We start from the raw sequence: 55,441 nt of genomic DNA, 5'->3' as shown, positions 1-55,441 counted from the left end.
CGATGGCGGCCACCGAGCGTCCGGCCGGTTCGCTGCCGGTGAGGGTCGCGGCGGCCACCCGCGGGTCGCGCAGCACCTGTTCCACCCGCCCCGAGGAGATCAGGAGGGTCTGGAACACGTCGTCGGGGAAGCCCGCCTCACGGAAGAGCTCCTCCAGGAAGAGGGCGCACTGCGGCACGTTCGAGGCGTGTTTGAGCAGGCCCACGTTGCCCGCCGTGAGCGCGGGCGCGGCGAACCGCATGGCCTGCCAGAGCGGCAGGTTCCAGGGCATCACCGCGAGGACGACACCGATCGGCTGGTACGTGACGAACGTCTGCTGCGCACCCACGCGTTCGCCGTCGCCCTCCAGGTCGCGCAGGAACGCGGGGCCCTCGGTGGCGTAGTAGCGCAGCCCGTGCACGCACTTGACCACCTCCTGCTCCGCCGCCCGGAAGGTCTTGCCCATCTCGGTGGTGATCATTTCGCTGACGCTCTCGACCTCCTTCTCCAGGCGGTCGGCGGCGTGCTGCAGCCACTCCGCCCGCTGCTCGACGCTCGTCAGCCGGTACGAGGCGGCCGCTGCCGCCGCCCGCGCGAGCTTGTCCTCGAGTTCCCCGGGGGTCAGTTCGTCGAACCTCCTGAGGACCTCACCGGTCACCGGACTCGTCGTTGCGATAGCCATGAATCCACCGTATGGCGAGCCGACAAGTCCAGCAATTCACCCATTTGTACCAACTGTGGATGCGGTGGCACCGGATGCGTGGCAGGCGCGGGCGCGCGACGATGGTGGGGTCCGAAGCGGCGGCCGCGGTGACCGGCGCCGGGACCCGTTTCCTGCCCGTGTCGCACCCGCCGAGCCGCTTTTACGCTGGTCGGCGAGAGCGAGACACCCATGACGCAGATGCGGGCGGCCCGGATGCACGGATACAAGGAACCCCTGCGGATCGAGGAGGTTCCGGTGCCCGAGCCAGGGCCGGAAGAGATACTCCTGAAGGTCGCCGCGACCGGCATGTGCCGTAGCGACTACCAGCTCCTCAACGGCTACTTCGAGGGGCCGTTCCCGGTGGACCTGCCCTACATCCCCGGCCACGAGGTCACGGGCCGGGTGGCGGGACTAGGCGCCGAGGTGCCCCCGACGGTGGGCTACGCGGAGGGCGACATGGTCGTGGTGAACCCCAGCTGGGGGGACGGCACGTGCCGGCAGTGCCGGGAGGGCAACGAGCAGCTGTGCAGCGGTGACGGCCGGTGGGTGGGCTTCGGTCCGCCGGGCGGCTTCGCCGAGTACATGGCCGTGGAGTGCCGGCACGCGATCCCGGTCTCGGAGGAGGCGGCGCGGGCGCCGGAGCTCCTCGCCCCGATGACCGACGCGGGCATGACCCCGTACCGGGGGATGCGCAAGCTCCGGGACGCGGGCAAGCTCGGTCCCGGCCGGACCGTCGCGGTCACGGGCATCGGCGGGCTGGGCAGCTATGCGGTCCAGTACGCGAAGCTGCTCGGCGGCGGTGCGACCGTGGTGGCGCTCGCGCGCACCGACAGCAAGCTGGACGTGGCGCGGGAGAACGGCGCGGACCACGGGATCAACGTGCGGAACAAGTCCACGGAGGCCATCCAGGACGAGCTGGAGAGGCTGACAGGACGCCGGACGATCGACGCCATCCTGGACTGCGTCGGCAGCGAGCCGTCCATCTCCATGGGCTTCGACCTGCTGGGCCCCGAGGGCGCGCTGGCGGCCGTCGGCCTGATGAGCCAGCGCGTCGAGCACCGGCAGTTCCCGTTCGTGGGCACCGAGCTGTCCTACCTCGGCTCGTTCTGGGGCAACCACCTGGACCTCGTCGAGGTCCTCTCGCTCGCCGAGGCCGGCCTGGTCAGGCACAACGTGACCAAGGTCGCGCTGGAGGACATCAACGAGAACCTGGACGCCCTGGGCCACGGTGACATCGTCGGGCGCCAGGTCATCGTCTTCGCGTGACCGTCCCCGGGGCCGGGGCGGCCCGGGTCACAGTGCCGCTATGAGTTCCCGGGCGAGCGGGCCCGAGGACGCGGGGTTCTGGCCGGTGAAGAGGCTGCGGTCGACGACCGTGTACGGCTCCCAGGCCGGGCCCCGCGAATACTCGGTGGGCAGCTTCTTCAGTTCGTCCTCCAGCAGCCACTTGGCCTTGTCGGCGAAGCCGACGCCGGCCTCCTCCTCGTTGCAGAAGCCCGTCAGCCGGTAGTTCGCGAAGGGGGTGCCGCCGCTCGCGTCGCGGGTGGCGAGGATGGCGGCGGGGGCGTGGCAGACGATGCCGAGGGGACGGCCGGAGGCGAGGGCGTCCCGCAGCAGCGCGGCGGAGTCCGGGTCGGCCGACAGGTCCTCCATCGGGCCGTGGCCGCCGGGGTAGTAGACCGCGTCGTAGTCCTCCAGGCGGATGTCGGTGAGGGGGACGGCGTACCGCAGTTCCTCCGCCTCCTCGATGACGGCCTCCTCACGCAGGGCGTTCTCCTCGCCGCCCGCCATCCGGGGCCGCAGGCTCATGGTGTCCACGACGGGTACGACCCCGTGCGGAGTGGCCACGGTGACCTCGTGTCCGGCATCGGTGAACACGCGGTAGGGGGCCACGAACTCCTCGGCCCAGTAGCCGGTGGGATGTCGGTGCCCGTCCTTGAGGGTCCAGTAGCTCGCGCCGGTCACCACACACAGGATCCTGGCCATGGGACGCTCCTCCGGGACACATTCTTGGGGATGCGTTCAAATGCGCCCATCAAGTCTGGGCGGGTATTCCGGAGGCCGCAACTCGTGGCCGCCGCCCGGGAAATGCGCCGGCCGTTCCGGTGACGGGTATTGTGGGATGACGTGTTTTCCCGATGTGCGGCAGAGCGACGGTAATCGGCGGTAATCGACGGTCATCGACAGTGTCGGGGGATTGCCATGATCAGACCCTATGGTCCTTACGATTTCCTGCCGCCGATCAGGGACTTCGCGGTGGCCTCGGAATCCGTTGCCCATGGTGGGCGATTGGCCCGGGAGCAGGTGAGCGGCATTCTCGGCGCGGGCGGGGAGGACGTCTCGCCGCAGCTGAGCTGGTCCGGTTTTCCCGCGGAGACGCGGAGTTTCACGGTGGCGATGTTCGACCCCGACGTGCCCACCGCCTCGGGGTTCTGGCACTGGGCGGTGGCCAACCTGCCCGCCTCCGTGACCGGACTTCCGGCCGGTGCGGGAGACGGCAGGCCGCTGCCCGGCGCGGCGGTGACGCTGGCCAACGACGCCGGCTACCGGAGATACCTCGGCCCGGCGACGCCGCCGGGCAACGGCCCGGACCGCTACTTCCTCGTGGTGCACGCCGTCGACGCCGAGGAGCTGGAGGTGTCGGAGTCGACGACCCCCGCCTACCTCGACTTCCTCCTGTTCGGCCACGCGATCGCGCGGGCGACGATGTACGGCACGTTCGAGCGGCCCCAGGGGCAGCGGTCTACTTCCACATGTAGTCCTCGGCGGCGTCGGTGATCAGGTCCTTGACCGCCTGCGGGTGGGAGACGAGGGACACGTGCGAGGAGTTGATCTCCACCGTCTTCCGGGCGTGCGCGCGTTTCGCCTCGAACAGCTCCAGGGCCGGGTTGACCGCCTGGTCCTGCCTGCCGACGAGGGCGTACACGGGCTTGGTGCGCCAGGCGGCGCCGGTGAGCTTGTCGGCGAACGCCGACATCGCGATCGGGCGCTGGGTGGCTGCCATGACGGCGGTCTGGCTGGTGGGCAGGTCCGCTGCGAAGACCTGGTGCAGCTTGTCCGGCTGGATGTACACGTCCGTGCCGGTGGTGCCGCCGCCGGCCTGGAAGGGCACCGGCTTCAGGGCCTTGGTGAGGGGCGCGGGGGCGAACTTCGCGGCGAGGGTGGCCTGCGACTCCCCCTTGTCGGGCATGATCGCGTTGATGTACACGAGGGCCTTGACGTTGTCGTTCCCGACGGCGGCCTGCGAGATCACCTCTCCGGCGTAGGAGTGGCCGACCAGGATGACCGGTCCCGCGACGGACTTCAGGAAGCTCGCGAGGTAGGCCGAGTCCTGGGCGACGCCGCGCAGCGGGTTGGCCGGTGCGGCCACCGTGTAGCCGTTCTGCTGGAGCCTCTGCACGACACCGTTCCAGCTCGACGCGTCGGCGAAGGCGCCGTGCAGGAGCACGATGGTGGGCTTCTCCCGGCCGGGGTCGCCGGCCGGACCACCGGCCTGTGCCGTCACGGGGACCAGGACGGAGGTGGCCCCGGACAGCGCCAGCAGTGCCGCGCCCCAGCGGGCGGCCGGCGCGGTCCGGCGGGGCTTGCCGGACGTGCGGGAGACGTGGGAGAGGCGGGATATGTGCATGCCGGTCCTTCGGGGCGGGAGCGTCGGGCGACGCCCGGGATTCCAGCGTCGGGGACACCCGTCGGCGTGTCCCCGTGCGCGGGCCGTCCGGGTGAACGGCCGCCCGCGCCCCGGGGACCCGCGCTCCGCGTTGCGTGCGCTGCTCAGGTGGAGCCGGCCGTCGTCCCGAAGGTCACCCGGTAGTAGCAGGCGCCCTTGCAGGGCATGGTCGCCCCGTCGTCGAAGGCGTAGGAGTAGGCGTAGGGCGCGGCGCGCTTGAAGACCTGGGTGTAGTCGACCGGCCACTTGGCGGGTACGCAGTTCTCGCGCCCCGCCCAGGCACCGCGGCAGCAGTAGGTGTCGCCGCCGAACGCCGCGCAGGGCGGCTTGCAGCCGATCTCCTCGCCGCCGGAGAGGGCCTGCATGGCCTTGGGGCAGTCGACGTCCGTGGTGCAGGTGCCCCGGTAGCAGCCGGAGGCGCTGACCGGGTCGGTGGTCGTGGTGTGGGAGACGTTGATGTACATCGGCAGGTTGGAGCCGTCGACCATGCTCACGTCGTAGAAGTCCATGCCCGCGTAGGCGTCGAAGGTGAACTCGCCGAGCGTGGTGGGCGGGTTGCCGCCGCTGCAGACGCTGGTGCAGTCGCCGGAGGCACAGGGCCCCGCGGCCGTTCCGCCGGTGCATCCGGTACGGCCCCAGATGCGGCCGCCCCAGTTGTTCGCGACGGCCACCGAGAGGCTCTGGCCGGGGGCGAGTGCGCGGCCGGCCGGGTAGACGGCGGTGTTGGTGACGACCGCCCACACCGTCTGCCGGGTCTTGTTGACGACGGTGATCAGGCGTTTGCCGGCGGGGGCGGTGACGGGCTGCCCGGCCCGGCCGGTGCTCGCGGTACCGGCCGGGGACTTCGCCGGCGCCGATGCCGACGGCTTGGGGCGGGCCGACGCGGACGGGGACGCGCTGTGGCTCGGCGACGGCGACGGCGACAGTGACAGTGACGAGGCGGGCGCGGGGTCCGACGGGCCGGCGGGGAGGGCCGCGGCCGTCCGGCCCTCCGGGTGCGCGGCGGGGGTTCCGGCGGGTGTCCACATGCCGTAGGTGACGATCACGGTGGCGGCCGTCGCGAGGGCGGCCGCGCCGGCGTACCACCAGCGGCGTCGCGGTGGTCTCGCGCCGTGTCTCCTGCGTCCTCGTGCCATCCTGGTGCCTTCCTCGGGCGGTACCTGATGTGTGCCTGCCTTTCGGTGACCTCCTCGGTGGGGGCCGTACAACACAAACTGCGAAGCCGACTCGCCGGTTTTCTGTTGTCCCCGCGTCCTGCGCGGGGTCTCCGTTCCGACAGCCGGACTCTGCGCGGAGGAACAGACCCACATGACCGAGAACCATCGGAGCGGACCCGACCCCGGCGTGGTGACGGCCGCCCGCGCGGGGGACAGAGCGGCCCTGGAGCACCTGGTGACCGCGTCTCTGCCGCTGGTCTACAACATCGTCGGCCGGGCCCTGAACGGTCACGCCGACGTCGACGACGTCGTACAGGAGACGCTGTTGCGCATGGTGCGGGGACTGGAGAAGCTGCGGGACCCGTCCGCGTTCCGGTCGTGGCTCGTCGCCATCACGATCCGGCAGGTGCGCAACCGGGAGCAGTCACGGGCCACGGACCGGGACCGCCGGGCGCATCTCGACGACGCGGAGACGATCACCGACCCGGCGCTCGACTTCGCCGGGCTGACCATCCTGCGGCTGGGCCTGACCGAGCAGCGCCGGGAGGTCGCGGAGGCGACGCGCTGGCTCGACCCGGACGACCAGGAGCTGCTGTCCCTGTGGTGGCTGGAGGAGACCGGCGACCTCGAGCGCGCCGAACTCGCCGGTGCGCTGGGGCTGTCGGACCGGCATGCGGCGGTGCGGGTGCAGCGGATGAAGAAGCAGATGGAGGTCTCGCGGGGGGTGGTGCGGGGGCTGGCGGCCGACCCGCGCTGCGCCGAGCTGGACGGGATCGCCGCGCCGTGGGACGGCACGCCGAGTCCGCTGTGGCGCAAGCGGTTCGGGCGGCACATACGCGGCTGCGGGGTGTGCGCGGGCCTGGAGCGGGGGCTGCTGCCGATGGACCGGCTGCTGAGCGGCCTGCCGCTGGTGGCCGTACCGGCGGGCCTCGACCCGGCGCGGGTACTGGCCCACGTCACCGGGCCGCACGTCACCGGATCCCACGTCGCCGGGCCGCATGCCCCTGCGCCCCATGCCGCCGGGCCGCATGCGACCGGGTTCGCCGATTCCGGTGGCGGAGGCCGGGTGCCGCGGGGGCGGCACGGGCGGGTGGGCAGGCGGGCCGGGCGGCAACTGGCCGGCAAGCAGGCGGTCGTGGGCGGTTCGGCGGCGGTCGCGGTCGTCGCGGCGGTCGCGCTGGTCGCGGCCCGGATGACGGCGGGCCCGTCCGCCCCGGCCGCGGACACGGCCCCGCCGCCGACGCCGGTGGCCGTCGCGTCGCCGAGCCCGAGCCCGGCGCACTCCGCTTCCCCTTCGCCTTCCCCCACCCACAGCGCGTCCCCGAAACCGTCGGCCAGACCGACCCCTTCGAAGCACACCGCGGCTCCGGTGCAGGTGAGTTCCGGCGCGAAGAAGGGCGTCGGGGTCTGGACGTTCAACGGCGTGAGCCAGGCGCTCGCCGCGAGCGGGGCGAGCTGGTACTACACCTGGAACACCCAGCACCAGGGCGTGACCACCCCGTCCGCGGCCTCCTTCGTGCCGATGATCTGGGGCGCCGCGTCCGTCACCGACACCGCGCTGGCGCAGGCGCGGACGGAAGGGCCGTACCTCCTGGGCTTCAACGAGCCCGACATGGCGCAGCAGTCGAACATGACGGTCGACCAGGCGCTGGGGCTGTGGCCGAAGCTGATGGCGGCCGGCAAGGTGCTGGGCAGCCCTGCGGTGGCGTACGGCGGGGACACGGCCGGCGGCTGGCTGGACCGGTTCATGTCCGGGGCGAAGGCGAAGGGGTACCGGGTCGACTTCATCACGCTGCACTGGTACGGCGGTGACTTCCGCACCCCGCAGGCCGTGCAGCAGCTGACGTCGTACCTGGCGGCGGTGTACGCGCGCTACCACAAGCCGATCTGGCTCACGGAGTACGCGCTGATCGACTTCTCGCAGGGGACCCGGTTCCCGTCCGCGCAGCAGCAGGCGGACTTCGTCACCGCGTCCACGAAGGCACTCGACGCGCTGCCGTACGTGCAGCGGTACGCGTGGTTCGGGCTCGGCGCGGACCCGGCGAAGCCGAGCAGCGGGCTGTTCACGAGCGGTACGGCGGCCACGGCGGCGGGCCGGGCCTTCCAGGCGGCCCGCTGAGCGGAGGGGGCCGGTGCCGGCGACGACCGTACCGGCCCCCTACCGGCCTCCTCCGGGTCAGGGGCTCACGCCCCAGGTGACGCGGTAGCCGCACTCTCCGGAGCAGGTGAGCACGCTGGTCGCGTCGTCGTTGACGTAGGAGTAGGCGAAGGGCTCGGCGGCCTTGAAGACCTTGGCCGAGTCGACCGGCCAGGAGGACGGGACGCACCGGGGGCGGGCGGCGTAGTCGCCGGTGCAGCAGGTCTGGTCGGTGTTGAAGGCGAGGCAGGCGCTGAGGCAGGCGACGACGTGCCCGCCGCGGACGCGCTGGAGCTTGGCGGGGCAGGTGGCGTTGGCGTCCCGGGTGCAGCCGGCGGCGGAGCAGCCGTCGGCGTCGATCCTGTCCTTCGACGTGCCGCCGTAACTGTTGATCCACATCGGCAGGTTGTTGCCCTCGACCAGGCTGACGTCGTAGAAGTCCATGCCGTTCCAGGCGTTCAGGTTGAACTCGGCGAGGGTGGAGGGGAATTCGCCCCAGGTCGAGCCGCACTGGAAGTGGCCGCAGCCGCCGGTCAGGCAGTCGCCGTCGCCCGCGGCGTCGAAGGAGCAGCCGGTGCGGGCCCAGAGGCGGACGTCCCAGTGGTCGGGGATGGTGAAGCTGAGGTCGGCGCCGGGGCGCAGGACCCAGCCGGTGGCCTCGACCGGGTGCTTGGGGTCGGCGGCGATGGCCGGCCAGATGGTCTGGTCGAGCCGGTTGACGAGGGTGATGGTGCGGTGGCCGGGGGCACCCGCGGTGGTCCCCGGCTGCTTCGTGGTGCGGGAGGGCGAGGCCTTGGCCGAGGGCGAGGGCGAGGCGCCGGCGTGCGGGGTCGCCGAGCCCGAGGCCGGGCCGGACGGTGAGGGTTTCCGGGAGGGGCCGCCGAGGGGGGTGGCGGCCGTCGTACGGGGGGTGGCCGCGTGCTCGGCGGCGGTGGTCCGCCGGTCCGGCGAGGGGCCGTTCTGCATACGGGCCAGCACCACGGCGGTCACCAGGGCGAGGCAGGTGAGGACCACGGCGGCGGTGGCGGCGAGGCCGGAGTACCGGCGGGGCCGGCGGCGGTGGTGCTGCATGTCACGGGGCTCCTGTCCGTTCCCACGGGTGTGGGACCACGTAGGGGAGACCCGGACGGGGGCGGTGGGACAACGGAAACGGGGTGGCTGGTGGGTGTGCTGTGGCTGCGGGTTCGGCGCGGCTGGTCGCGCAGTTCCTCGCGCTCCTTGCGGGGCGCCGCGGCCGGGGTCGGGAATAGGTGGCCGGGGCGTCTCGTTCTGTGGGTATAGTTGAATCGTAAACAACATGGAGGGTGAGCGAGCATGCAGTTCGGGATCTTCACGGTCGGCGACGTCACGCCGGACCCCACCACGGGGCGGACGCCGAGCGAGCGGGAGCGCATCAAGGCGATGGTCGCGATCGCGCTGAAGGCCGAGGAGGTCGGCCTGGACGTGTTCGCGACGGGTGAGCACCACAACCCGCCGTTCGTGCCGTCGTCGCCGACCACGATGCTCGGTTACGTCGCCGCGCAGACGGAGAAGCTGATCCTCTCCACCTCCACCACCCTCATCACCACCAACGACCCGGTGAAGATCGCCGAGGACTACGCGATGCTCCAGCACCTGGCCGACGGCCGGGTGGACCTGATGATGGGCCGCGGCAACACCGGGCCGGTCTACCCCTGGTTCGGGCAGGACATCCGCGAGGGCATCAACCTCGCCATCGAGAACTACGCCCTGCTGCGCCGGCTGTGGCGCGAGGACGTCGTCGACTGGGAGGGCAAGTTCCGCACCCCGCTGCAGGGCTTCACCTCCACCCCGCGGCCGATGGACGGCGTACCGCCGTTCGTCTGGCACGGCTCGATCCGCTCGCCCGAGATAGCGGAGCAGGCCGCCTACTACGGTGACGGCTTCTTCCACAACAACATCTTCTGGCCCGCCGACCACACCAAGCGGATGGTCGAGTTCTACCGGAAGCGGTTCGCGCACTACGGGCACGGCACCCCCGAGCAGGCGATCGTCGGGCTCGGCGGCCAGGTGTTCATGCGGAGGAACTCGCAGGACGCGGTGCGCGAGTTCCGGCCGTACTTCGACAACGCGCCGGTCTACGGGCACGGGCCCTCGCTGGAGGACTTCACCGACCAGACCCCGCTGACGGTGGGCTCGCCGCAGCAGGTGATCGAGCGGACGCTGGGCTTCCGCGAGTACGCGGGCGACTACCAGCGCCAGCTGTTCCTGATGGACCACGCGGGGCTGCCGCTGAAGACGGTCCTGGAGCAGCTCGACCTGCTCGGCGAGGAGGTCGTGCCGGTGCTGCGCAAGGAGTTCGCGAAGGGCCGTCCCGCGGACGTCCCGGAGGCGCCGACGCACGCGTCGCTGCTGGCCGCCGCCGCGGCGGAGAAGAAGGCCGGCAAGGCCGCGGACGACTCCTCGGACAAGGCGGACGGCTCTTCGGACAAGGCGGACGACTCTACGGACAAGAAGGAGGCCGGGGTATGAAGCTCGTCGTCGTGTCGGCGGGGCTGAGCGTGCCGTCGTCCACGCGGCTGCTGGCCGACCGGCTGGCGGCGGCCGTGGGCCGGCAGGCCGGGGCCGAGGTCGAGACCGAGGTGGTGGAGCTGCGCGACCTCGCCGTCGAGATCGCGCACAACTTCACCAACGGCTTCCCGGGCCGGAAGCTGGCGGCCGCGCAGGAGGCGGTGACCGGGGCGGACGGCGTGATCGCCGTGACGCCGGTGTTCACGGCGTCGTACAGCGGGCTGTTCAAGTCGTTCTTCGACGTGCTCGACAAGGACGCGCTGGCCGGGAAGCCGGTGCTGATCGCGGCGACCGGGGGTACGGCACGGCACTCGCTGGTGCTGGAGCACGCGCTGCGGCCGATGTTCGCGTACCTGCGGGCGGTGGTCGTGCCGACCGGCGTCTACGCGGCGTCGGAGGACTGGGGCGCGGAGGGGCTGGAGGACCGCGTCGAGCGGGCGGCGGGGGAGCTGGCGGCGCTGATGCAGGGGCTGCGCCGGAGCGTGCCCCAGCACCCCGGGGCGCTGCCGGTCGTGCCGTTCGCGGAGCAGCTGGCGAGGCTGGCCGCGAGCTGAGGCGGGCCGGGCGGGGGGACGCTTACCGGCGCTGGCCGGGTGCCTCCCCCAGCCTTCGGCCGGGGGACCCCCAGCGCCCACCCGTGCCGCCCTGCGGCACGCCTGCCCGCAGCTGGGTGGATGTGAAGCGCCCCGTAAGGGGCGCGGGGAACTGCGCGAGCAACCCCCACCCACCCGCAGCCGAAATCCGGCGCCCGGTTGCTTCTGTGACGGTGAGAGGCAGGTAAAAAGGGTGATGGTAGGCCCGCTCACCACGGCAGAACCGCCGGAGGCCTTGGCAGACTGGTGAGGTGCCCCAGACTGTGCTGCTCGCCGAAGACGACCGCGCCATTCGCCACGCCCTGGAGCGGGCCCTCACCCTGGAGGGTTATGAGGTGACGGCGGTCGCGGACGGTGTGGAGGCCCTGGCGCACGCCCACCGCACCAGCCCCGACGTCCTGGTCCTGGACGTGATGATGCCCGGCATCGACGGCCTCCAGGTCTGCCGGGTGCTGCGGGCGGAGGGGGACCGTACCCCGATCCTCATGCTGACCGCGCTGGTGGAGACCGCCGACCGGATCGCCGGCCTGGACGCCGGCGCAGACGACTACGTCGTCAAGCCCTTCGACGTCGAAGAGGTCTTCGCCCGGCTGCGGGCGCTGCTGCGCCGGACCTCGCCCGTGACCACCGGCGGCGGCAGCGGCGGCGGGGCCGGCGGCGGTATCGGCGCGGGTATCGGTGTCGCCGCCGAGCCCGGCCGGGAGCCCCAGGTCTCCGACCGGCAGGTCGAGGCGGCCGGCCTGCGGATGGACCTCCAGGCCCGCCGGGCCTGGCGCGGCAGGCGCGAGCTGGAGCTGACCCGCACCGAGTTCGAACTGCTCGAGCTGCTCGCGCGCAACGCGGGCATCGTCCTCGACCACTCCACGATCTACGACCGCATCTGGGGCTACGACTTCGGCCCCGGTTCGAAGAACCTCGCCGTCTACGTCGGCTACCTGCGCCGCAAGCTCGACGAGCCGGGCGCCCCGCAGCTGATCCACACCGTCCGGGGCGTGGGTTACGTGCTGCGGGAGGACTGAGTGGGCCCTCTCCAGCGGCTGGAGCGGCTCACGCGGGCGGTGGCCCGGCGCAGGCCGGGCCTCGTCTCGCTGCGGACCACCTTCGTCGTCTCCTTCGCGGCGGTCACGGCCGCCGTCACGATCGTCGTCGGCATCCTGTCGTACAACGCCGCCGCCCGGCTGGTCCGTGTCGACCAGCAGTCGGTGTTCACGCAGGTCGTCTCCGACGTCCAGGACGAGGTCAAGCAGCACAGGATGGTGCCGGCGGACTTCTCCTCCTCCCAGCCCGGCCATGACCTGGTACGGCCCGCGCGCACCGACGTCCAGGTGCTCGGCGCGCGCGGCGAGATCGTCGACCGCGGCAGCCCGGTGCTGCCCGTCACCGCCGCGGACCGGGCGGCCGCCACCGCCGCGGAGGCCGGGAAGACGGTCCAGCACAAGGACGTCCAGGCCGGCGAGGACCTGTTCCGGATCGCCACGGTCGCGCTCGGCGGCGGGCGGGGCGCGGTGCAGGTGGCGCAGGAGTTCAGCGACACCGAGGACCTGCTCAACGCGCTCCAGCAGCGGACCCTGCTGCTGATGTCGGCCGTGGTGGTGGCCGCCGGGCTGCTCGGCTGGTGGCTGGCCAGGCGGATCACCCGCCGGCTGGTGATCCTCACCGCGGCCGCGGAGAACGTGGCCCGCACCCGGCAGCTCGGCATCCAGGTGCCGGTGACGGGACTGGACGAGGTGGGCAGGCTGGGCCGCGCCTTCGACCGGATGCTGGGCCGCCTCGCCCAGTCGGAGGAGGACCAGCGGCGCCTGGTCCAGGACGCGGGCCACGAGCTCCGCACCCCGCTGACCTCGCTCCGTACCAACATCTCCATGCTCCGCCGGATCGACGAGCTCCCGCCCGCGACCCGCGACGAGCTCGTCGCCGACCTCGGCCAGGAGGCCCGCGAGCTGACCGACCTGGTCAACGAGCTGGTCGACCTCGCGGCCGGGCAGTCCGACTCCGAGCCCCCGCAGCAGGTGGACCTGGCCGACATCGCGGAGGACGTGGCGGGGCTGGCCCGGCGCCGTACCGGACGCGAGATCGTCCTGCGCGTGGCCGGCGACACCACGACCTACGGGCGGCCCGGCATGCTCCAGCGGGCCGTCTCCAACCTCGTCGAGAACGCGGCCAAGTTCGACCGCGACGGCAAGGCCCCCATCGAGGTCGGCGTCACCGGTCCCGCCCGGCCGGGCACGGTCCGCGTCGAGGTCCTCGACCGCGGCCCCGGTATCGCCGAGGGCGACCTGATCCGCATCTTCGACCGCTTCTACCGGGCCGCCGACGCCCGCTCCCTGCCCGGCTCCGGCCTCGGCCTCTCCATCGTCCGCGAGGTCGCCATCGCCCACGGCGGCGCCCCCTTCGCCTTCCGCCGGGAGGGCGGCGGCGCGGTGATCGGCTTCACGGTGGGCGGGGGGATCACGGGCGGGACGCTCCGCGTCTGAGCCGCAGCGGCGGTGCGCCCGGACGCCGTCAGGTCCCCCAGGGCACCGTGAGGAACCCCTCCGCCCGCGCGCTCGCCAGACCGATCCTCGGCAGGTCGCTGCTCTTCGTGAAGAGGATGTAGCGGGGCTCCCACACCGGGCGGTACTTGGCGTTCGCGCGGTACAGGGACTCGATCTGCCACCAGCGGGAGAAGAACGTGAGGGTGGTGTGCCACAGGCGCAGGACCGGGCCCGCGCCGAGGCGGGAGCCGCGTTCGAAGACCGAGCGGAACATCGCGAAGTTGAGGGAGACGCGGTCGACCTTCAGTTCCGCGGCGCGCAGGAGGAGTTCGACGACCATGAACTCCATCAGGCCGTTCTCGGAGTCGCGGTCGCGGCGCATCAGGTCCAGGGAGAGGCCCTGCTCGCCCCAGGGGACGAAGCTGAGGAGGGCGCGGGGGGTGCCGTCGGCGTCCCGGCACTCCAGCATCACGCAGCGGCCGTCCGCCGGGTCGCCGAGGCGGCCGAGCGCCATGGAGAAGCCGCGTTCCGTGGCGCCGTCGCGCCACCCGTCGGCCTTCTCCATGAGCAGGGCCATCTCGTCGGCCGGGATGTCCTCGTGGCGGCGGATGCGGACCGTGTAGCCGGCCCGGCGGACCCGGTTGTGGGCCTGGCGGACGACGCGCATCGCACGGCCCTCCAGGGTGAAGTCGGCGATGTCCACGATCGCCTCGTCGCCCAGTTCCAGGGCGTCCAGGCCGTGCCGGGCGTAGACGGTGCCCGCCTCCTCGCTCGCGCCCATGACGGCCGGCGTCCAGGCGTGCTGCCGGGCCTCCGTCAGCCAGGCGTCGATCGCGCCCGGCCAGGCCTCCGGGTCGCCGATCGGGTCGCCGGAGGCGAGGCTGACGCCGCCGACGACGCGGTAGGTGACCGCCGACTTGCCGGTGGGGGAGAAGATCGCCATCTTGTCGCGGCGCAGGGCGAAGTAGCCGAGGGAGTCGCGGGCGCCGTGCCGCTCCAGCAGGCCGCGCAGCCGGGACTCGTCCTCGGGGCTGAGCAGGCGGCGGCCGCGCGGGGAGCGGAAGCCAGCGTAGAGGACCAGGCAGAAGGCGGCGGCGAGGAGGATGTTGATGACGATGTCGGCCCAGCGGGGGGCGTGCACCGCGGTGACGTGGTCGGCGAGCGGGCCGACGCTGACGCCCCGCAGGAGGGTGTAGGCGATCTCGTCCGGCAGGGTGGCGCCGGGGACCTTGTTCGTGGCGTGGACGAGGAGGGTGCCCAGGACGCCGGTCACCACGACGCCCGCGGCCCCCACCGCCAGCGCCGTCTTCGGGTTCGACGGGTCGCCCACCGCGTTGAACTCCCGGCGGCTGATCAGCAGCGCGGCCACGAAGAGGCCGGTGAGGGCCGCCGAGACCCAGTTGAAGGCGTGGGCGCGGTACTCGTGCTGGGTGAGGGCGAGGACGTAGAGGGCGAACAGCGGGGCGGACAGGACCAGGTTGACCACCCAGGCCGCGCGCTTGCGGCGGCGCATCACCAGCACGAAGAAGATGGCGAGGGCGGCCGAGACCAGGCCCGCCGTGGCCAGGTACGGGGTGAAGAACTGGCCGGAGTGGTGCGCGTGCTGCCGGTGGAGGTGCAGGGTGATACGGCCGTTGTTGTGCTCGTCGACCTCCTGGCGGAACGGGAGCGAGAGCACCGCCACTATGTTCAGTACGGCGATCGCGCGGAGGTACCAGACGGTGAAGTCGGCGGCCCGGCCGGGCAGTGCACCGCCGGACGCGCCGGTGGGGGCGCGGAGGGCGGCGGAGACGCGGGCCGGGATCAGGGTCGACAGCTGTGCGGGCATGGGGACCGGTCACCTTGGGGACGGGGAGCGGATTGACGAAGGGCTGACCCTACAGTCTGTAGGGTAACTGTGGGAGGCGGGGGAGCGATCCGCCGTGGTACGGAATACGGTGTGAAAGGACGTACCGCCTCTTACGGACCAAGAGGGGCCTGGGCCTGCTTCCGTTCCGCCCGCTCCCGTTCCGCCCGCCGCCGGGCCGCCAGCATCCACGCCAGGTTGCCGAGCGCCGCCCCGGCCGCCACCGCCGCCACGATCACCCCGCCGGTCGCCAGCCCGTCGCTGAACAGGTGCGGGCGCCGGTCGAGGGCCTGCAGGCCGAAGCCGGACAGCTCGTACACGCCCACCGCCGCGACCAGCAGGCTCGCCACCAGCACCGCCACCGTGGGGGCGAGGCTGCGCCGCGCCTCCTGTGTGTCCGTGCCCTGCATGAGTACCCCCGTGAGCTGACGAGCCGCCGTGGCCGATGGGGAACCTACAATACGTAGGGTCCGGATAGCCTCAGGACGTGCGTATCTACATCAGCGTGGACATGGAAGGCATCACCGGGCTGGTCGACCGGGACGATGTGCAGCCGGGCGGCCGGGACTACGAGCGCGGCCGGTCGATGATGGCCGAGGACGTGAACGCGGCGGTGCGCGGGGCGGTGGCCGCCGGCGCGACCGAGGTGCTCGTCAACGACGCCCACGGGCCGATGCGGAACCTGCTCCCCGAACATCTGCACCCCGCGGCCCGCCTGGTGCGCGGCAAGCCGAAGAAGATGATGATGCTGGAGGGGCTCACGGCGGAGCACGACGCGGTGATATGTGTCGGCTACCACTCCCGGGCCGGTGCCCTGGGTGTCCTCAGTCACAGCTTCATGGGTCACGAGATCGAGGACATCTGGCTGGACGGGAGGCCCGCCGGGGAGATCGGGCTCGCGCACGCCACCGCCGCGGCCGTCGGCGTTCCGGTCGTGGCCCTCACGGGTGACGACGCGGCGTGCGCCGAGATGACGGCCTGGGAGGAATCGGTGCTCACCGTGCCCGTGAAGTACGCCCGGGACCGGTTCGCCGCCGAGCTGCGCCCGACCCAGGAGGCCCGCCGGGCGATCGAGGAGGGGGTCGTGGCGGCCCTGACGCCCGTGCCGAAGCGGCCCGCCGCGCCCGAGGGCGAGTCGGTCCTCGCCGTGCGCTGGCAGTCCGCCTCCGTCCCCGCCGTCCTCCTCGGCATCCCCGGGGTGACGGCCCTGGACAGCCGTACCGTCCAGGCCCGTGGTCCGCTGCCCGCCCTCTACCGCCAGTTCGGCGTCTGGATGCGGGTGGCCTCCTCGCTCACCAACCAGCCCCCGTACTGCTGACCCCGGGCGGCGCGCTCAGCCGAAGCGGCCGGCCACGTAGTCGGCCGTGCGCTGGTCCTGCGGGGCGTTGAAGACGGCCTCCGTGTCGCCGTGCTCGACGATGCCGCCCGGGGTGCCCTGCTCCGCCAGGAAGAACGCGCACTGCTGGGAGACGCGCGCCGCCTGCTGCATGTTGTGGGTGACGATGACGATCGTCACCTGCCCGGCCAGGTCCTGGATGGTCTCCTCGACGCGGCGCGTGGAGGTGGGGTCCAGGGCCGAGCACGGCTCGTCCATGAGGAGGACCCGGGGCCGGACCGCCAGGGCCCGCGCGATGCACAGGCGCTGCTGCTGGCCGCCGGAGAGGGCGCCGCCGGGCTGGCGGAGCCGGTCGCGGACCTCCTTCCACAGGCCGGCGCGGGTCAGGGACTCCTCGACCAGGACGTCCTTCTCCCGGCGGTTCACCTTCATGCCGGTCAGCTTCAGTCCCGCCACCACGTTGTCGTAGATCGACATCGCCGGGAACGGGTTCGGCTTCTGGAAGACCATGCCGATCCTGCGGCGGGCGTCGGTCAGCCGCCAGGACGGGTCGTAGATGTCCTCGCCCTCGAAGAGCACCTCGCCGCCGAACTGCGCCGACGGGATCAGCTCGTGCATCCGGTTGAGGGTGCGCAGGAACGTCGACTTGCCGCAGCCGGACGGGCCGATCAGCGCGGTCACCTCGCCCGCGGGCATGGTCAGCGACACCTGGCTGAGCACCTGGTGGGAGCCGAACCAGGCGGAGACGGCACGGGCTTCGAGCGTGGCGGGCGCGGGGCCGTCGACCACGGCGATGGCGGTCTCGGCGGGGAGTACGGCGGTGTCGGTCATCTCGGCGGTCTCGGCAGTCACAACGGTCTCGGCGGTCTCGGCAGTCACGGCAGTCACGGTCGTTTCAGCTGGCTCAGGTACGTCGTCGGTCACTTCGGTTGCTTGGGTTGCTTCAGACACTTCACTCACCTCGGTCACAGCAGGTTCGGCAGCAGTTCGGTGGTCCGCGTCGCGACCTGGAGGCCGAGCACCGCGACGACCGGGGCGAAGACGATCCACGTCTGGTGGCGGCCCCAGCGGTGCCAGGTCCAGACGGCGGCCACAGCGGTGAGGAGCAGCGCCTGCAGCCACATCACCAGCGGCCACGGCACCCCGGAGGGGCGGGCCAGCGGCTCCTCGGAGCTCGGCAGGGTGCCGGCCCGGATCACGGCGGACGGGGTCTGGAACGGCGCGGAGACCATGTCGGCGTCGACGCGCAGTATGCCCGAGGGCATGAACTTCGGGCCCGTCGCGGTGATGAGGACGATCCGGCTCTTGCCCGCGGCCAGCGCCGTCGGCGCCGGGTCGCCGGCCCGCCGTACGTCGATGACCTGGAACTTCGCCTTGCCCTGGCCGGTGGTGACGGAGAACGTGTCACCGGTGGCGAGCCGGGAGAGCGTGCCGAACGGGCCGCCGTAGGCCGCCGCCCGGCCCATCAGCACGCTGGTGCCGGCCTGGCCGGGCATCGGGGTGTCCCGGCGGTGACCGGGGCCGTCGGTCATGACCGAGGAGTCGGTGCCCTCCAGGACGACCTGGCTCAGACCCAGCTTCGGTATCTCGACGAGCGCGACCGGCGTACCGGGCGCCAGCAGCTTGCCGTCCTGGTCGGTCTGCGCCACCGGGGCGGTACCGAGGGCGAGTTGCTCGCGCAGCTGGTCGAAGTCGGCGTGCTGGGCCGAGTTCTCCTGGGCGCCGCTGAGCACCAGCAGCTGGACGGTGATGCCGAGCAGCAGGGCGGCGAGGCTGAGCAGTCCGCCGCGCGAGAGGTGGCGGACGAAGGTGAGGCTGCGGACGGGCCTGCGGGGCACGGCCGGAGCCAGGGTTTTCGGTGTCGGTACGGCGACGGTCATGGCGGCCCGCCTCCTTCGGGGAATGAGTGAGGGGCCGCCGGGAGCCGCGGAGGCTCCCGGCGGGCCCGTCAGAGGGTCACTTGCTGGTGATGGTGAAGTTGGCGCCGGCCTTCGAGTTCACGGTCGAGGAACCGACGTAGAAGGCGTGCAGGGTGTGCTTGCCCTTGGCCAGGTTCGGCAGGGTGATGGTGACCTTGCCGCCGCTCAGGGTGCCGGTCGCGATGACCTTGGAGCCCTGGTAGATGCGGACGGTGCCGGTCGGGGTGGTGCCGGTCGCGGTGACCTTGACGGTGACCTTGGCCTTGGCGGTGTGGCTCACCGAGGTCGGGTGCGAGGTGGAGACGGACGCCGTCGCCTTGGTGATCTTCAGGGAGACCAGGGTGGACGACGCGTTCAGGCTGGAGCTGCCCGCGTAGGAGACCGACAGGGAGTGCGTGGCGACCTTGAGGTGGTTCGACAGGCCGATGGAGACCTTGCCGGACGAGTCCAGGGTGCCGGTGCCGACGACCGTGGTGCCGTCCTTGACGGTGACCTTGCCGGTCGGCTTCACGCCGTGCGAGCCGGTGACGGTGACGGCGACCCTGGGGACCTTGCCGTAGGCCGTGGTGGCGGCCGTGGCAACCGTCTTGCTCGCGTACTTGACCGCGCCGGTCCAGGTGGCCGCGGCACCGGTGCCGTTGAGGTTGTTGGCGGTGACCGTGGCGGTGTAGGTGCCGTTGGTCAGGCCGGTGAAGGAGTACGAGGTGGCGCTGGCCGCGACGTCCTTGACGGCGACGAGGGAGCCGTCGGAGCCGGTCAGGGTGATCTTGTAGTCGGTGACCGGCAGCGCGGTGGCGGCCGGGGCGGTCCAGGACAGCTTCAGGCTGCCGTCGCCGACGGTGGACTTCACCGTGGGCGCGCCCGGCACGTTGGCGTCGACGCCGGACTCCTCCAGGCCGCCGAGCTTGGCGTGCTTGGCCACGGAGACGGAGCCGTTGTAGGACTCGTTGACGAAGCCGAACTTGGCGATGACCGACTCGGCGGCGTCCGACGCCAGCTCGGCCGTGTGGCTGCCGCTGGTGACGAAGACGTCGTAGAGGTCCTTGTCGAAGAAGATGCTGCTGGTGTCGATCGCGCGGCTCGGCACGACGTTGTACACGTCACGGCCGAAGGTGGCGTTGTCGTAGTAGGCGGTGACCGGGGACAGCTTGCCGTTCACCGTGGTGACCGGGCTGGTGGCGCCGGTGTCGCCGGGCAGCTGGACGGAGGCCAGGTGACCGCCGGCGGCGGCCGCGGTGGTGCTGTAGTCGGGGGAGATGCCGTTGTTCTGGGCGATCCAGGAGCCGACGGAGAACGGGACGAGCGCGCCGTCCTCGGTCAGGGCCGCGTTGGCCTGGTTCTCCTGGACGGTGGTGACGTTCGGGGAGAGCGTCGCGTCCGTCAGGCCGATCGCCGCGAGGAAGAACTTGCGGGTGCCGGAGCCGGACTGCGGGATCCGCGGGTGCACGGTCTGGCCGTTCACCGTGGTGAGCGTGCCCGAGTAGATGTCGTGCAGCTGGTCCACGGTCAGCGTGTCCAGGGCCGAGCCCTTGACCGCGACGCCGACCGCGTCACGCGCCATCGGGATGTAGGTCAGCGCGGTGCCGGAGACCGACGGGCCGCCGGAGGAACGGGCGAAGTCGACCTGGCCGCTGATGGAGACACCGGCGCTGGTCGGGTACTTGTCGCCGGTCAGGGCCTCGCTCAGGGCGAGACGGCCGTTGCCGGAGCCGTTCGGGCGCAGGAAGGACGGGCCGCCGGAGCGGGTGGTGATGTTCGAGGTGGTGGAGCCGGTGCCGGGCTGGATCGCGTCGTACGACGCGATGCCCGCGCCGTTCGTCGACTTCACCGCGGTGGCGGAGTAGCTGGTGCCGTTGACGGTGTCACCGGCCAGGGCGTTCAGCACGTCCTGGGTGGTGTCCGAGCCCACGCCGACCAGCTGGCGGAAGGCACCGGCGTCCGGGTCGGCGACCGCAGGGGTGGCGAGGGCGAGGCCGCCGGCCACCACGGCAGCGGCGACGAACGCCGCCGAAGAGCGCATTCTGCGCATCGAGAGTCTCCTGACGAGAGCTAGCTAGCTGGGTGTTGCCAGAGGATCTGGCAGGGTGGTACGGGCCGTCCGCCCCGACTGCCTTTCGGGGCGGGCGGCCGTCTGTGGGGAGCGCGCGAGGCGCTCGGGGGGACTACGGGAGCAGTCGGCGCAGTCGCCGTGACAGCTCCGGTAGTTCGGGTACGACGGTCACGGTCCGCCCGCCGGGCAGCGGGAGGCGCAGCGGCAGCCGCAGCCGGTTGCCGCCCGCGAAGGGCGCGCCGACCCCGGCGACCGCACCGAGTGCGGCCCCGACCGGCACCGCGTAGCGCAGCGGGTTGGCCGGGTCGGCCGGGGTGTTGCCGGCCGCGGTGGTCTCCAGCGCCTGGCCGCCGTCGAAGGACGGCTTGGCGCTGGGCGAGGTGCTGGAGCCGTCGGCCGGTGTGCCCGTGCCGGGGCCGCCGGTCGTGCCGCCGTTGACACCGTCGGTGCCGGAGGGGGCGCCGCCGCTGGTGTCGGTGCCGCCGCCGTCGGCCGTGCCCCCGTCGGAGGAGGTCGGTCCGGTGTACGTGAGCAGCGAGTTAGCCGCCTTGACGGTCTGGGCGCGCAGCTTCGAGGAGAGCGGGGCGTAGCCGTCGGGCAGCTTGCCCGGGTCGGCGCCCGGGGTCTGGCCGGTGGCGGCGGCGTAGTGCAGCAGGGCCGAGTAGTCCCAGCGGGCGGTCTTGCTCACCTTGCCGGGCCGGACCGCCGCGTAGACCAGCTCGGAGAGCGGGTAGGCGCCCTTGGCCGTGGCGTTGGCCGGGGTGATCTCGGCGATGCCGGAACCGGTGGCGGTCGCCGCGGCCGCGGTCAGGCTGGCTGTGCTCGGGGCCACGTACTTGCCGGCGGTGTTCTTCAGCTCGGCGGTCTGCAGGCCGTACCGGGCCGCGGAGGCGGCGTCCGTGATCGTGATGACGAAGCGCGAGCCGACCGTCTGCGGACCCGGGCTCTTGTACGCCTGCGGGCTGGACAGCGCGTCCCAGGTGGACTTCCACAGGGTGTCCGCGCGCCGGGTGTGCAGGGCGCCGGAGTGCATGTCGTCCACGTAGGGGTGGAAGTCGGTCATGCACTGGGTGGCCGTGGACGGCGCGTCCGAGCCGGGCGGCACCGTGCACCACGGGTCGCTCTTCGGGTAGTCGTCGGTGCTCGACGGATCGAAGGCGACACCGGTCGGGTTCAGGTCCGCGTTGGTGCTGTAGTACGGGTTGACCCGCATGCCGTCGTCGTCCGGGACACCGGCGAGGAACTGCCGGGCGTCCTTGTCGGCGAGGATCCACTGCCAGATCGCGCGGGCGGTGTCGGAGTGGCCGAGCGAGGTGATCAGGTCGGTGTCGGTGGCCGGCGTCTCGGCGACCGACAGGTACGCGAACTCCGGGTTCAGGGCGATGAACTCGGGGTCGGAGGCGATGCCGGCCGGGTTGTTCTTCGTCCAGCCGTACCCCTTGGCCGCCGTGCCGTTGATGACCGAACCCCAGCTGGAGTTGCGGTACGACTCGGTGAGCAGCTTGGCCACCAGGCGCTGGTCGAGCTTGATCGACTCGACCTTGGTGCCGGCGAGTTTCCTGATGCTGTCCGGCGCCCCGGACTTGGGTCTGCGCTCGATCGTGAACCCGATGACGGCTCCGGAGAGTGCGACCGGTGCGTACGTCGTCGTCCCCGACGGCGCGGTGGTGCCCGCGTCCGCGCCCAGTTTCCGGGTGGTGAAGGCCAGGCCGGTGGAGGAGGAGTCCGAGATCAGCCGGGACCGGGTGTCGGGCTCGCCGAGCTCGGTGTAGCCGTAGACCTTGCCGACCGAGCAGAGCTGGGCCTGCCAGCTGGTCATCGCGTCAGCCGCCAGCTCGCTGCCGGTGGTGGGGCGTTCGTCGGCGCCGAGGGCGCAGTTGCTGCCGACGCTGTTGAAGTCCAGCTTGACCGCGATCCGGTTCTGCCAGTTGGTGGAGGAGACCGGCGAGCCCGCGTTGACCTGGCTCTGGTCCGCGTACGGCTTGCCGTCCAGGTCCAGGTGGCCCTGCGGGACGATCACCAGCCAGCAGGAGCGGGGCCTGGTGACGCCGTCGGTGGTGACGGGGACGCCGCAGCCGAGGTGGGGTGCCTCGTTGGCGGTCTGGACCTCGAAGTACTCCTTGCCGGTGCCGTTGGTGCCGGTGCGGCCGAAGTCGATCTCGTTGGTGGTGTTGTAGTTGAACAGCGCGTTGTTCTGGGTGTTGGTGGTGATCGTGGTGCCGTCCACCGACTTGAAGGGGACCTCGCCGGGGGCGTTCGGGTTGGCGGCGCCGTACCGGTTGTCCTGGCCGTAGTTGGTGGGGTCGGCGCTGTAGAAGATCTGCCGGGTGTCGTCCTGGCCGTTGCCCGGCCAGCTGGTGCGGTTGGTGGTAGGGGAGGCGCCGTACTGGCACTGGGTGCGGGACGGCCCGGGGTTGGACGGGACCGTGCCGTCGTCGTCGCCCCAGCACTGCATGATCTGCACGAAGTCGGTGTTGAACGACGTGCCCGCGAAGGTGGTCGGGGTGCCGCCGGTCCAGCTCACCGTGACGGCCTGGCTGGTGAGGTCCTTGGTCTGCGAGACCGTGAACTTCATGTCCTTGAACTCGCCGCGCCCGGCGACGGTCACGGCGGAGCCGGTGGCCGCGACGGCCGTCGGGGCGGTCTGGGCGACCGCGAGTCCGGCGAGCGCGCCGACGGTGGCGCCGGCCAGCAGGCGTATCAGCGCGTTGCGTATCCGGGTGCGTCTCACCGCGAACTCCCGTCGTCGGAGCGGCTGTTGCCGTTGCCATCGCCGTTGGCCCTGCTGCCGACCAGGCGGGAGACCACCGACGGCAGCAGGAGCAGGCCGAACACCAGGACCGCGGCCAGCAGCATCAGCGTCTGGGTGCCGGTCCAGCCGTGCGCGGTGGCCACGGCGACCGGCTGGGCGAGGGCCACCGTGCCGTCGGCGCCCCCGCCGGTGCCGCCGGAGGCGGAACCCGTGGTGCCGTTCGGGGAGATCGTCTGGCCGGTGTCCGGGTCGACGGAGGGCTGGGCGCTGTTGCCGCCGGCCGAGGAGCCGTCGCCGGCGGTCGAGCCGCCGTTCGTGCCGGTGCCGGTGGAGCCGGTCGAGCCGCCGGAGGAACCGCCGCTGCCGTTGCCGGAGCTGGTGGTGGCGCCGCCGCTGCCGCTGGTGCAGGGCGCGGCACCCTTCTTGTCACAGGCGGCCGGGTAGGGCGCGGTCTGCGCGAGCCGGTTCTGGCCGTCGGCCGTGAAGGTCGGGTTGTTGCAGTTCTTGATGTTGATGTTCTGCGTCTGCACGCCCGGGATCCGGCGGATCTGGTCGAAGCCGGCCTGGACGAGGTTGATCGGGAGCGGCGAGTAGCCGAGGTTCGGCGCCTGCTGCTGGCCCTGGCACATGAAGTAGTACGAGAACGCGCCGAGCGTCTTGCCCTTGGCCTCGGTGAAGGTGCCCTGCACCTTCAGCGGCAGGATCATGTACGAGTAGCTGGACAGCGGGTAGTTGCGCTTGTCGGTGTCGTTGTAGACGCCGTCGAGCTGCTGGGTGAGGTAGTCCGCAGAGTTCTTGTCGGTGTTGATCTTCGCCTTGAGGAGCGAGACCGCCACGTTCTGCGGGGTGGGCTCGGTGTAGTAACCCGCGTGGTTCAGGACCTTGGCGACCGGGTAGTGCGCGTTGAGCGCGTACGAGTAGTTGACGTACCCGATGGCGCCCTCGCCGTAGTTCTGGGCGACGTAACCGGCGACCCCGAGGTCACCGGACTGGGCGATCATGCCGGAGACGGTCGGGTAGTACGACGTCTGCCCGCACGATCCCGAGCGGCCGACCTTGGCGCAGTAGGCGTTCCACAGCGACTTGTGCTGGTTCGCCATCCACATCGTGAACTGGGCGGTGGAGCCGGAGCCGTCGGAGCGGACCACCGGGACGATGGTGCGGTGCGGCAGCTGCAGGCCGGGGTTGTCGGCCTTGATCGTCGGGTCGTCCCAGGTCTTGATGACCCCGGTGAAGATCTTGGTGACCACGTCGCCGGAGAGGCGGAGGTTGGTGACCTTCTTGCCGTTGACGGTGAGGTGGTACATGAACACCGTGCCGCCGGCCACGATCGGCATGTAGGCGTACGAGCCCTTCGCGGGGCGTTCGGCCGCGCTGCCGTCGGTGGGGTTCGTCTGGAACGGGATGTCGGAGACGGCGAAGTCGACCGTGCCGGACAGGAACTGGCGGCGGCCGTCCGACGAACCGGTGCCGGCGTAGCTGATCCGCATGCCGTTCTTGTTGACGTCGCGCCGCCACTGGTCGACGGCGTTCTCGGCCCAGGTGGAGCCGGCGCCGGCGATGGGGGTGTAGCTGTCGGCGACGGCCGGGGTGCCGGCGAGGGTGCCGAGGATGCCTATCAGTGCGGCCAGGATGCCCAGCCGTCGGAGGGCGTTGATGACTTGGCTGGACATCAGTGACTGTCTCCTGTAGCGGGGTCTGTGTTCTGCCCGCCCGCACCACCCGTGCGGGTTTCGTGGTCGGGTGCGGGTGGCCCCTGTGGGGCGGACGCGCCGTCGGCGGGTGCGGGTCCCTGCGGGGGGACTTCGCCGTTGTCGGCGGTGGGTGCGTTGTCCTCGCGGGACTGTTCGCCGTTGTCGGTGGTGGGTGCGTCGTCCGTGGGGGACTGTTCGCCGTTGCCGGTGGTGGGCGCGTCGTCCCTGGGGGACTGCTCGCCGTTGTCGGCCGCGGGTGCGCCGGGGGTGGGGGCGCCGTTCCCCGCGCCCCCGGGTTCGTTGCTCTCGCCGGAGTCGTGACGGTCACCGGTCTCGAACAGATCCAGTCCTGGCGTGTGGAGTTCGGCGAATCTCGTGGTGTCCCGGCGGGACGCCCTCGCCGCCCTCCTCGCCTGGCGCTTGTTCTGGTGGCCGGGGCCGCGGCCGCCGATCACGCGGGCGATGATGAAGAGGATCAGGACGAGTGCCATCAGCACCGCCGCCGCGCCGAAGCCGCGCGCGATCATCGTGGGCTCGGGGGACTTGACGAAGTTGAAGACGGCCAGCGGGAGGGAGACCATCGGGCCGCTCGTCGGGTCGGCGTTGAGCGCTGCCGTGAAGCCCGCCGTGAGCAGGACCGGGGAGGTCTCGCCGATACCGCGGGCGGTGCCGAGGATGACGGCGGTGGCGAGGCCCGAGCGGGCCGTCGGCAGGACCACATGCCAGACCGTCCGCCAGCGCGGGGCGCCGAGCGCCTCGGACGCCTCCGTGAGGGTGCCGGGGACCAGGCGCAGCACGACGTCCGCCGCGCGGATCACGATCGGCAGCATCATCACGCTGATCGCGAAGCCCGCCGCCAGACCCGACTTCTGCATGCCGAGGTTGAGGATCCAGACGGCGTAGACCATCAGGCCGGCCACGATGGACGGCAGCGCGGTCATCGCCTCGACGATCGTGCGGACGAACCGGGAGAAGCGGCCGGGTATCTGGTTCAGGTACACCGCGCAGGCCAGGCCCAGCGGGACCGTGATCGCCAGCGCGATGGCGATCATGATGAGCGTGCCGAGCATGGCGTGCGCGATGCCGCCGTGGGTCAGCGGGTCGAGCGGTCCTGCTGCCTGCATGTCCTGGGTGAAGAAGTTGGCGTGCGGCAGGGCCTCCCGGCCGCGCCACGCGGTGAAGCCGACGACCATGGTGAGCGCGGCGAACATCAGGCCGCCCGCCGACCACAGGACGACGGTCATCACCCGGTCCCGTACGGCCTGCCCGTCCTCCTCAAGCCCTGTCAACACCGCGTAGATACCTAGGAATGAGAGGTATGCGGTGACGAAGAACCCCAATGCACCGGAGAACGGCGCGAGTTCGCCGAAGAGCAGGATGGCGACGCACAGCCCGGAGGCGGCGGCGCCGGACACCGACAGCACACCGGAGCGGGTGACCCCGCCGATCCGGCGCGGCACGTCGGCGAGCGTGACGGGGTCCGCGGCGAGGGAGGTCCTCGCGGCAGCGTTCGCGGGGGCGTCCTGCTGGGCGTCTTGCCGGGCGTCCTGCGGGGCGTCCTGGGGAGCGCCCTTCTCAAGGTCTACGACGGTCATCGTCAGGCCTCGCTCTGTGCGCCGGACCGTGACCGCGCCACGATCGAGGAAGCGGTGAAGTTGACCGCCAGGGTGAGCAGGAACAGCGCCAGGCCCGCCGCCATCAGCGCGGACATGCCGAAGGTGGAGGCATCGCCGTAGTGCAGGGCGATGAGGGAGGAGACGGAGTTCGAGCCGGTCTGCAGGATGTGCGGCTGGATGGTGAAGACCGGGGAGATGATCAGGTAGACCGCGATGGTCTCGCCGAGTGCGCGGCCGAGGCCCAGCATCGTGCCGCCGATGATCCCGCCCATGCCGTACGGCAGCACGACCGAGCGGATCATGCCCCAGCGGGTGGCGCCGAGCGCGTAGGCGCCCTCCCGTTCACCGGCCGGCGCCTGCGCGAACACCTCGCGCATCACCGAGCACTGGATCGGCGCGACCATCAGGGCCACCACGATGCCGGCCACGAAGGTGGAGGCGGTGTAGACGCTCTGGGAGGCGAGCGGTTCACCCGGCTGGGTGCCGTCGACGTGCAGGAAGGGGATCCACCCGAACCAGTCCGACAGCCACCGGGACAGCCCGATCACATGCTGCTGGAGGAAGAAGAGGCCCCACAGGCCGTAGACCACGGACGGCACGGCGGCCATCAGGTCGACCATGGAGACGAGCGTGCGGCGCAGCGGGCGGGGTGCGATGTCCGAGATGAACAGAGCGGTCCCGAGCGCCAGCGGCACGCTGATGGTGACGGCCACGGCGGCGATGAGCAGGGTGCCGGTGAGCACGGCCGCGATACCGAAGCGGTGCACGTCCGGCTGCCATTCGGCGGTGGTGAGGAAGTCCCAGACCCCCCTGGTCCGCAGCGCCTGTCCGGCCCGGAGCAGCAGGAACAGCCCTACGGCAGCCATGATGGCGAGTACGGTGACGCCGGAGGCCGTCAACTGAACCCGGAAGATCCGGTCCCCTAGCCCCCGGGCGGCCGACAGCTGCCTGGGCACGGGTCTTTCGGATTCCGCCCCTGCGGAACCCTTGAGCGCGGACACCACTGTGCCCCCCCTATACGGAAAACGAATGGCCCCCTACACGGCTCCAACGGGTAGCCGCGCGGGTTGAGTCAATGGCCGGTTCCTTGCGCACCAACGCGTCGAATATGGAGAACAGGTGAACTGTTCATGCCATTTCGGTGGGGGAGATGTGGGTGCCTGTGTACTGGAGGGTCGGGCGGGACGTGTGACGCGGGACGCCCGCGCCGCCCAGGAGGCGGGCGGGCAGGGCGAGTTCGGTCAGGTCCCGCCCGGTGGGGCGGGGTACGGGACGGTCGTACCGCCCCCCAGCCGGGATGCGGCCGGATGTGGCCAGATGCGGTCGGACGTGGTGGCCGGACGCGGTCGGACGTGGTGGCCGGACGCGGTCGGACGTGGTCGGTCGTGGTCGGTCGTGAGGAACCGGAGGGCGGGGTTCAGTCGCGGGCCGCGCGGTCCAGGGCCCGCTCGGCGGCCTGCTCGTCCTGTCCCAGCAGCGACTTTTCCAGGCTGTGGTCGTCGTGCCGGGAGAAGTGCTCGCCCTCGGCGACGTCCTCCTTGCTCAGCACGCGTCCGCACCACTCGCCCTGGTCGCCGGTGTGGTCGTCGAAGGGCACCGCGCCGCCCTCGCCGAGGACCGCCCAGCCGCCCTGGTGGCGGCGCAGGGCGAGCAGGTAGGTGTGGCCGGCCTGGAAGCGGGGCGCGTCGGTGGCCATCTCGGCGACGCGGGTGCCGGAGGACCGGTAGACCTCCCAGCCGGGGGCGACCAGGTCGAAGGTGGTGCCGAGTGCCTGCCGGGGCGCGCTGCGCGACCACAGCGTGCGGTCGGTCCGGAAGCTCACCAGCCGGTCCGTCGCGTACGCCACGGCCCCCTTGGCGTACGTCCGCCGGTTCGTCTCCCGCTCCCGGGTCGGGGCGGCGACCACGACGTGGTCGGCGTACGACACCCAGTCCTTCGCGGTCTGCGACGGATACAGGTCCCCCGAGCCCCCGCACCCCGTCACCGTCTCCAGCCCCGGCCGGCCGACCAGCACCCCGGCGACGACGCCGACGGCGGCCAGCAGCGCGGCGAACGGCCGGGCCGACCCGCGCCGAGGCATGGCGAATCGTTCCCTCATGTCGGTGAAGCCCCCCCCGTGGTCCCCGTCTCCCCTGTGCGGCGGCGGAGGTGGTCGGGCTCCGCGGGCCGCGTTGATCACTCTAGGCACGGCCGGACGCGGGTGATCAAGGAACACCGTCGACCCGGCACAGAACTGTGACGCGGGTCCGTGGGGCGCCGGTGACGGGCGGCTCAGCAGCCCTCGCGGTACGCCGCGAACTCCAGCCGGGCGCGGTCGGCCGCGGCCACGGCGTCGCCGTAGACCGAACGGCTGACCTGGTACCAGACGTCGTCGCGCCGCCGGTCGCCGTTCACGTCGTCCAGCTCCACGCACCACTTCTCGGTGCGCACCGTCTTCCGGTAGCTCTCGGTGCCGCTGTGGACCTTGGTGCAGGACCGGTAGCGCTCGGTCGTGTACCAGGTCCGGGTCTTCCGCCTGCTGCCGGTGCCGCTGCTGGAGGTGTGCCGCACCCGGTGCGTGGCGGTGGAGCACTTCTCGACCAGGCGGGGGCGGGTGGCCCGGGTGGTCTTCGCGGTGACGTGCCGGACGGTGTCCTTCAGCCCGTGGACGGTGTCCTCCCGGGCGGAGGCGGTGCCGGAGACGGTGCCGGCGGTGCCGGAGCCGGTCCCTGTCCCACCCCCGCCCCCGCCCCCGGAGCACGCGCCGAGCGCGCCGATCAGAACCGCGATGGCCCCGCTCACCACGAGCCGCTTTCCGAACATGCATCCCCCACCCGAGAACCGTGCCGATCACCACCCGGCGATCGCGCCGATTCTGCACGAGCCCCGATGCGGCGGCGGGGCGGACCGGGTATAGCGTCGCGCAGTGGACTGACCTGACCCGTTTCGTCCCCGACCGAAGAAGAAGGAGGGTGAGTCGGATGGCCGAGCTGACCGTGGGCCGGCTGCTGACCTCGTGGCAGCTGGACGTACCGGCACTGCTGCTGGTCGTGGCCCTGGGCGGGCTGTACGGCTGGGGCGTGCGGCGCGTGCGCGCCGGGGGCGGGACCTGGTCGCCCGCCCGGTCCGCGGCCTTCGCGGTGCTGGGCCTGGGCGCCCTGGTCGTCGCGACGATGTCGGGCCTGGCCGTCTACGACCATGTGCTGTTCTGGCCCGCGGCCGTGCAGAACATCCTGCTCGACCTCCTGGCCCCGCTCGGCCTGGCGCTCGGCGACCCGCTGCGGCTGGCGGTGGAGGCGCTGCCGGCGGGGGCGGCGGCGCGGGTCCGCCGCGCGATGACCGGACGCGTGGTCCGCCTCCTGGCCTTCCCCCTGGTCAGCACGGCCCTGGTCCTCGCCACCGAACTGACGGTCTACTTCACCCCCTACTTCGCCACCGCGCTGCGGGTGGGCTGGCTGCACGAGCTGATGTACCTGCACCTGCTGGTCGCGGGCTGCCTCTTCGTCGTGCCGGTGCTGACCCGCGAGGAGACCCTGCCGGCCTGGTGCACCCATCCGGTGCGGGCGGCCCTGGTCTTCCTGGACGGTGTGATCGACGCGGTCCCCGGGGTCGTCGTGATGACGCACGGCACGCTGATCGCCGGCGCGTGGTACCTGCACCACCACCCGTCCTGGGCCCCCGACGTCCGGCAGGACCAGCAGATCGGCGGCGGCGCGATGCTGAGCATCGCCGAGCTGGTCGCCCTGCCGTTCCTGCTGGCGCTCCTGTTCCAGTGGGCGCGGGCGGAACGCGTCCAGACGGCGGCCCTCGACCGCCACCTGGACGAGCAGCTCGCTGTGGTCCCCGCGGCGGCCCCCGCCCCTACGGCCGTCACGGCTGCTGCCCCCGCCTCACCCGCCTCCGCTGCCTCCTCTGCCCCCGCTGCCGCCGAACGGGTCCGCCCCTGGTGGGAGACGGAGGAGAACGAGGTCGCCGCGCGGATCCGCCGCCAGCACGGCGAGAAGTGACCGGGCGCCCGCGGGGCTCAGGCGGTCGCGAGGGACACCTCGGTCGCCTTGATCAGCGCCACGACCGGCGCACCGGCCGTCAGGCCGAGATCGCCGACCGCGTCCCTGGTGATCGCCGCGGTGAGGTCCTGGCCACCGTCCACGGCGACCTTGACCGTGGCCATCGCCCCGCCGGTGGCCACGTCGCTGACGGTGCCGGGCAGCTGGTTGCGGATGGACACGCCGGACACGCGGCCGGTGGCGAGCGCGACCTCGGTGGACTTGACCATCGCGCGTACGGCCGAACCCTCGGCGAGCCCCAGCTCCCGCACCGCCTCCAGGGTGATCGCGGCGGTCAGCTCCTGGCCGCCGTCGAGCCGGACCTTCACGGTCGCCATCACCTCGCCCGGCGTGACGGCGGTGACGGTGCCGGGGATCTGGTTGCGGATGCTCAGGCTCATGACGGGCCGCCTAACAGGGTGGGAAAAGGGTGGATTGCCAGGGTTCGTCCTGGCGGTCGACTCCACAAGTTAGCCGTTCGGGCGCGACATGCCCGTCAGGCCGGGACCGGAGTGCCCAGGGGCGGGCGCGGCGCGTGCCTGCCGTGCCGCGAGGCTGCCGTGCCGCGTACACGGCTGCGCATACCCCTGTGCGCACAGGTACCCACCTTGAACGCACACCTCCGCGCACGTGCCGCATCACCTCGGCTGCGCTGGGTACGTGAGGCCCATGAGATTTGGCCTGGTGGACGCGGGGTCGAACACGGTCCGGCTGGTGGTGACCGACGCGACGGGCGGGGTGCCGCTGCCGGTGCACACCGCCAAGTGGAAGCTCCGCCTGTCCGAACAGGTCGGAGCCGACGGGCACTTCGGGGAAGAGGCCACCGAGCAGCTGGTCGAGGCGCTCCGCAGGGCCGTCGAGGTCGCCCGCCGGTGGGGCGCCCCGGAACCGCTGGCGTTCGCCACCGCCGTCGTACGCAACGCGCCCGACCGCGCGGCCGTTCTGCAGGCCGTGGCCCGGCACGCCGGGGTACGGCTGTGCGTGCTGCCCGGCGAGGTGGAGGCCGAGCTCACCTTTCTCGGTGTCCGGCGCTGGATGGGCTGGCGGGCCGGGCCGCTGGCCGTCTTCGACATCGGGGGCGGCTCCTTCGAAGTGGCCTTCGGGCGCGGCCGGATGCCGGAGTTCGCGGTCGCCCTGCCGCTCGGGGCGGGCCGGCTGACCGACGAGTTCCTCGGCCACGACGGGCCGCCGACGGCGGACGAACTGCGTGCCCTGCGCCGCCGGGCCCGCCATCAGCTGCGCGACGCCACCGCCCGTATCCGCTGGGAGCACCCGCACACCGTCGTCGCCACCTCCCGCACCTTCCAGCAACTGGCCCGGCTGTGCGGCGCGGCCCCGGGCCGGAACGGACCGTTCGCCGAGCGGATCCTGCGGCGGGGCGACCTGCGCCGCGCGATCGACCGGCTGGCCGCCCTGCCGGCGACCGGGCGCGCCGGCCTGCCCGGCATCTCCGCGCCCCGGGCCCGGCAGAGCCTCGCGGGAGCGGTCGTCGGGCACACCGCGATGAAACTGAGCGGCGTGAAGACGCTCGCGATCTGCCCCTGGGCCCTGCGCGAGGGCATCCTGCTGCGCTACCTGGAGGACGGCGCCGACTGGTGGGCCGACATCGAGACGGCACACGACCCGAGCCTGGACGGGGGCGGGGGCGGGGGCTGGGGCGGCGTGAGCCTGGATGCGGGCCGGGACAGCGAGGAGCGCGACGGGTACGGGAACAGACGGGACGTGAACGGCGGGTACGTGAACGGCGGGTACGGGGACGGCGGGTACGGGGACGGCGGCGGAGACCGGGACGGTCCGGCCGCGACGACCGTCAGCCTGCTGCCGCTCCGGAGCACTCCGCCGACACCGACGGCCTGACATGGGCCGGGTGGCCTGGGCGGCGTGGCTTCGCCGGTTCGCCTCCGGCCGGTTGGTCCCGGCCGTACGGCCTCGCGCTGCGGCTGCCGGTCTTCCGTGGCGTCGGCCGGCGGCGGCACAAGCGTCTGATCCTGGTCGTCGACGCCGAGCGGACCGTACGGCACACGCTCTTCCCGGTCACCGACATCCCGCACGCCGTCGAGGAGAGCCCGCGGCCGGCCAGGGCCCTGCGGAACCCCGTTGCCCGGGACGACCGGAGCTGATTGGGTTCGGCCCATGGCGGATGACGAACCCACGCGCGCGGCGCGCCTGCTCGAAGCCCAGGACAAGGCCGTACGGCTGTTCGCGGAGATCGAGGAGCGCGGGCTCGTCGCGCCCGGCGAGGGGGAGCGGGCGGTCAGCGACCGGATCCGGGACCTGGCGAACGAGCTGTTCGGCACGACCCGGCACTGGCACAAGCGGATCGTGCGCTCCGGGCCGAACACCGTGCTGCCGTACCGGGAGAACCCGCCGGACCGGGTGATCGCCGCGGACGACATCGTCTTCGCCGACTTCGGGCCGGTCTTCGAGGAGTACGAGGCCGACTTCGGCCGTACCTTCGTTCTCGGCGACGACCCGGTCAAGCACCGGCTGCGCGCCGACCTCCCCCGGGTGTTCACGGCCGGCCGGCGGTTCTTCGAGGCCGACCCGGAGATCACCGGCGCGCGGCTGTACGCCGAGGTGGCCCGCCTCGCGGCGGAGGCCGGCTGGGAGCTGGGCGGCTGGCACGCCGGGCACCTGGTCGGCGAGTTCCCGCACGAGACGATCGACGGCGCCGACGTCGAGTCGTACATCACGCCCGGCAACGACACCCCGCTGCGCCGCACCGACAAGACGGGCCGCACCTGCCACTGGATCCTGGAGATCCATCTCCTCGCCCCGGAAGGGAAGTTCGGCGGCTTCCACGAGGAACTGCTGGACCTCTGACCGGCCCAGCCGCCGTGCCGCGGCCAAGTCGCCCCATGCACAGGGCAGATGAGACACCCGAGTACGATCACCACGACCTCGGTCCCTCACCGTCTCCCCCGGCGCGATGGAGTTGCCATGACGACCAACCCACAGCCGTCCCTGCCGATAGACACCAGCAGGGCACACCCCGCGCGGGTCTACGACTGGCTGCTCGGCGGCAAGGACAACTACCCGGTCGACGAGGCGGTGGGTGAGAAGCTGCCGCCCGAGGCGAGGGACGCCGCCCGGCAGAACCGCCAGTTCATGAACCGGGCCGCCGCGTGGCTCGCCCGGGAGGGCGTCGACCAGTTCCTGGACATCGGCACCGGCATCCCCACCGAGCCGAACCTCCACCAGATAGTCCAGAACGTCGTGCCGTCGGCCAAGGTCGTCTACACCGACAACGACCCGATCGTCCTGCGGCACGCCGAGGCGCTGCTGGTCAGCCGCCCCGAGGGAGCCACCGACTACATCCAGGCCGATGTCCGCGACCCGGAGGCGATCGTCCGGCACGCCCGGCACGTCCTGGACTTCGACCGCCCGGTCGCCCTCTCCCTCATCGCCCTGATGCACTTCATCAGCGACGAGCAGGGCGCCCACGGCATCGTCCGGGCCCTGGTCGACACCCTGCCCTCGGGCAGCTACCTGATCCTCTCGCACGCCGCGTCCGACGTGTACCCGGAGCTCGCCGCACAGGTCGTCGCCGAGTACGCCAAGGGCGGCATCGAGCTCGCCTTCCGCACCCGCCCGGAGGTGGAGCGCTTCTTCGACGGCCTGGACCTGGTCTCCCCCGGCCTGGTCACGTCGACGCAGTGGCTCGGCTCCGCCCCCGCCCCGGCCGAGGAACCGGACGCCGGCATCTACGCGGGCGTCGCCCGCATCCGCTGAACCCCCGCGCACCCGGCCGAAGGCCGTCGGCGTTCGGCCGGGGTGCCGGGGTGCCGGGGTGCCGGGGTGCCGGGGTGCCGGGGTGCCGGGGTGCTGGGGTGCCGGGTTCACGCCGTCGTGGTGAGCACTCGTAGGTCACCCCCACTACTGTCGGGGGCATGACGACATCGCTTGCCGGCAGTGCCTTCGACTCGCTCCGCCTCGACGCCGTGTCCGACCAGGAGGAGCTGCGCCGGGCCTACGCCCTTCCCGGCGCAGCGGCCGTACGTAAGCAGATGACCGAACTCACCGAGGAGACCCGGCGGTTGATCGGATGCTCGGCGCTGGTCCTGGTCGCCAGCGCGGACGCCGAGGGCAACTGCGACGTCTCCCCGCGCGGCGGCCCCGCCGGGTTCGTCGCCGTCCTGGACGCACGCACGGTGGCGATACCGGACGCGACCGGCAACAAGCGCCTGGACACCCTCCAGAACGTCATCGCCACCGGACGGGCCGGGCTGCTGTTCGTCATCCCGGGGCGCACCACGACGCTCAGGGTCAACGGCCGGGCCTGCGTGTCCACCCGCCCCGACCTGCTGTCACAGCTGACCGCCGTGGGCAAGCCGCCGGCCAGTGCGCTGGTGGTGGGCATCGAGGAGGTCTACCCGCACTGCCCCAAGTCCCTTCTGCGCAGCGGCGCCTGGAAGCCGGACCAGTGGCTGCCGGCGGACGCCCAGCCGACCTCGGCCGAGGTGACACTGGCCCAGCTGCGGATGCCGGAACTGACGATCGCCGACATCGAGCAGGCGGAGGCGGACTCGCTGAAGTACCGGTACGAGTAGCGGGCGGAACGAGTAGTGGGCCGACCGGCGATTACCGAACCACCGGTCGCCGGAGGGTGATCGGTGCTGACTGGGTACGGGTCACAGCGTGAGTACCTGTCCGGTGGGCAGGATGTGCACGTCGGTGTCAGGAGCCAGATCGCCGGCAGCGTCTTTGTAGTGCTCGGGGTGGTTGCGGTCGAGCTTCACGAGGATCCGGTCGCCGATCGCGCCGGAGGTGTAGGCGTAGTGGATCGGGACCGCCAGCCTGGGGCGCAACAGGGCGGTGAGTTCTGCGGCCTGAGCCGCGTCCATGACCTCTTGGCGGTTGCCCTGCGGACGGGAGGAGAGCCCGTTGATCGGCATCAGGGCCAGGTCGATGTCGGGGAAGCGCTGGGCGATCTCGTTGAGCTCGGGTATGCGGCGGGTGTCGGCGCCGAAGAAGACCGTCGTGCCGTCAGCCTCCAACAGGTAGGTGACCTCAGGCACGCCGTGGCCGGCCGGCGCGGCGGTGACGCGTACCGGGCCGAGGCGGGTGGACTGCCAGGGATCGAGCTCGGTGACATTGCGCCACCCCTTCGCCCGGACCTTCTTCCCGGTGCCCCGGTTGACCACGATGGGCACGTCCTTGTCCGGGTAAAGGGCCAACGCTCCCAGGTCGCAATGGTCGTAATGGGCGTGGCTGATGAGGATGCCGTCCAGTCGCGGCAGGTCGGCTGCGGTGAGGATGCTGCGTGGCTCGCCCTGGCGGTACAGCACCCGCTCGGAGAACCAGGGGTCGGTAAGGATCTTCGCGCCGTCGAAATCGAGCAGGACGCTGGCGTGTACGACACGTTCGAGGGTGGTGGGCATGCGCTTGTCTCCCTTGGCGGACGATTACGGATTCGAGTGGTCGCGATCCCTTGGGGTCTTCGGCCACGACGCGACGGGCGGCAGAGCGGAGGGCGCCCCCCACTCGATCGTCGAGTTCGGGTTCCGCCGGGTCGAGTTCTGTCAGTTCACCCGGTCGGCTTCCACGACAGTCGGTCGGTGAACACACCGCCGGGCAACGGGCCGATGGTCGCGGTGACGCCGAACACCGCGCCGGTGGCGACCACCGGCCCGCCCCGCCCCCACCCCCTGCACGGGCCCGGGGCAGGGGACTGGGCTGGGTCCGGCAGCACGATCAACCGTGCCGGTTGCGGGACTTGCCCGGCCTCCTGTCGGGAGTGAGCCGTGCTCACGCGGTGGCGACAGCCGTGGCGATGTGGATCGCGGTCAGGAGTGAGGCACCCGCGATCATCGTCCCTTTCCGGGTGGCGACTCCGATGACGGCGTCGCCCACCTGGGCCGCGGCGGCCGCGCAGAGGACGAGTGAGACGGCGGGACCCGACCACGCGAGCGGTGCGACGAGGGCCGCCGCCCCCAGTGGCACTCCCCTGGTCGCGTACATCCAGCCGTAGAAGCGTTCACCGGCGGTCGGCGTACCGCTCTCACTCAGCGCCGCCGGGCGTACACCTCCCACCAGTGCGAAAGCGATGCCGGCGACTGCGGCGACAGCGTTGGCCCCGAGGAGAACGTTCACGAGGCGTACTCGGTCGACGGTTCGGTGCCGTACTTCGTCCAGACCTCTGCGACGGCGTCGCGTGACAACGGCTGCCCGGACTCGACCATGGCCTTGAGGTCACGGAAGTACTGCACGTACAGGTCCGGAGTGAAGGTGTTGAGCATGACCGCCGTGTCGTCGGTCACGTTGGCGAAGGTGTGCGGTGCGCCCGGCGGGACCATGACCCACGTACCGGCTCCGGCGTCGTAGTCGTCCTGCCCGACGGTGAACCGGACACTGCCCGAAAGTATGTAGAAGCCCTCGTCGTGCTGTGCATGGCGGTGCTGCGGAGGGCCGTCGGTGTGCGGGGGGATGGTGATCTCACCCATCCCCAGACGGTGGTTCGTGTTGCTGCCGTCCTCAAGGATCCGGATCGTCGACGGGCCGTTGACGATGAGCTCGCCCTCGCCGGGACCGGTGATCGACACCTCGGCCATGAAGTCTCCCTGATGGGTGTGGAGTTGCCAACGCCAGGACCTTATGATCGATCCGAACGTCTATGCAAGTCGACTCTCAAAAAAATAGTCCACTCTCAAAGTGATGGCCTCGGCGGATATGCTTTCGGTCGGCAGGAAGGGATGATCATGGCCGAGCACAGTCGCCCGAGCGGGCTCAGCAGTCAGATGGAACGCACCAGGTCGGCGATCGTCGCGGCCGCCCGTGAACTCGCCGACACCGGGGCGGAGATCACGATGCCGGGCGTCGCGGCCGAGGCGCGGGTCTCCGAAGCGACCGCCTATCGCTACTTCCCCGACCTCCTCTCGCTCCTGCGTGCCGCCGTGATGACGGAGGATCTGGTCGCGGTCCTGCGATCGGCGACGCGCGGCGACGACCCGGTCGAACGGATCGGTCAGGCCGCGGAGATCCTCGGCCGGGCGGTGCTGCGCAGGCAGGGTGCCGTCCGGGTGGTCGTCGCCTCGACCATCGCGAAACCCTCGATGTCCAAGGACCGTCCCGTCCGCCGCTTCGGACTCATCGAGCACGCTCTTGCCCCGTGGACCGACAGGTGCGGCTCCGCGCAGCGCGCGGACGTGGAACAGCTGATCCGCGGTCTCGCCCTCGTGATCAGCGCCGAGTCACTGTTCGCCCTGATCGACCTCTGCGGCCTGACCCCCGACGACGCGATCACCAGCCTCGTGACCACCGCACGGCAGATGACCGCGGCGGCAGTCGCAGCCATCCCCACGAGCCCCGCCACCGACTGAACCGTGCCCGTGTCCGGGGAGAGGGCGGCCGGCAGGTGGTCGCGCAGGCCGGCGCGGCCCGATCTGCGACCCGGCGCACCGTCACCTGCCGGGCCGCCCCCGCGGTGGTGGCCCAAAACCGGATGCCCGGCGTCGGCCGGTCGGGCTACCGTCCTCCTCGTGCAGGTGCGCAGGCTGCGGATACTTCGCCTTCCCAGCGGGTGACGCGGGTTCGAATCCCGCCGTCGGCTTCGGCCGGTGTCGTCCAGCGGCCCAGGACTCCTTGTGTCTCCGCCGCCGAACCTGATCTCTGCACTCGACAGCCCCCCGGCACCAAAAAGGGCGAGGCCCGAGGACCTCGCCCGAATCCACCGAGAAACCCCTGCTCAGGGCCACACCAGGCAGTACGGCTGATGCCCGGCCTCGTGCAGCCGGTGTGAGAAGTCCTGCCACTCGTGCAGCAGCTGGTACACGTTGAACGCGTCCCTCGGGCCGCCCCGGTCCGGGACCGTCGACCAGATGAAGGCGGCCGCGCCGACCGCTTCCTCGCCTATGCCCCGCAGGGGGTCGACCACCGTCATGGGGAGCTTGACCACCGCGTAGTCGGGGTGCAGCACCACCAGCTCCAGCGGCGGCACCTTGTGCAGAGGCACGCCTTCGATGCCCGTCAGCACCATCGCGGCCATGGTCTCCGGCTTGATCTTCGTGAACATGCCGTTCATGCCGAGCTCGTCGCCGCCGAGTTCCTCGGGGCGCATCGAGATCGGGACCCGGGCCGCGGTCGCGCCGTCCGGTGCGCCGAAGTATTTGTACGTCACCCCCACCCGACCACCATTCCTGCTCCCGGTCTGCAGACGGTCGATCCGCCGCTCGCTCCGCTGGTCCCGATCCCCGCGATCGCGGTCCCGCTGATCGATACGTCGGTCGCGCCGCTCCGACTCACTCGGTACGCCCTGTTCCTGACGTGCTGCTTCGGCCGATTCCTCCGCGTCGCGCCGGTGCCTTCCCCGTTGGGCGCGTCGAGGACCCAGGTCATCGGTCCCCTCGCCCAGTCCGCCACCGCGATGCATATCTCCACCCGACTGCTTTTCTAGGACGCGTGGCCCCCGCCGCGCAACCCGATCATCGTGTCAGTGACCTCCCCCACGGCCGCCCGCCGAAACGTGCGTCGAAACATCAGTCCGCAGGATCTTTACAGCCTCCGGCCGCCTGCGTACCGGATGAGCTGGGTGTATCGGGTCACAGTCTCGCAGATGCCCCGGGCGCTGTGCGGGGACCGCCGTCCTCCGCTGCGAGGAGACCGCCGTCCTCGGCCTACCCTGAGGAGGTCACCCAGCATCCGGAGTCCGAGAAGTCGGAGAAGCCGCACGTCATGAGTGCCCAGAGCGAAACGCCCTATCCCTACGACGCGCCCGTCTCACAGGCGCTCTTCGACCGCGCCTCCGCCGTCACGCCCGGCGGCGTGAACTCCCCGGTGCGCGCCTTCCGCGCCGTCGGCGGCACCCCCCGGTTCATGGTCTCCGGCAAGGGGGCCTACCTGACGGACGCCGACGGGCGCGAGTACGTCGATCTCGTGTGCTCGTGGGGGCCCATGATCCTCGGGCACTCGCACCCCGAGGTCATCGCCGCCGTCCAGGAGGCCGTCTCCCGCGGTACCTCGTTCGGTACCCCTGGCGAGGGCGAGGTCGCCCTCGCGGAGGAGATGGTCGCCCGGATCGAGCCGCTGGAGCAGGTCCGGCTGGTCAGCAGCGGGACGGAGGCGACCATGTCCGCCATCCGGCTCGCCCGCGGGTTCACCCGCCGCACCAAGGTGATCAAGTTCGCCGGGTGTTACCACGGTCACGTCGACAGCCTGCTGGCCGCCGCCGGGTCCGGCGTCGCCACCTTCGCGCTGCCCGACACCCCCGGCGTCACCGGCGCGCAGGCCTCCGACACGATCGTGCTGCCGTACAACGACCTGGAGGCGGTGCAGGAGGCCTTCCACCGGCACCCGGGGGAGATCGCCTGCGTGATCACCGAGGCCTCGCCGGGGAACATGGGCGTGGTGCCGCCCGCGCCCGGGTTCAACCAGGGGCTGAAGAACGCCTGCCGCGAGAACGGCGCCCTGTACATCTCCGACGAGGTCATGACCGGGTTCCGGACCAGCCGGGCGGGGTGGTTCGGGATCGACGGCGTCGTGCCCGACCTGATGACCTTCGGGAAGGTGATGGGGGGCGGCTTCCCGGCCGCCGCCTTCGGCGGGCGCGCGGACGTCATGGCGCACCTCGCCCCGGCCGGGCCCGTCTACCAGGCCGGCACCCTCTCCGGGAACCCCGTCGCCACCGCCGCCGGGCTCGCCCAGCTGCGGCTGCTCGACGACGCGGCGTACGACAAGGTCGACGCCGTGTCGGAGCAGATCCGGGGGCTGGTCGGTGAGGCGCTGCACAAGGAGGGTGTCGCGCACCAGGTGCAGGCCGCCTCCAACATGTTCTCCGTCTTCTTCACCAACCGCCCGGTGCGCAACTACGAGGACGCGCGGGGCCAGGAGTCCTTCCGGTTCACCGCCTTCTTCCACTCCCTCCTCTCCGACGGCGTCTACCTGCCGCCGTCGTCCTTCGAGTCCTGGTTCGTCTCCACGGCCCACGACGAGCGGGCCATCCAGAAGATCGCCGACGCCCTTCCGGCGGCGGCCCGAGCGGCCGCGGAGGCCACGGCAGCATGAGCGAGCAGAGTGAGACGAGCGGGCGGCAGGACATCACCGTCGTGCATGTGATGCGGCACGGGGAGGTGGCCAACCCGGACGGGGTGCTGTACGGGAGACTTCCCGGCTACCACCTCTCCGAGCTCGGGCGGCAGATGGCCGACCGGGTCGCCGAGCACCTCGCCGGCCGGGACGTCGTCCATGTCGGTGCCTCCCCGCTGGAGCGCGCGCAGGAGACCGCGACCCCGATCGCCAAGGCGCACGGGCTCGACCTCGCCACCGACGAGCGGCTCATCGAGGCCGAGAACATCTTCCAGGGCAAGACGTTCGGCGTCGGCGACGGGGCGCTGAAGAAGCCCGCCAACTGGAAGTACCTCGTCAACCCGTTCCGGCCGTCCTGGGGCGAGCCGTACGTCGACCAGGTCGTGCGGATGAAGGGCGCCCTGGACACGGCCCGGGACCGGGCCCGCGGGCACGAGGCCGTGCTGGTCAGCCATCAGCTGCCGATCTGGATCCTGCGGTCGTACGTCGAGAACCGCCGGCTCTGGCACGACCCGCGCAAGCGGCAGTGCACCCTTGCCTCCCTGACGACTTTCACATACGAGGGTGACAGGATCGTTTCCGTCGGCTATTCCGAGCCCGCCATCGACCTCGTCCCGGCCCACCTCCGCGCCGGCGCCAAGCCGGTGAAGGGGAAGGACAAGGCCTTCGGAGCGTGAACTCCGGGCTGCTCAGACCGGCTTCATGAGATTAGTCTTAAAATATATGGTTCCTCCTGGAACCTCCCTGTTCGTCCCGCCCTCTGAGTGGGTGACCACCAGAGGACGTGACGAATCGGGGAACCATGCGGACCTTCACCCGAAGGGGAATGCTCGGCGTCAGCGCGGGTGCCGCGGCCGGACTGGGCCTCGCCGGCTGCGGGACCACTCACACATCGTCGGACGGGACGACCCATGCCGGCGGTTCCAGCGGGACCCCCTCCCAAAAGCCCAAGCCCACCGCCCACCCCCTCGGCGACGGCTCCACCTCCCGCACCGGCAAGCAGCCCCACCAGCCCGCCGCCCCCGAGCCGCTCGAACCCGGCCAGACCCCGCCGCAGTTCGTGATCTTCTCCTGGGACGGCGCCGGCGAGGTCGGCACCGGCCTCTTCCCGCGCTTCCTGGACCTGGCCAAGGAGCACGGCGCGTCCATGACCTTCTTCCTCTCGGGGCTGTACCTGCTCCCCGAGTCGAAGAAGCGGCTCTACGACCCGCCGAACAACCCCCGCGGCGCCTCAGACATCGGCTACCTCACCGACGAGCACATCAAGGCGACGCTCGCCAACGTCCACCGGGCCTGGCTCGAAGGGCACGAGATCGGCACCCACTTCAACGGCCACTTCTGCGGCGGCCACGGCACCGTCGGCAACTGGACGCCCAAGCAGTGGCGCAGCGAGATTGACCAGGCCAAGGCGTTCGTGAAGGAGTGGCGGACCAACTCCGGCTGGACCGACCTGCCCTCGCTCCCCTTCGACTACGACAAGGAGCTGGTCGGCGGCCGTACCCCCTGCCTGCTCGGCCAGAACAACCTGCTGCCCACCGCCCGCGAGCTCGGCTGGCGCTACGACGCCTCCTCGCCCGGCGGCCGCCAGGTCTGGCCGGAGAAGAAGCTGGGCATCTGGGACCTGCCGCTGCAGCAGATACCGTTCCCGGGCCGTTCCTTCGAGGTCCTCTCCATGGACTACAACATGCTCGCCAACCAGTCGGTCAACTCGACCAAGGCCCCCGCCTACAACTACCCGGGCTGGCGAAAGCAGTCCGCACAGTCGTACATAGCCGGATTCGAGCGTGCATACACGACGAACCGGGCGCCGTTCTTCATAGGCAACCACTTCGAGCAGTGGAACGGCGGCATCTACATGGACTCCGTCGAGGAGGCCTTCAAGCACATCGCCCGGGAGAAGGAGAAGGGCGCCGACGTCCGGCTGGTCTCCTTCCGGCAGTTCGTGGACTGGATGGACGTCCAGAAGCCGGAGGTGCTGGCGAAGCTGCGCACGCTGGACGTGGGGCAGCGGCCCGCGGCCGGCTGGAAGGGCTTCCTCAAGCAGGGCGCGACGGCCTGAAAAGGGGCGAATCCCGAACCCAGGGGGGTGCGCAAGATCCTCAGAACGGGCATGCGAAACTTTTCACATGAGTACCCGTAGCCGCGCCGTCCTGCTCGGCGCCATGGCCGCCGCGGCAGCCCTGACCCTGTCCGCGTGCGGCAACGGCGGCACGTCCGGCGGAGGTGGCAACACCAACTTCGTCACCGGCAAGGACGGCATCGACACGGTTGCGGAGGGCCACCGCGCGGCGGCCCCCGACCTGTCCGGCAAGACCATCGACGGCAGCACCCTGGACGTCGCGAGCTACAAGGGCAAGGTCGTCGTCATCAACGTCTGGGGCTCCTGGTGCAGCCCCTGCCGGGCCGAGGCGCCCAACTTCGCCTCCGTCGCCAAGGAGTACGCGAGCAAGGGCGTCCAGTTCGTCGGCATCAACACCCGCGACACCAGCACCGGTTCCGCGGTCGCCTTCGAGAAGCAGAACGGCATCGACTACCCGAGTCTGTACGACCCGACGGGCAAGCTGATGCTCCGCTTCAAGAAGGGCACGCTCAACCCGCAGGCCATCCCCTCCACCCTGGTACTCGACCGGCAGGGGAAGATCGCGGCGCGCTCGCTGGCGGCGCTCAGCGAGGAGACCCTGCTGAAGATGATCAAGCCGGTCGTCGCGGAGAAGTGACGTGAGCGCACTCCTCACGGTCGCCGCCGCGACCGACGGACCGAACACGACCGTCCTCAACGGCGCCCTGCTGGTCGCCCTGCCGATCGCGCTGCTCGGCGGACTCGTCTCCTTCTTCTCGCCCTGCGTGCTGCCGCTGGTCCCCGGCTACCTCTCGTACGTCACGGGCGTCGCCGGCACCGATCTCGCGGAGGCCCGGCGGGGCCGGATGGCCACCGGCGCCGCGCTCTTCGTGCTCGGCTTCACCGTCGTGTTCGTGTCGAGCGGGGCCCTGTTCGGCTACTTCGGCCAGGACCTCCAGGAAGAGTCAGGCACTCTCAACAAGGTTCTCGGCGTCCTGATGATCGCAATGGGCCTGTTCTTCATGGGCCTCATGCCCTGGTTCACCCAGCGCGAGTTCCGCTTCCACAAGCGGCCGGTGGCAGGTCTGGTCGGGGCGCCCCTGCTCGGCGCGCTCTTCGGGATCGGCTGGACCCCGTGCATCGGCCCGACGCTCGCCGCCGTGCTGAGCCTCTCCTCCCAGCAGGGAAGCGCGGGCCGCGGTGCCATACTGACCGTCGCCTACTGTCTGGGTCTCGGTGTGCCCTTCGTGCTCACCGCGATCGCCTTCCGCAAAGCCCTCGGCGCCTTCGGCTGGGTCAAGCGCCACTACGTCTGGGTCATGCGCATCGGCGGCACGATGATGATCGTGACCGGTCTGCTGCTGCTGACGGGCGCCTGGGACCGTCTCGTGCAGGACATGCAGTCCTGGTCCGCCGGCTTCACTGTGGGGATCTGATCGATGAGCAAGACCGAAACCGAGCACACCGAGAACACCGAGCCGGACCTCGGCGCGGCGGGCTCCCAGCTCTCCACCGCCCCCGCCGAGCCGCCGGCCGCCCCCGGGCTCGGGGTCGTCGGCTGGGCCCGCTGGTTCTGGCGGCAGCTCACCTCGATGCGGGTCGCGCTGCTGCTGCTCCTGCTGCTGTCGCTGGGCGCGATCCCCGGCTCGCTGATCCCGCAGTCCGGCGCCGACATCAACAAGGTCGCCGACTTCCGGAAGGCCCACAAGACCCTCGCGCCGGTCTACGACAAGCTCGGCCTGTTCCACGTCTACAGCTCGGTGTGGTTCTCGGCGATCTACATCCTGCTGTTCGTCTCGCTCGTCGGCTGCATCATCCCGCGCGCCTGGCAGTTCGTGGGCCAGCTGCGCGGCCGCCCGCCGGGCGCCCCGAAGCGCCTGGACCGGCTCCCCGCGTACACGACCTGGCGGACCGCGGCCGAGCCCGAGGAGGTCCGCGAGGCGGCGCTGAAGCTGCTGAAGAAGCGGCGCTTCCGCGCACACCTCGCCGGGGACGCGGTCGCCGCCGAGAAGGGTTACGTCCGTGAGTTCGGCAACCTGGTCTTCCACGTCGCGCTGATCGTGCTGCTGATCGCCTTCGCCTCCGGCCAGATGTACAAGTCGGACGGCACCAAGCTGGTCGTCGAGGGCGACGGGTTCGCCAACTCGATCCTCCAGTACGACGACTTCAAGTCCGGCTCCATGTTCAGCACCGACGACCTGGTGCCGTTCAGCTTCGACCTGAAGAACTTCCACGCCACCTACCAGACCAGCGGCCCCAGCAAGGGCACGGCGGTCTCCTTCGCCGCGGACGTCGACTACAGCGTAGGGGCCTACGGCAAGTCGAAGCGGACCACCATCAAGGTGAACGAGCCGCTGCACATCGACGACGCCAAGGTCTACCTCGTCAGCCACGGCTACGCGCCCGTCATCACCGTCCGCGACAGCAAGGGCAAGGTCGTCTACCGCGACGCCGTCCCGCTGCTCCCGCTCGACAGCAACGTCACCTCCCAGGGCGTGGTGAAGGTGATGGACGGCTACCAGAACGCCAAGGGCCTCAGCGAGCAGCTCGGCATCTCGCTGTTCTTCCTGCCGACCTACGCCGGCGGGTCCTCGGTGCTCTCCAGCTTCCCGGCGCTCGACAACCCGGTGCTGAACCTGACGCCGTACCACGGTGACCTGGGCGTCGACTCGGGTATCCCGCAGAGCGTGTACCAGCTCGACAAGACCCACATGAAGGAGTTCAAGGACTCCAAGGGGGCGCAGTTCCGGGACAACCTGAAGCCCGGTCAGACCATGCAGCTGCCGAACGGCGCCGGGTCCGTGACGTTCGAGAAGGACGTCAAGGAATGGGCCGGCTTCGAGATCGTCCAGGAGCCCGGCAGCGGCTGGGCGCTGGGCGGCGCGCTCGCCGCGATCTTCGGCCTGGCCGCCTCGCTGTTCATCCAGCGCCGCCGCGTGTGGGTGCGCGCGGTGCGGGGTGCCGACGGCGTGACGGTGGTCGAGATGGGCGGGCTGGGCCGCAGCGAGTCCGCGAAGGTGCCCGAGGAACTCGGCGACCTCGCCGGAATCCTCTACGACCAGGCGCCGGGCGCCCCCGACCCCGACGACACCACCGACGACGACCCCGCAGAATCCCCCGACCCCGAAGTCGTACCTGCCGAAGGGGCTGAGAAGCGATGACTTCCGCCGCCGCAACCGCGCTCGACGCAACCACCCTCGCCGCGACCAACGAGCATCTGGCGAGCATGAGCAACACGCTCGTCTACTCCTCGATGGCCGTCTACACGCTGGCGTTCTTCGCCTACATCTTCGAGTGGCTGCTCGGCAGCCGCAGCCGGGTGGCGCGCACCGCCAACGCGCTCACCACCACGGCGGAGGCGAAGAAGACGCCGGCCGTGACGGTCAAGAAGGCCGGCGGCACCACCGTGCTGGAGCGCCCGCAGGTGGTCGTGCGGTCCGCGGCCGGCTCCCGGGACGTACCGGACGGGCCCGGCGCGCACGGCGGCGACGAGCAGGGCGACCTCTACGGCCGGATCGCGATCTCCCTCACGGTCCTCGCCTTCCTCGTGGAGCTGGCGGGCGTGGTCACCCGCGCGGCCTCCGTGCAGCGGGCGCCGTGGGGCAACATGTACGAGTTCAACATCACGTTCTCCACGGTCGCGGTCGCCGTCTACCTGACGCTCCTCGCCCTGAAGAAGAACGTCCGCTGGCTCGGCCTCTTCCTGATCACCACGGTCCTGCTCGACCTCGGCCTCGCGGTCACCGTCCTCTACACGGCGAGCGAGCCGCTGGTCCCGGCCCTGCACTCGTACTGGCTGTACATCCACGTCTCGACGGCGATCTTCTGCGGCGCGGTCTTCTACGTCGGCGCGGTCGCCACGATCCTGTACCTCTTCAAGGACGCCTACGAGAGCAAGCTGGAGAACGACGGCAAGCCCGGCAGCTTCGCCACCTCGGTCCTGGAGCGCCTGCCGGCCTCGGCCTCCCTCGACAAGTTCGCCTACCGCGTCAACGCGGCCGTCTTCCCGCTGTGGACCTTCACGATCATCGCGGGCGCGATCTGGGCCGGCAGCGCCTGGGGCCGCTACTGGAACTGGGACCCCAAGGAGACCTGGTCCTTCATCACCTGGGTCGCCTACGCCTGCTACCTGCACGCCCGCGCCACCGCCGGCTGGAAGGGCCGCAAGGCCGCCTACCTGGCGATGATCGCCTTCGGCTGCTGGCTCTTCAACTACTACGGCGTCAACATCTTCGTCACCGGCAAGCACTCCTACGCCGGCGTCTGACCCCGTCCGGCCGAGGCCGGTTCCCGTGAGTGATCCAGCTCACGGGAACCGGCCTTCGCCGTACGACAGGGAGAAGGACGTGGACACACATCTGCGAAGACGCATCCGCGCCGGGGACCACGACGCCTTCGCCGCCCTCTTCGACGCCTACGCGCGCTCGGTCTACAACCACGCCTACCGCCTGACCGGCGACTGGACCATCGCCGAGGAGATCGTCTCGCTGACGTTCCTGGAGGCGTGGCGGCTGCGCACGGCCCTCGACGAGGACGGCGGCTCACCGCGCCCCTGGCTGCTGGGCATCGCCACCAACGTCGTGCGCAACCAGCGCCGGGCCGCCCGCAGGCACGCGGCCGCCCTGTCCCGGCTGCCCCGCGAGGAGCCGGTACGGGACTTCGCCGACGAGGTCGCGGGGCGCCTGGACGACGCGGCCCAACTGGCCCTGGTACGCGCCGCGCTGACCGGGCTGCGGCGGCCCGAACGCGAGGTCCTGGCGTTGTGCGTGTGGTCGGGCCTGGACTACGCGGCGGCGGCCGAAGCGCTCGGCGTGCCCGTGGGCACGGTCCGCTCCCGCCTCTCCCGCGCCCGCGCAAAACTCGCGAAACATCTGGAACCCCCGCGTATCCCCGGACAGATGAGAGGTGACCGCACCGACGCGGTCGGGCCCCTGAGGGAGGGAAACCGATGAACCCGATGTCCGAGCAGGACCTTCCGCCGGCCCGTCACCGACTCCTCAAGGAGCATCTGATGACCGAGATCCGACGGGAAGAGCCGCAACGCTCCCGCAGGTGGCTGCGGCCCGCGCTGGCCGGCGCGGCCGTGGCGGCCGTCGCCGCGGTCGCCGTCACCGTGGCCGTACCGTTCGGCAGCGCGTCGCAGCCGCACGCGTCCCGGGAGGCCACAGCCCTCCTCGGCCACATCGCGCTGGCCGCCGAGCACGAGAAGACGCCGGCCGGCATCCGCGACGACCAGTTCGTCTACATCAGGAGCCGGGTCGCGTTCACCGTCTCCGAGAACAACGGCCCCGCGAAGCTGGAACCCGTCCACGACCGGGAGGTCTGGCTGTCGGTGGACGGCACCCGCAACGGCCTGCTGGAGGAGGACACGCCGGACAACGAGCACGTCTCGCTCGGCAAGAAGGACAAGAGGGCCGGCGAGTGGTCGGCCTACTACCGGGACCTGGCCGAGCTGCCGACCGGCACCGGGGCGATGCACGACTGGCTGTACCGGGTCAGCGCCCGCGAGGTCGAGGCCGAACGCCCGGACCGCGACGACGCGGCCTTCACGCTCTTCGGCGACCTGATCAAGGAGTCCCTCATGCCGCCGGAGGTGAGCGCCGCGCTCTACCGGGCAGCCGCGACGATCCCGGGCGTCGACGTGGTCCACCACGTCGAGGACCTGACCGGCAGGAAGGGCGTCGCGATCACCCGCACCAGCGGCAAGGTGCGGGTCCAGCTGATCTTCGACGAGAAGACGTACGCGTTCCTCGGGGAGCGGATGTACGACCAGCACGGCACGTCGATGGGCGGCACGTCGGTCATGGCGCGGGCCGTGGTCGACCGGGCGGGGGAGCGCCCCTAGGGGTGCGGATCCCGGAGGCCGGGGTCAGGCTGGTGTCATGGCCGTCCTGCACCTGCTGACCCGCCTGCCGAGGCCGGCGGACCAGGTCTGGCCCAGCCTCTCCACCCCGGAGGGCCTGGCCGCCTGGTTCACCCCGGCCGACGTCCTGCAACCGAGACTGGGCGGCACGGTCACCCTCGGTGACCTGGGCACGGGCACGGTGACCGCGTGGGACGTCGACCGCGTCGCCGAGTACACGGTCGACCCCGGCGGCAGGATCCGCTTCCACCTGGAGCCCGACGGGACCACCGGCAGCACCCTGCGCTTCACGTACGAGTTCACGGGGGAGGGGGACACAGAACAACGCTGGCGCACCAGATTCGAACGGTTGATTGACTCCGTGGGGTGAAAACCAGGCGCGGAGCGCCGAGTACCGCGCCGCGCAGCAGCTCCCGGCCGTCGCCGCGCAGCCCGGCGACGAAGGCCACCTGGTCGGCGACGCCCTCGGCGCGGTCCCTGAGCACCGCGGCCGGCAGGCCCGGCCCCGGCCCGTCCTGCACGTTGTCGGCGAGCACCAGTGGCCGGCCGAGCCGCTGCATCCGCGGCAGCACGCCCGCGTACGCCTCGGTCAGGTCGGCGAGCAGGGCCCGTACGAGATACCGCTCGGCGTGCGCGCGGGAGGTGCCGCCCGCCCGGAAGTGCCCGGAGAGCAGGATCAGCCCGCGCTGGGCGTGCCCGCCCGCGTTGGGGTAGGTCCGGTACCAGACCGACGCCTTCTGGTGGCGGCGGCTGGCGAAGCCCTCGGCGATCGACTCCAGGGTGGCCTCGACGGCGCCGGAGACCAGCGGCCCGGTCCCGGTCGCGGCGGCGACGACCTTCGCCGCCACCTTCCCGGCCCACCGCCCGGCGAAGCCGCTGACCCACGAACCGCTCTCGTTCAGCAGCAGGATCCGCTCCACCTCGCGCCGGATCCGCTCCGAGTCCGCGTCCCCCCAGCCGCCCGCGGCCGCCGCGACCAGGCCCGACATCAGCCGCGGGAACGTGATCCGCCCGGCGCCGGTCACCGGTTCGGCGAGCTGCTCGGCGACGACCAGCAGCGCCTGCGCGACCGGCGACCAGGACTCGGCGGGCCGCTCCGGCGGCGGGCCCGCGAACTGCGCCTCCGCACAGTCGACGAGCGCGACCGGGGTGTGCCCCTGGTACGCGTCCCGCAACTCACCGAGCACCGCGCTCTTGCCGATCCCCCGGGGTCCGGTCAGCACGACGAACGGCAGCTCACCGGGGTGTTCGAGGGCAAGGACACGATGCTGGTACGGCCGTGACCCGACGATTCTCGGCACGAGCCCGGCCGGCTCGACGTCGAACAGCGCCCCGCGCCCGTGCAGCCGTCTGTGCAAGGCAGTCCCCCCTCAACACAAGTGTAGGAAGGGGGAGTTGCTCCGGGCCAGATCGGGTGGTGGCTGTTGGGTCACGAATCCTGACGCTGTGAGATCAGCCGACGGTGATGGAGTCCAGCTTCTCCCGCAGATAGACGTGCGAGTCGACCGGCGGGTAGGCGACCCGGCCGACCGGCGCCGGGACGGACTCGACGAGGGTGCCCGGGGTGCACTCGCCGAAGTAGACGAGGGACATCAGCTCCTCGGCGGGCGCGTCCGTGGGCGGCGGCAGCACCCGGTGCCGGCCGGACCGCCACCGGTCGCCGGTCCAGCGGGCCATCAGGTCGCCGATGTTGATGGTGAAGGCGGCCGGGTCGAAGGGCGCGTCCTCCCAGCCGCCCTCGTCCGTGTACACCTGGAGCCCGCCCCTGCCGGCCTGCCGGTCCAGGATGGTCACCGTCCCGAAGTCGGTGTGCGGCCCGATCCGGAACTGGCCCGGCGCGGGCTCGCCGAGCACGTCGGTCCCCGGGTACCAGTTGATGTTGAAGCCGTACGTCGGGTGGTCCATGTGCCGGGAGAAGAAGTCCCGTTCGAGCCCGAGCGCGTACCCGAGCAGGGACAGCAGCTCCTTCTCCAGCTCGGCCATCCGGTCCAGGTACTCCGCGCAGAGCGTGCGCAGTTCCGGCACCTCGGCCGGCCAGACGTTGGGCGCGTACCACTCCGCGTCGACGACCGGGTCCTCGAACGGCTCGTGGGTCGCGAAGGTCAGCGACTCCTTCAGGTCGGGCGGGGTCTCGGTGCCCTCCGAGTAGCCGTTGGCCTCCGCGCCGGGCCCGAGCCAGCCGCGCCCGCCGACCTTCGCCTCGTACGCCTGCTTGGCCTCGGCGGGAAGGGCGAAGAACCGGCGCGCGGCCGCCCGGACGGCGGTGCGCAGCTCCGCGTCGACCCCGTGCCCGGTGACGAGCAGGAAGCCGGCGGTCTGCAGGGCGGAGTCGACGGTCCGGGCGAGGTCCTCGCGGGCCGTGGGGTCACCGTCCAGCCAGGGACGCAGATCGATGGTGGGGATACGCGGCCTGGGCTCACTCACCGATGTCCTCATTCCACAGAGCCGGGTTGTCGTTGATGAAGTCGCGCATCATCGCGGTGCACTCCTCGTCGTCCAGCAGGACGATCTCCACACCGTGTTCGGCGAGCCACTCGTGGCCGCCGTGGAAGGTGGCCGCCTCGCCGATCACGACCCGGGAGATGCCGAACTGCCGGACCAGGCCCGAGCAGTACCAGCACGGCGACAGGGTCGTCACCATCGTGGTGCCCCGGTACGACCGCTGCCGGCCCGCCGCGCGGAAGGCGGCCGTCTCCGCGTGCATCGAGGGGTCGCCGTCCTGGACGCGCCGGTTGTGGCCGCGGCCGAGCAGGGTGCCGTCGGCGCCGTAGAGCGCGGCGCCGATCGGGATGCCCCCCTCGGCGAGCCCGGCGCGGGCCTCGGCCACGGCGGCGGCGAGCCGGGCCCGGTTCTGTGACTGATCCATGCCTTCACTCTCCCGTGGCCGAAACACGAGGGCAACGTGCGGAAAGTAGCCTCCGGGCAACCCCCGGCCGGACGAAATGTCAGCGGCCGTGCCCGTCCCCTGGAGGCCGCCGTGCCCGCACTCACCCTCCGCGAAGTCCTGGCCCTCGACCCGGTGCGGGCGGCCCGCCCCGAACTCCTCGCCGGGGAGGACGCCCTGGACCGTCCCGTCCGCTGGGTGCACTCCAGCGAGGTCTACGAGGGCGCCAACTTCCTCGACGGCGGCGAACTCCTCCTCACCAACGGCTTCGGGCTCACCGACGCGGGCGACGAGGTCCGCCGCCGGTACGTGCGGGAGCTGGCGGCGCGCGGGGCGGCCGGGCTCGCGGTGGAGGTCGGGCGCGCGCTGCCCGGCATGCCGCCCGAGGTGACCGACGAGGCCTGCCGGCTCGGCCTGCCGCTGCTCGCCCTGCACCGGGTGGTGCCCTTCGTGCGGATCGCCGAGGCCGCCAACCGGGCGATCGTGGCCCGGGGCCTGTCCGGCCGCCGTACGGTCGTGCGGACCTGGGGCGACGACCACGCGGTGGCGCTCCTCGCCGACCTGGCCGACGGGCAGGCCCTCAACCAGCCGGAGGTGGAGGCGCGGGCCGCCCTCGCCGGGTTCCATCCCGGCCCCGGCGCCCGGCTGCTCGGCGTCTCGCTGCACGGCAGCCGGGGCGTGGGCGCGGTGGACCGGGCGGTCCGGGCACTGGGCGGGGCCGGGGTGCTGCGGGCCGCGTTCCCCGGGGACGTCCTGGCGCTGCTCGCGGTACCGGCCGCGGTCCCCGGCGATCCCGTGCGGGCCGTGCAGGAGGCGTTCCGGGGCGCCGCCGAGGCGGGGGCCACGGTCGCCGTCGGCCACGCGGTCGGCCCCGGCGGCTGGCTGCACTGGAGCGAGACGCTGCGCGCCGCCCGCACCACCCTCGAACTCGCGCTGACCGTGCCGCCCGCCGAACCGGCCGTGCCCGAGGGCCCGTCGGTGACCTCGGCCCGCGCCCTCGCCCTGGAGCGGGAGCTGACCCGGGGCGGCGTCGCCGCCAACCGCGACCGGCTCGCCGCGCTCGTCCAGCACGCCCTCGGCCCGCTGCTGGCCTGGGAGGCGGCCCACCCCAGCGACCTGGTCCGCACCCTGGAGGTGCACCTGCGGCACGGCTGCTCCCCGACCCGCACCGCCGCCCTCCTGCACATCGGCCGCCAGTCCCTCTACCAGCGCCTGGAACGCATCGAGTCCCTCCTCGGCCTGGAGATCGACGACCCCGACCTGCTGGGCGAACTCCTGACGGCGGCCTGCGCGCACCGGGTGGTGCGGGGGACGGGCGCGGGGACCGGGACGGCGGTGGCGGGCGGGGCACGGACGGCGGCTGCCTGAGCGACCCGGGGTTCCCGCCGCACCTGCCTGGCCTCACCCGTCCGGGGCTGTGCCGCGCGCACGCGCACGCCTCCGAGTGCGCGCCCCGCGGGCCGCACGCACGCTGGCAGGGTGGCGATGATCGTGACGGTGGTGTCGGTGCCGGACGGGGGCACGACGACGGTCTCCGTGCCCGAGGCACGCCGGCGGCTCGCCACCGACCCCTTTCTGTTCCTCCGTGTCGAGCTGTCGGAGGAGGAGCCGGGGCAGGAGGAGGAGCCGGTCGTGCGGCGGCTCGGTCTTGACGGTGCGGAGCTGGAGTGGTTCGGCAGGCGGGGGGAGTCCGCGCGGGCCGACTTCCTCGGGGAGACCGCAGCGTTCGTGGTGCCGGTGGTCCGTGACCGCGAGGTCGACCATGTGCACGTCCTGGCGGGCGAGCGTTTCCTGGTGGTCGTCCACTGGGGCCGGCCCACCCTGGCGGCGGACATCACCGCGCAGCTGCGGCGGGAGCGGCCGCACGACGCCGTGGCCACCCTGTTCCTGCTGCTCCAGGAGGCGCCGACGACGTTCCGGCGGGCCGCGGTGCGGGCGCTGCTGCGGGTGGAGGAGCTGGAGGACGACATGTTCGAGGGGCGGCGGCCCGAGCAGGTCTATCTCCTCTCCCAGCAGCGCCGCTGGGCCGCCCTCCTGCACCACTCGCTGCTGCCCTACCTCCAGGCCGTCGAGGAGGTGGTGACCCGCAGGATGATGAGCCCCGACTTCCCGGCGGAACGGCAGCGGCTGGCCCGGGAGTTCCAGCGGGCGGCGCGCCTGGTCCTCGCGGACATCGAGTCGCTCCAGGACGCCGCCCGCCGGGCCTTCGCCAGCTACGGCTCCCTGGTCGCGGGCGAACAGAACGGTGTGATCAACCGGCTGGCGATCGTGTCGGTGATCTTCCTGCCGCTGTCGTTCCTGACCGGGTTCTTCGGCATGAACTTCGAGTTCCTGACGAACCGGCTGGAGACCCGCGACGAGTTCTGGCTGCTCGCCGTGGGGCTCCAGCTGGTCGCCGTGGTCGGCTCGCTGTTCCTCCTGCACCGCAGCCGGATCTGGCGGCGGCTGCGGGACGACGACTAGCGCGTGCGCCTGCGCAGCGCCGCGTACAACAGGGCGCTGATCGCGAAGCCGACCACCGGCGTGATGTCGCCGAAGGCGGGGTGGTGCTTCGGGACCCAGCCCACGTAGTCCTCCTGGTTGGAGAAGAGGGGGACGGAGACCGCGACGCCGATCAGAAGTGAGGCGAGACCGGGCCAGTTGGTGAAGGAGCGGTCGGCGAGGCGGGCCGAGAGTTCCTCGTCCGTCGCCGTACGGCGCTGCAGCCACCGTTCCACCAGCACGACTCCCAGCCAGGGTGCCACCCAGTACGCGATGACCAGCAGGAACGCCTCGTAGGCCGCGCCCGCGTCGTCCAGGGAGGCCCAGGCGGCCGCGGTACCGGCGATGCCCGAGACCACGACCAGGGCGCTGCGGCTCAGCCAGGTGGGGAGCTTCAGGCCGAAGGAGGCGATGGAGATCGCGCCGGAGTACACGTTGAGGGCGTTCGCCGAGACCCCGCCGAGCATGATGGCGAGCAGGACGAGGTCACCGAGCCAGCCGGGGAGGTGGCCGGTGAAGGCGGCCGTCGGGGTGGCGTCCTTCGGGGCGATGATGGTCGCCGAGGCCGCGCCGATGACGGCGACGACGGAGACCGACACGAACAGGCCGACGGCCGGCCACAGGACGGTCTTCACCTTGTTCGCGGTGCGCGGCAGGTAGCGGGAGTAGTCGGTGGCGTACGGGTTCCAGCCGGCCGCGTAGCCCCAGGCCGCGCTGAACGCGAGCAGGAAGCCGCCGACGCCGCCGCCCGAGCCGCCCCCGCCGAGGTCGGCGTCCTTGAAGGTCCACACCCCGGCCAGCAGGAAGACCACCGCGAGCGCCGGGAACGCGTACTTCTCGAAGGTGTGCACGAAGTTGTGGCCGATGAAGCCGATGAGGATCTCGGCGACCACGACGAGGAGAAGGGAGGGCAGCGGGCGCAGGCCGGTCAGCGTGTTCAGGGCGAAGGCGGCGCTGACGCTGTTCACCGCGAACCAGCCGACGCCCGCGAGCAGGCCGTTGGCGGCGGAGGGCAGGATGTTGCCGAGGAAGCCGAACGAGAAGCGGCCGATCACCATCTGCGGGACGCCGAACCGGGGCCCGTCCAGTGACAGCACGCCCTGGGTGACCGCGCCGATCGCGGTGCCCAGCAGGATCGCGGCGGTCGCCGTCCAGAAGTCGAGGCCGAAGAAGAGGACCGCGATCACGCCGATGTAGACGGTCGCGAACTCGATGTTGGGGGACGCCCAGGTCCAGAGCAACTGGAGCGGGCTGCCGTGGCGTTCGGCGTCGGGGATCGGTTCCGAGCCCGCCGCCTCCACGGCGATGACCCGGTCGCCGTACTCGGGCGCGATGCTGGTGGTGGAACCGGCGGGAGCAGTCGTCATACGAGGTAAGTGTCGGGACCGCTGCCGGTGCGGCCCAGGGGCGCACTGTCCGCTTCGGGCGGCTCACCGGCGTACAACCTGCACGCAGGCGAGGACTTCCGGAGGCGCGGTGCCGCCGGAAGTCCTCGGACGATACCTCCGGGCAGGCCCGGGTCAGCCGTTGGTGCAGGTGTTGGCCGCCGCCGGGTTCAGCAGGCCGATGACGTCGATGCTGTCGCCGCACAGGTTCACCGGGATGCTGACCGGGACCTCGATGACGTTGCCCGACACCACACCCGGGCTGTTGGACG

51 protein-coding genes and 1 pseudogene (2 of these 52 only partly in view) are annotated in these 55,441 nt (G+C 71.7%); 26 read left to right on the top strand and 26 right to left on the bottom strand.

The annotated features are described in order from the left end of the window. Nucleotides 1-661: the 5' portion of an NADP-dependent succinic semialdehyde dehydrogenase gene (locus ACIQVL_RS15465; RefSeq protein WP_403475517.1), read on the bottom strand. Its footprint begins 725 nt before the window's first position; the window shows 661 of its 1,386 coding nt (coding positions 1-661); it begins with the start codon at nt 659-661; the stop codon falls past the left edge of the window. A gap of 210 nt (nt 662-871) precedes the next feature. On the opposite strand from ACIQVL_RS15465, the gene ACIQVL_RS15460 reads away from it, so the two are divergent. Next, complete coding sequence (locus tag ACIQVL_RS15460) at nt 872-1,948, top strand: NAD(P)-dependent alcohol dehydrogenase (protein WP_403433512.1); 1,077 nt, start codon at nt 872-874, stop codon at nt 1,946-1,948. 27 nt (nt 1,949-1,975) lie between these two features. Here the strand turns inward: ACIQVL_RS15460 and ACIQVL_RS15455 are convergent, their stop codons facing one another. Beyond that, nucleotides 1,976-2,668: a type 1 glutamine amidotransferase domain-containing protein gene (locus tag ACIQVL_RS15455; protein ID WP_403433515.1), complete on the bottom strand. Its 693-nt coding sequence runs from the start codon at nt 2,666-2,668 to the stop codon at nt 1,976-1,978. Between the two features lie 216 nt (nt 2,669-2,884). Between ACIQVL_RS15455 and ACIQVL_RS15450 the strand changes: the two genes are divergently transcribed. Next, entirely contained in the window at nt 2,885-3,460 is a 576-nt protein-coding gene (locus ACIQVL_RS15450; RefSeq protein ID WP_403475516.1) for a YbhB/YbcL family Raf kinase inhibitor-like protein, read from the top strand. On the opposite strand, the gene ACIQVL_RS15445 is transcribed toward ACIQVL_RS15450, so the two are convergent. Continuing rightward, the gene (locus ACIQVL_RS15445; protein WP_403433520.1) at nt 3,426-4,310 is read right to left on the bottom strand and encodes an alpha/beta fold hydrolase; all 885 of its coding nucleotides are present in this window, start codon (nt 4,308-4,310) and stop codon (nt 3,426-3,428) included. The two genes, ACIQVL_RS15450 and ACIQVL_RS15445, sit on opposite strands and share 35 nt — an antisense overlap. Nucleotides 4,311-4,453: 143 nt before the next feature. Further along, complete coding sequence (locus ACIQVL_RS15440) at nt 4,454-5,485, bottom strand: thaumatin family protein (RefSeq protein ID WP_403475515.1); 1,032 nt, start codon at nt 5,483-5,485, stop codon at nt 4,454-4,456. A 172-nt stretch (nt 5,486-5,657) separates the two neighbouring features. On the opposite strand from ACIQVL_RS15440, the gene ACIQVL_RS15435 reads away from it, so the two are divergent. Further along, the gene (locus ACIQVL_RS15435) at nt 5,658-7,625 is read left to right on the top strand and encodes a sigma-70 family RNA polymerase sigma factor (RefSeq protein ID WP_403475514.1); all 1,968 of its coding nucleotides are present in this window, start codon (nt 5,658-5,660) and stop codon (nt 7,623-7,625) included. 57 nt (nt 7,626-7,682) lie between these two features. Here ACIQVL_RS15435 and ACIQVL_RS15430 read toward each other — a convergent pair whose 3' ends face one another. Beyond that, nucleotides 7,683-8,714, bottom strand: coding sequence for a thaumatin family protein (locus ACIQVL_RS15430; protein ID WP_403475513.1), 1,032 nt, complete (start codon nt 8,712-8,714; stop codon nt 7,683-7,685). A gap of 243 nt (nt 8,715-8,957) precedes the next feature. On the opposite strand from ACIQVL_RS15430, the gene ACIQVL_RS15425 reads away from it, so the two are divergent. The 4 genes from ACIQVL_RS15425 to ACIQVL_RS15410 all read left to right on the top strand — a co-directional run bounded on the left by ACIQVL_RS15425 (nt 8,958) and on the right by ACIQVL_RS15410 (nt 13,239). Further along, the gene (locus tag ACIQVL_RS15425) at nt 8,958-10,133 is read left to right on the top strand and encodes an LLM class flavin-dependent oxidoreductase (protein WP_403475512.1); all 1,176 of its coding nucleotides are present in this window, start codon (nt 8,958-8,960) and stop codon (nt 10,131-10,133) included. Continuing rightward, a complete protein-coding gene (locus ACIQVL_RS15420; protein WP_403475511.1) occupies nt 10,130-10,726 on the top strand; it encodes an FMN reductase in 597 nt (198 codons plus the stop codon). Before ACIQVL_RS15425 ends, ACIQVL_RS15420 begins: the two co-directional genes overlap by 4 nt. A 290-nt stretch (nt 10,727-11,016) precedes the next feature. Then, on the top strand, nt 11,017-11,784 hold the full coding sequence (locus ACIQVL_RS15415) for a response regulator transcription factor (RefSeq protein ID WP_403433538.1): 768 nt from the start codon (nt 11,017-11,019) through the stop codon (nt 11,782-11,784). A gap of 18 nt (nt 11,785-11,802) precedes the next feature. Further along, on the top strand, nt 11,803-13,239 hold the full coding sequence (locus ACIQVL_RS15410; protein ID WP_403434210.1) for an ATP-binding protein: 1,437 nt from the start codon (nt 11,803-11,805) through the stop codon (nt 13,237-13,239). A gap of 28 nt (nt 13,240-13,267) precedes the next feature. Here ACIQVL_RS15410 and ACIQVL_RS15405 read toward each other — a convergent pair whose 3' ends face one another. Beyond that, nucleotides 13,268-15,067 carry a phosphatidylglycerol lysyltransferase domain-containing protein gene (locus tag ACIQVL_RS15405; RefSeq protein ID WP_403475510.1) on the bottom strand — a complete coding sequence of 600 codons (1,800 nt, stop codon included), beginning with the start codon at nt 15,065-15,067 and terminating at the stop codon, nt 13,268-13,270. Nucleotides 15,068-15,198: 131 nt separating this feature from the next. After that, nucleotides 15,199-15,495: a hypothetical protein gene (locus ACIQVL_RS15400; RefSeq protein ID WP_403475509.1), complete on the bottom strand. Its 297-nt coding sequence runs from the start codon at nt 15,493-15,495 to the stop codon at nt 15,199-15,201. Between the two features lie 77 nt (nt 15,496-15,572). On the opposite strand from ACIQVL_RS15400, the gene ACIQVL_RS15395 reads away from it, so the two are divergent. Further along, nucleotides 15,573-16,403 carry a M55 family metallopeptidase gene (locus tag ACIQVL_RS15395; protein WP_403475508.1) on the top strand — a complete coding sequence of 277 codons (831 nt, stop codon included), beginning with the start codon at nt 15,573-15,575 and terminating at the stop codon, nt 16,401-16,403. Between the two features lie 15 nt (nt 16,404-16,418). Here the strand turns inward: ACIQVL_RS15395 and pstB are convergent, their stop codons facing one another. From pstB to ACIQVL_RS15350, 9 genes are all read right to left on the bottom strand, one after another. After that, nucleotides 16,419-17,252 carry a phosphate ABC transporter ATP-binding protein PstB gene (gene pstB / locus ACIQVL_RS15390; RefSeq protein ID WP_403475545.1) on the bottom strand — a complete coding sequence of 278 codons (834 nt, stop codon included), beginning with the start codon at nt 17,250-17,252 and terminating at the stop codon, nt 16,419-16,421. 134 nt (nt 17,253-17,386) lie between these two features. Then, nucleotides 17,387-18,301, bottom strand: a complete 915-nt coding sequence (locus ACIQVL_RS15385) for a sortase (RefSeq protein ID WP_403433547.1) — start codon at nt 18,299-18,301, stop codon at nt 17,387-17,389. A gap of 76 nt (nt 18,302-18,377) precedes the next feature. Continuing rightward, complete coding sequence (locus ACIQVL_RS15380; RefSeq protein ID WP_403475507.1) at nt 18,378-20,369, bottom strand: Ig-like domain repeat protein; 1,992 nt, start codon at nt 20,367-20,369, stop codon at nt 18,378-18,380. A 133-nt stretch (nt 20,370-20,502) separates the two neighbouring features. Continuing rightward, nucleotides 20,503-23,121: a hypothetical protein gene (locus tag ACIQVL_RS15375; RefSeq protein ID WP_403475506.1), complete on the bottom strand. Its 2,619-nt coding sequence runs from the start codon at nt 23,119-23,121 to the stop codon at nt 20,503-20,505. Continuing rightward, nucleotides 23,118-24,815, bottom strand: coding sequence for a phosphate ABC transporter substrate-binding protein PstS (gene pstS / locus ACIQVL_RS15370; protein WP_403433554.1), 1,698 nt, complete (start codon nt 24,813-24,815; stop codon nt 23,118-23,120). Before pstS ends, ACIQVL_RS15375 begins: the two co-directional genes overlap by 4 nt. Then, nucleotides 24,815-26,431 (bottom strand): phosphate ABC transporter permease PstA, encoded by a 1,617-nt coding sequence (pstA, locus tag ACIQVL_RS15365; RefSeq protein ID WP_403475505.1) that lies wholly within the window; start codon nt 26,429-26,431, stop codon nt 24,815-24,817. The genes pstS and pstA overlap by 1 nt, the downstream gene beginning before the upstream one ends. 2 nt (nt 26,432-26,433) lie before the next feature. Beyond that, the gene (gene pstC, locus ACIQVL_RS15360) at nt 26,434-27,408 is read right to left on the bottom strand and encodes a phosphate ABC transporter permease subunit PstC (protein ID WP_382728303.1); all 975 of its coding nucleotides are present in this window, start codon (nt 27,406-27,408) and stop codon (nt 26,434-26,436) included. Nucleotides 27,409-27,869: 461 nt separating this feature from the next. Next, nucleotides 27,870-28,532 (bottom strand): hypothetical protein, encoded by a 663-nt coding sequence (locus tag ACIQVL_RS15355; protein WP_403475504.1) that lies wholly within the window; start codon nt 28,530-28,532, stop codon nt 27,870-27,872. Between the two features lie 191 nt (nt 28,533-28,723). After that, on the bottom strand, nt 28,724-29,254 hold the full coding sequence (locus ACIQVL_RS15350; RefSeq protein WP_403433564.1) for a hypothetical protein: 531 nt from the start codon (nt 29,252-29,254) through the stop codon (nt 28,724-28,726). Between the two features lie 158 nt (nt 29,255-29,412). On the opposite strand from ACIQVL_RS15350, the gene ACIQVL_RS15345 reads away from it, so the two are divergent. Next, nucleotides 29,413-30,438: a cytochrome c oxidase assembly protein gene (locus tag ACIQVL_RS15345; RefSeq protein ID WP_403475503.1), complete on the top strand. Its 1,026-nt coding sequence runs from the start codon at nt 29,413-29,415 to the stop codon at nt 30,436-30,438. A 17-nt stretch (nt 30,439-30,455) separates the two neighbouring features. Here the strand turns inward: ACIQVL_RS15345 and ACIQVL_RS15340 are convergent, their stop codons facing one another. Continuing rightward, nucleotides 30,456-30,878 carry a molybdopterin-binding protein gene (locus ACIQVL_RS15340; protein WP_403433569.1) on the bottom strand — a complete coding sequence of 141 codons (423 nt, stop codon included), beginning with the start codon at nt 30,876-30,878 and terminating at the stop codon, nt 30,456-30,458. Nucleotides 30,879-31,146: 268 nt separating this feature from the next. On the opposite strand from ACIQVL_RS15340, the pseudogene ACIQVL_RS15335 reads away from it, so the two are divergent. From ACIQVL_RS15335 to ACIQVL_RS15320, 4 genes and pseudogenes are all read left to right on the top strand, one after another. Beyond that, a pseudogene (locus ACIQVL_RS15335) lies at nt 31,147-32,085 on the top strand (Ppx/GppA family phosphatase); the annotation flags it as partial. A gap of 525 nt (nt 32,086-32,610) precedes the next feature. Continuing rightward, nucleotides 32,611-33,300, top strand: a complete 690-nt coding sequence (locus tag ACIQVL_RS15330; RefSeq protein ID WP_403475502.1) for a M24 family metallopeptidase — start codon at nt 32,611-32,613, stop codon at nt 33,298-33,300. A gap of 117 nt (nt 33,301-33,417) precedes the next feature. Further along, nucleotides 33,418-34,209 (top strand): SAM-dependent methyltransferase, encoded by a 792-nt coding sequence (locus ACIQVL_RS15325; RefSeq protein ID WP_403433573.1) that lies wholly within the window; start codon nt 33,418-33,420, stop codon nt 34,207-34,209. A 158-nt stretch (nt 34,210-34,367) separates the two neighbouring features. Further along, a complete protein-coding gene (locus tag ACIQVL_RS15320) occupies nt 34,368-35,027 on the top strand; it encodes an MSMEG_1061 family FMN-dependent PPOX-type flavoprotein (RefSeq protein ID WP_403433575.1) in 660 nt (219 codons plus the stop codon). An 81-nt stretch (nt 35,028-35,108) separates the two neighbouring features. Here ACIQVL_RS15320 and ACIQVL_RS15315 read toward each other — a convergent pair whose 3' ends face one another. The 3 genes from ACIQVL_RS15315 to ACIQVL_RS15305 all read right to left on the bottom strand — a co-directional run bounded on the left by ACIQVL_RS15315 (nt 35,109) and on the right by ACIQVL_RS15305 (nt 37,028). After that, the gene (locus ACIQVL_RS15315) at nt 35,109-35,858 is read right to left on the bottom strand and encodes an MBL fold metallo-hydrolase (RefSeq protein ID WP_403475501.1); all 750 of its coding nucleotides are present in this window, start codon (nt 35,856-35,858) and stop codon (nt 35,109-35,111) included. A 367-nt stretch (nt 35,859-36,225) separates the two neighbouring features. Beyond that, nucleotides 36,226-36,570, bottom strand: coding sequence for a hypothetical protein (locus tag ACIQVL_RS15310; RefSeq protein WP_403433580.1), 345 nt, complete (start codon nt 36,568-36,570; stop codon nt 36,226-36,228). Beyond that, nucleotides 36,567-37,028, bottom strand: a complete 462-nt coding sequence (locus ACIQVL_RS15305; protein ID WP_403433583.1) for a cupin domain-containing protein — start codon at nt 37,026-37,028, stop codon at nt 36,567-36,569. Before ACIQVL_RS15305 ends, ACIQVL_RS15310 begins: the two co-directional genes overlap by 4 nt. Before the next feature lie 147 nt (nt 37,029-37,175). On the opposite strand from ACIQVL_RS15305, the gene ACIQVL_RS15300 reads away from it, so the two are divergent. Beyond that, nucleotides 37,176-37,796: a TetR/AcrR family transcriptional regulator gene (locus ACIQVL_RS15300; protein WP_403433586.1), complete on the top strand. Its 621-nt coding sequence runs from the start codon at nt 37,176-37,178 to the stop codon at nt 37,794-37,796. A gap of 365 nt (nt 37,797-38,161) precedes the next feature. On the opposite strand, the gene ACIQVL_RS15295 is transcribed toward ACIQVL_RS15300, so the two are convergent. Then, the gene (locus tag ACIQVL_RS15295; RefSeq protein WP_403433589.1) at nt 38,162-38,845 is read right to left on the bottom strand and encodes a hypothetical protein; all 684 of its coding nucleotides are present in this window, start codon (nt 38,843-38,845) and stop codon (nt 38,162-38,164) included. A gap of 302 nt (nt 38,846-39,147) precedes the next feature. On the opposite strand from ACIQVL_RS15295, the gene hemL reads away from it, so the two are divergent. The 10 genes from hemL (at nt 39,148) to ACIQVL_RS15245 (ending at nt 48,789) form a co-directional block, all read left to right on the top strand. Further along, the gene (hemL, locus tag ACIQVL_RS15290) at nt 39,148-40,476 is read left to right on the top strand and encodes a glutamate-1-semialdehyde 2,1-aminomutase (RefSeq protein WP_403433591.1); all 1,329 of its coding nucleotides are present in this window, start codon (nt 39,148-39,150) and stop codon (nt 40,474-40,476) included. Then, nucleotides 40,473-41,174, top strand: a complete 702-nt coding sequence (locus ACIQVL_RS15285; protein WP_403475500.1) for a histidine phosphatase family protein — start codon at nt 40,473-40,475, stop codon at nt 41,172-41,174. Before hemL ends, ACIQVL_RS15285 begins: the two co-directional genes overlap by 4 nt. A gap of 125 nt (nt 41,175-41,299) precedes the next feature. After that, on the top strand, nt 41,300-42,556 hold the full coding sequence (locus ACIQVL_RS15280; RefSeq protein WP_403475499.1) for a hypothetical protein: 1,257 nt from the start codon (nt 41,300-41,302) through the stop codon (nt 42,554-42,556). A gap of 67 nt (nt 42,557-42,623) precedes the next feature. Then, nucleotides 42,624-43,214 (top strand): TlpA family protein disulfide reductase, encoded by a 591-nt coding sequence (locus ACIQVL_RS15275; RefSeq protein ID WP_403433600.1) that lies wholly within the window; start codon nt 42,624-42,626, stop codon nt 43,212-43,214. 1 nt (nt 43,215) lies between these two features. Continuing rightward, nucleotides 43,216-43,992, top strand: a complete 777-nt coding sequence (locus ACIQVL_RS15270; protein WP_403433602.1) for a cytochrome c biogenesis CcdA family protein — start codon at nt 43,216-43,218, stop codon at nt 43,990-43,992. A 3-nt stretch (nt 43,993-43,995) separates the two neighbouring features. Further along, nucleotides 43,996-45,717: a cytochrome c biogenesis protein ResB gene (locus ACIQVL_RS15265; protein WP_403433605.1), complete on the top strand. Its 1,722-nt coding sequence runs from the start codon at nt 43,996-43,998 to the stop codon at nt 45,715-45,717. Beyond that, nucleotides 45,714-46,823 (top strand): c-type cytochrome biogenesis protein CcsB, encoded by a 1,110-nt coding sequence (gene ccsB, locus ACIQVL_RS15260; RefSeq protein WP_403475498.1) that lies wholly within the window; start codon nt 45,714-45,716, stop codon nt 46,821-46,823. Before ACIQVL_RS15265 ends, ccsB begins: the two co-directional genes overlap by 4 nt. Nucleotides 46,824-46,902: 79 nt before the next feature. After that, nucleotides 46,903-47,508: an RNA polymerase sigma factor gene (locus ACIQVL_RS15255; RefSeq protein WP_403475497.1), complete on the top strand. Its 606-nt coding sequence runs from the start codon at nt 46,903-46,905 to the stop codon at nt 47,506-47,508. Continuing rightward, complete coding sequence (locus ACIQVL_RS15250; protein ID WP_403475496.1) at nt 47,505-48,401, top strand: CU044_5270 family protein; 897 nt, start codon at nt 47,505-47,507, stop codon at nt 48,399-48,401. Before ACIQVL_RS15255 ends, ACIQVL_RS15250 begins: the two co-directional genes overlap by 4 nt. 37 nt (nt 48,402-48,438) lie before the next feature. Further along, the gene (locus tag ACIQVL_RS15245) at nt 48,439-48,789 is read left to right on the top strand and encodes an SRPBCC family protein (protein ID WP_403433612.1); all 351 of its coding nucleotides are present in this window, start codon (nt 48,439-48,441) and stop codon (nt 48,787-48,789) included. On the opposite strand, the gene ACIQVL_RS15240 is transcribed toward ACIQVL_RS15245, so the two are convergent. The 3 genes from ACIQVL_RS15240 to ACIQVL_RS15230 all read right to left on the bottom strand — a co-directional run bounded on the left by ACIQVL_RS15240 (nt 48,719) and on the right by ACIQVL_RS15230 (nt 51,285). Further along, complete coding sequence (locus ACIQVL_RS15240) at nt 48,719-49,777, bottom strand: hypothetical protein (protein ID WP_403475495.1); 1,059 nt, start codon at nt 49,775-49,777, stop codon at nt 48,719-48,721. The two genes, ACIQVL_RS15245 and ACIQVL_RS15240, sit on opposite strands and share 71 nt — an antisense overlap. Before the next feature lie 94 nt (nt 49,778-49,871). Beyond that, nucleotides 49,872-50,843, bottom strand: a complete 972-nt coding sequence (locus tag ACIQVL_RS15235) for an isopenicillin N synthase family dioxygenase (protein ID WP_403475494.1) — start codon at nt 50,841-50,843, stop codon at nt 49,872-49,874. Then, entirely contained in the window at nt 50,836-51,285 is a 450-nt protein-coding gene (locus ACIQVL_RS15230) for a nucleoside deaminase (protein WP_403475493.1), read from the bottom strand. The genes ACIQVL_RS15235 and ACIQVL_RS15230 overlap by 8 nt, the downstream gene beginning before the upstream one ends. A gap of 111 nt (nt 51,286-51,396) precedes the next feature. Between ACIQVL_RS15230 and ACIQVL_RS15225 the strand changes: the two genes are divergently transcribed. Both ACIQVL_RS15225 and ACIQVL_RS15220 read left to right on the top strand, forming a co-directional pair. Continuing rightward, on the top strand, nt 51,397-52,671 hold the full coding sequence (locus ACIQVL_RS15225; RefSeq protein ID WP_403433621.1) for a PucR family transcriptional regulator: 1,275 nt from the start codon (nt 51,397-51,399) through the stop codon (nt 52,669-52,671). A gap of 117 nt (nt 52,672-52,788) precedes the next feature. Then, complete coding sequence (locus tag ACIQVL_RS15220; RefSeq protein ID WP_403475544.1) at nt 52,789-53,766, top strand: CorA family divalent cation transporter; 978 nt, start codon at nt 52,789-52,791, stop codon at nt 53,764-53,766. On the opposite strand, the gene ACIQVL_RS15215 is transcribed toward ACIQVL_RS15220, so the two are convergent. Both ACIQVL_RS15215 and ACIQVL_RS15210 read right to left on the bottom strand, forming a co-directional pair. Beyond that, nucleotides 53,763-55,151: a purine-cytosine permease family protein gene (locus ACIQVL_RS15215; protein ID WP_403475492.1), complete on the bottom strand. Its 1,389-nt coding sequence runs from the start codon at nt 55,149-55,151 to the stop codon at nt 53,763-53,765. The two genes, ACIQVL_RS15220 and ACIQVL_RS15215, sit on opposite strands and share 4 nt — an antisense overlap. A 153-nt stretch (nt 55,152-55,304) precedes the next feature. Next, on the bottom strand, nt 55,305-55,441 hold the 3' portion of the coding sequence (locus tag ACIQVL_RS15210) for a chaplin (protein WP_403433627.1). Its footprint extends 106 nt past the window's final position; 137 of the gene's 243 nt are visible here — the last part of the coding sequence; the start codon falls outside the window, past its right edge; the stop codon is at nt 55,305-55,307.

The sequence above is a fragment of the Streptomyces sp. NPDC090499 genome (assembly GCF_044769305.1).
Lineage (GTDB): Bacteria > Actinomycetota > Actinomycetes > Streptomycetales > Streptomycetaceae > Streptomyces.
Note: the sequence above shows the minus strand (reverse complement) of the source record. Positions and strands in the feature narration are given on the sequence as shown.

What these genes read in the sequence shown, in the direction of transcription:
- ACIQVL_RS15430 (WP_403475513.1), bottom strand. Translation starts at nt 8,714, where the DNA reads ATGCAGCACCACCGCCGCCGGCCCCGCCGGTACTCCGGCCTCGCCGCC.
- ACIQVL_RS15300 (WP_403433586.1), top strand. Translation starts at nt 37,176, where the DNA reads ATGGCCGAGCACAGTCGCCCGAGCGGGCTCAGCAGTCAGATGGAACGC.
- ACIQVL_RS15305 (WP_403433583.1), bottom strand. Translation starts at nt 37,028, where the DNA reads ATGGCCGAGGTGTCGATCACCGGTCCCGGCGAGGGCGAGCTCATCGTC.
- ACIQVL_RS15460 (WP_403433512.1), top strand. Translation starts at nt 872, where the DNA reads ATGACGCAGATGCGGGCGGCCCGGATGCACGGATACAAGGAACCCCTG.
- ACIQVL_RS15245 (WP_403433612.1), top strand. Translation starts at nt 48,439, where the DNA reads ATGGCCGTCCTGCACCTGCTGACCCGCCTGCCGAGGCCGGCGGACCAG.
- ACIQVL_RS15385 (WP_403433547.1), bottom strand. Translation starts at nt 18,301, where the DNA reads ATGACCGTCGCCGTACCGACACCGAAAACCCTGGCTCCGGCCGTGCCC.
- ACIQVL_RS15275 (WP_403433600.1), top strand. Translation starts at nt 42,624, where the DNA reads ATGAGTACCCGTAGCCGCGCCGTCCTGCTCGGCGCCATGGCCGCCGCG.
- pstA (WP_403475505.1), bottom strand. Translation starts at nt 26,431, where the DNA reads ATGACCGTCGTAGACCTTGAGAAGGGCGCTCCCCAGGACGCCCCGCAG.
- ACIQVL_RS15350 (WP_403433564.1), bottom strand. Translation starts at nt 29,254, where the DNA reads ATGTTCGGAAAGCGGCTCGTGGTGAGCGGGGCCATCGCGGTTCTGATC.
- ACIQVL_RS15340 (WP_403433569.1), bottom strand. Translation starts at nt 30,878, where the DNA reads ATGAGCCTGAGCATCCGCAACCAGATCCCCGGCACCGTCACCGCCGTC.
- ACIQVL_RS15325 (WP_403433573.1), top strand. Translation starts at nt 33,418, where the DNA reads ATGACGACCAACCCACAGCCGTCCCTGCCGATAGACACCAGCAGGGCA.
- ACIQVL_RS15320 (WP_403433575.1), top strand. Translation starts at nt 34,368, where the DNA reads ATGACGACATCGCTTGCCGGCAGTGCCTTCGACTCGCTCCGCCTCGAC.
- ACIQVL_RS15425 (WP_403475512.1), top strand. Translation starts at nt 8,958, where the DNA reads ATGCAGTTCGGGATCTTCACGGTCGGCGACGTCACGCCGGACCCCACC.
- ACIQVL_RS15215 (WP_403475492.1), bottom strand. Translation starts at nt 55,151, where the DNA reads ATGACGACTGCTCCCGCCGGTTCCACCACCAGCATCGCGCCCGAGTAC.
- ACIQVL_RS15280 (WP_403475499.1), top strand. Translation starts at nt 41,300, where the DNA reads ATGCGGACCTTCACCCGAAGGGGAATGCTCGGCGTCAGCGCGGGTGCC.
- pstS (WP_403433554.1), bottom strand. Translation starts at nt 24,815, where the DNA reads ATGTCCAGCCAAGTCATCAACGCCCTCCGACGGCTGGGCATCCTGGCC.
- ACIQVL_RS15400 (WP_403475509.1), bottom strand. Translation starts at nt 15,495, where the DNA reads ATGCAGGGCACGGACACACAGGAGGCGCGGCGCAGCCTCGCCCCCACG.
- ACIQVL_RS15445 (WP_403433520.1), bottom strand. Translation starts at nt 4,310, where the DNA reads ATGCACATATCCCGCCTCTCCCACGTCTCCCGCACGTCCGGCAAGCCC.
- ACIQVL_RS15405 (WP_403475510.1), bottom strand. Translation starts at nt 15,067, where the DNA reads ATGCCCGCACAGCTGTCGACCCTGATCCCGGCCCGCGTCTCCGCCGCC.
- ACIQVL_RS15355 (WP_403475504.1), bottom strand. Translation starts at nt 28,532, where the DNA reads ATGCCTCGGCGCGGGTCGGCCCGGCCGTTCGCCGCGCTGCTGGCCGCC.
- ccsB (WP_403475498.1), top strand. Translation starts at nt 45,714, where the DNA reads ATGACTTCCGCCGCCGCAACCGCGCTCGACGCAACCACCCTCGCCGCG.
- ACIQVL_RS15220 (WP_403475544.1), top strand. Translation starts at nt 52,789, where the DNA reads ATGATCGTGACGGTGGTGTCGGTGCCGGACGGGGGCACGACGACGGTC.
- ACIQVL_RS15420 (WP_403475511.1), top strand. Translation starts at nt 10,130, where the DNA reads ATGAAGCTCGTCGTCGTGTCGGCGGGGCTGAGCGTGCCGTCGTCCACG.
- ACIQVL_RS15435 (WP_403475514.1), top strand. Translation starts at nt 5,658, where the DNA reads ATGACCGAGAACCATCGGAGCGGACCCGACCCCGGCGTGGTGACGGCC.
- ACIQVL_RS15230 (WP_403475493.1), bottom strand. Translation starts at nt 51,285, where the DNA reads ATGGATCAGTCACAGAACCGGGCCCGGCTCGCCGCCGCCGTGGCCGAG.
- ACIQVL_RS15315 (WP_403475501.1), bottom strand. Translation starts at nt 35,858, where the DNA reads ATGCCCACCACCCTCGAACGTGTCGTACACGCCAGCGTCCTGCTCGAT.
- ACIQVL_RS15330 (WP_403475502.1), top strand. Translation starts at nt 32,611, where the DNA reads ATGGCGGATGACGAACCCACGCGCGCGGCGCGCCTGCTCGAAGCCCAG.
- ACIQVL_RS15285 (WP_403475500.1), top strand. Translation starts at nt 40,473, where the DNA reads ATGAGCGAGCAGAGTGAGACGAGCGGGCGGCAGGACATCACCGTCGTG.
- ACIQVL_RS15295 (WP_403433589.1), bottom strand. Translation starts at nt 38,845, where the DNA reads ATGCATCGCGGTGGCGGACTGGGCGAGGGGACCGATGACCTGGGTCCT.
- ACIQVL_RS15345 (WP_403475503.1), top strand. Translation starts at nt 29,413, where the DNA reads ATGGCCGAGCTGACCGTGGGCCGGCTGCTGACCTCGTGGCAGCTGGAC.
- ACIQVL_RS15440 (WP_403475515.1), bottom strand. Translation starts at nt 5,485, where the DNA reads ATGGCACGAGGACGCAGGAGACACGGCGCGAGACCACCGCGACGCCGC.
- ACIQVL_RS15455 (WP_403433515.1), bottom strand. Translation starts at nt 2,668, where the DNA reads ATGGCCAGGATCCTGTGTGTGGTGACCGGCGCGAGCTACTGGACCCTC.
- hemL (WP_403433591.1), top strand. Translation starts at nt 39,148, where the DNA reads ATGAGTGCCCAGAGCGAAACGCCCTATCCCTACGACGCGCCCGTCTCA.
- ACIQVL_RS15450 (WP_403475516.1), top strand. Translation starts at nt 2,885, where the DNA reads ATGATCAGACCCTATGGTCCTTACGATTTCCTGCCGCCGATCAGGGAC.
- ACIQVL_RS15380 (WP_403475507.1), bottom strand. Translation starts at nt 20,369, where the DNA reads ATGCGCAGAATGCGCTCTTCGGCGGCGTTCGTCGCCGCTGCCGTGGTG.
- ACIQVL_RS15250 (WP_403475496.1), top strand. Translation starts at nt 47,505, where the DNA reads ATGAACCCGATGTCCGAGCAGGACCTTCCGCCGGCCCGTCACCGACTC.
- ACIQVL_RS15265 (WP_403433605.1), top strand. Translation starts at nt 43,996, where the DNA reads ATGAGCAAGACCGAAACCGAGCACACCGAGAACACCGAGCCGGACCTC.
- pstB (WP_403475545.1), bottom strand. Translation starts at nt 17,252, where the DNA reads ATGACCGACACCGCCGTACTCCCCGCCGAGACCGCCATCGCCGTGGTC.